Below are 57,671 nucleotides of genomic sequence, written 5' to 3'. Positions count from 1 at the left end.
GAACCGCGCTCGACAGCCAGTTGAACCATTCGATGGAACGGACGATGTTTTCTGCACCCGCTCCCAGGAGCCCTGCACCCGGATTCGTCAGGCCCAGGTGAAATAAGATTGCCGGCGCCTCAGTGAGAGTAAAATTCTCGGCAATGAGAACAGGGATTCGCCCTTTCGGGTTTAAGCGGTGAAATCCGTCGGCCTTGGCTTCGGGATGGTCTGGTGACATCAACGCCAGCGAATAGGGCTGACGCCCTGCTTGCCCACCAACCACGTGCTGCTGTCGATGCACGAGAGGTGCCTAGTAGGCGCGGACAAACTCCAACGGTGCGCATAACTGCCAATCTATACCGGAGACACCGGGCGACGAGAGATGGACGGACTCGTCGCCCGGGATTCCTCCCCGTGCCCGCGTCAGGCTTCGGGAAGGGCTGACTTCCAGGACTTGCCGGCCGACCTCAGCGCAGGCGAGCCTTGAGTTCCTCGCTTGCCTGATGCATCGCGGCACGCGAGGCGGGCAAATCGGACAACGGGTTGATCGCCCCGAAATCGTGGATCATGCCGTTGTAGCGGGTAACGACCACGTCGACGCCGGCAGCGTCGAGCTTGCGGGCATAGGCTTCGGCTTCGTCGCGCAGACGTCCATTTCCGCCGTCTGCATAAGTGTCGGCGGCAAGCCTTTCCATTGCTCAGGCGTCGCCTGGAGCGGCGGGGCGTAGATTTCCTGGCGCTGCTCAGCGTGCGGGACATAGGCGCTCCAAAACCACTTCATCATGTCCTTGGTAAGGAAGTGACCGGTGGCAAACGCGTCGTAGGAGGCGTCCTCGAAGTTCGCGTTTGTAGCTGGCCAGAACAGGACCTGGGCACGCAGAGCCGGACCGCCCTTGTCCTTAGCCATCAGCGCGACCACCGCCGCCATATTGCCGCCGACGCTGTTACCGACAACAGCTAGCCGCTTGCCATCGACGCTGATCTGTTCGCCATTCTCGGCGACCCACTTTGTGGCTGCATAAGCCTCGTTGATCGCCACCGGATAGCGCACCTCCGGCGACAGCGTGTAGTTGACGAATATTGCCGCTGCGCCGGAGTCTGCGACCAGGTCGCGGACGAACCGCTCGTTCGTCGGGAAGTCGCCGAGGATCCAGCCTCCACCGTGGAAGAACATGAAACCCGGCAGCACGCCATCGGTGCCAGCCGGACGTACGATGGTGAGCTTCAGAGGTTTGCCGTCGACGCTTATCGTCTTCTCGCTGATGTCGGCCGGCGCCAGCTTGGCGCCGGCTTGCGCAGCCGCCACGGCCGCCCGTGCATCGGCGGGGGAGAGAGACTCCAGGGGCGGAGCGCCAGCCTTGGCCATCGCTTCCAGGAAGCCCTCCGTATTGCGTTCGACGCCAGGGCTACGAGCGGCCAGCGCCACGTTCGCTACAGCGGCGGCAACGGCGCCGGCGATGACGGTTTGGACGATTTTCATGATATGGCCTTTATAAAAATGATGCAAAAAGATTTAAGCTAGAGCCGGTCGCCCGTTGAGGGATCGCGTTCGCTTTTGATTACCGGCGAACGGGTAGCATCGAAGCCAGGTTGCACGCGCTGGTCGCCGATGGCCACCAACCTAGGATCTTATCCAACCGCAGGAAATGACAGCTCATGCCAAGATCGATATCATTCGCGCCACGAAGCTATTGCAGGTGGCACCTGATAGGGGCGGGGTCCTCAATCTGGAAGTTCTCGTCGAGTCTGCCAGCGGGAGTGATGTCAGCTTTTCATCTCCCACATGTTGAGAGTGCAACACGAGGCCAGTCGCTAGGCCCGTGTGCTCCAGTGCAGCGATTGTCGAGGGTAAGGCAACTTACTGGATCCACGTCCGACGCTTGGAACCACGATGGCCCGCCGCTTGCTTGACGTCGGGCGGCAGGAGGTGCTGGCCGCAGCAGAGTCCAGCTGGAGGTCGACCACCACGTGATACCTCGAGGCTCGCTTGGCGCGGCGATCACGTCGTCGCTGATCGCTGAATTGTTGGTTTCGCCGTAAGTTGGGCGCTGGAATTCTTAGGCCAGCCAAATAAAGGCTCTCGCTGATCCCTCAGTTGCCGGAACGAAAGACGCTGTCGTCACGCGCAAGTCACCCAGCACGATATGGATCTAACACCTGCCTAATGGTGCTTTTACAGAGCGCGCGGAGGTTTTTGATAACCGGGTCGCAGATTTCGACGCGCGGATATCCGCCTCATCGTCGCTCCCCTGCGAGTGAGCAACAACGAGCCGATAAATCGTCTCTTCTCACTGAACAAGCTCTGTCTCAGGGCGCTGAGGCCGGACTTGATTGCGTTTTGGACGTGGACCGCAGGTGCCTCAGATTGGAGCAGGAGCGGCGCCGCGCTTATCGGCGCCGCCCCCAATCGCTCGTGTCAGATGTTTAGCCGAGGTCATTAGACGGTCTCGATCAGTTCAGCACGCTGTTTCGGGGTCAGCACAGACCCGCTCGCTGCCTTTGTGTTATCGATCATGGAAGCTGGATTCCCGGTTCCCGGAATCGCGCAGGTGATTGCTCGGTGGCCAAGCACGAATTTGAGCGCAAGCTGCGCCCACGAAGTCGCACCTACCTCCTCTGCCCAGTCAGGCAGCGGCTTCGCCTTAAGGCGGCGCAACAGATCACCGCCTCCAAAGGGCCGGTTACACAAGACCGCAACGCCCTTGTCCTCAGCCAGTGGGAGTAGTCTCTTCTCCGCTTCGCGTTCTTCCACTGAATAGTTGATCTGAAGGAAGTCGACCGGCGTTGTGTTCAGAACCCGCTCCACCTCGGCATAACCCGAGCGAGTGTAATGGGTTATGCCAATATAGCGGATACGTCCGGCTTCTTTGAGACCGCGCAGGGTCTGCAGATGCGTTTGCCAGTCCTGAAGATTGTGAACCTGTATGAGGTCGATAACGTCACTGCGAAGCAGACGGAACGACTGCTCGATCTGCCGGACGCCAGCCTCTCGCCCTGATGTCCAAACCTTGGTCGCAAGAAAAGGCGAGTCAGCGCGGGGCTGACGAGTGAGCAGCGCGCCGACGACTTCTTCGGCACGCCCATACATAGGCGAGCTGTCAAGGAGCGTTCCGCCCGCCGCAAAAAGCGTGTCGAGCACATTGGAGAGCCGTTCTTCGCCCGGCGCATTGAGCGTAACGTCGAAGCCCCGATAGGTGCCGAGCCCTATCACGGGCAGGGCTTCCTTCGTGGCGGGGATGATGCGTGTTAACATCGCTTTATCCTCTACTCAGCTCATATACCAGCCACCGTTAACGCTGATCGTCTGACCGGTGATATAGCCATTCCCGGCCAGCAGCACGACCACTGACGACACCTCGTGGGTCTGGCCGAATCGCCCTACCGGGATGAGCGTAGGCTGGATCGCCGAATTGCTCTTGAGCATTTCCGTCTCGATCAGCGCGGGGGCAATGGCATTGGAGGTGATGCCCTCCTTGGCCAGCGCAGCCGCGTAGTAATGGGCAAGCCCGATCAAACCAGCCTTACTGGCTGCATAATGCGGACCGATGACGCCGCCGAGCTGTGCGGCCACCGACGATATGGTGATGATCCTGCCCCACTTGCGTTCCCGCAGGCCAGGTACAGCGGCCTGAGTGACATGGAAGGCGGAAGTGAGATTGACTCGAATGGTCTCGTCCCAGTCAGCCGCCGTGATCTGGTCGAGTGGGCGTGATGGATTGATACCGGCATTGTTCACGACAATGCCCAACGGCCCCAATTGCGCCTCTGTCTCGCGGACGAGATCCACTGCGATCTGCGGGTCGGACACATCGCCGCCGACCGCGACCGCCCTCCCGCCTTCCTGGCGGATCGTCTCGGCGACTGCCTCTGCCCCCGTTCGATCGCTGTGGTAGCCCACCGCGACGCTGGCGCCGGCAGAGGACAGAGCGTAGGCTATGTCACGGCCGATACCGCGCGAGGCGCCGGTAACAAGTGCTACTCGTCCGGTAAGATCGCTCATTTCATTCTCCTTTCATGTGAGAGGATCGGTATTCGTTCTTCCAGTTCAGGACGAGCGTGCTAGCCGCCGCAGCTATAAGCGCTAGCGATAGGCCGCAGGCGCTGGTCCAGCCGCCGAAGCTCCATGCCAGCATCCCCGCAAAAGAACCGGCCGCTCCGCCGCCGAAGGTGGCGGCCATGTAAAGCGTATTGAGACGAGCGCGGATGTCATCGCCAAGCCCCAAAATACGCGTCTGGTTCGCGATCTGACCGCTTTGCAGGCCGAAGTCGAGCAGGTTCACGGCCACCACCAAGATGAGCAGCGAGCCGCCGCCGAGCCAGCCTGCCAGTGCTAAGGCTATGCCGCTGGCAGCCAGCGACACCAGGTTGATCTTGGACGAACCAACGCGATCGGACAGTCGACCGGCCATCGGCGCCAGGATCGCGCCTGGCGCGCCGTAGAGCCCGAACAGACCTGCCGTTGCTGGCCCGAACCCAAAGTCTGGGCCGGCGAGGTAGAAGGCCAGCGTCGCCCATAGAGCCGAGAAGGCACCGAAGACCAGGAAGCCCAGCGTCATGGACAGGCGTAGCGGGCGGTGCTGCAGCAGTGGCGGTAGCGAACGCAGCAGGCTGAGATAGCCGGTATGCCGGGGCTTGGTTTCGCGCTCAGGGATCAGGCGCGGCACGATTAGCACCAACAGGCCGGTCAAGACGGCAGCCAGCAAGTAGGGAGAACGCCAGGTACCGGTCACCTGTGCGAGGGATCCCGATGCTGTGCGCGACAACAGGATGCCAAGGATCAGTCCGGTTTGCAGCGCACCGATGGTCCGTCCGCGATGCTCAGGCGCCGTCATGCCCGAGACGATCGGGATCAAGATTTGCGGGACAACGGTCGATGCCGTTAGCGCGACGCTGGCCGCGGCCAGCAGCGAAGTCCTTGACGAGAACGCTGCGGCCAACAGAAAGAGCGAAGTCAACACCAGCAGCGTGCGCACCAATCGACGCGATGCAATCACGTCGGCAAGAGGCAGCACGAACAGGATGCCGAGCGCATAGCCGACCTGGGCGCCGACGGCGACCAAGCCGGCTGTTTGCTCGGGCACCCTCAGGCTCACCGCCATCTGGTCGAGTAGCGGTTGGCATAGGTAAACATTGCCGACGGTGATCCCACAGGCGGCCGCCAGCATTGGCAGCGTGCCGCGCGTCAACTGTGAGTGAGGAGTGCTCTCGCCTGCCATGGAAGATCCGTTGTCCCTGGGCCGTGGGGGTTGCGCCCAATCATGGTGCACTATATAGTGTAATTCTGCACTCACCAGTGCAATTCAGTCAAGAGGAAAACTGAAATGCCGTCCCGTCCGCCCGCCGCCTTGTCTCCCAAGGGCGTGGTTTCGATCTTCGAGGCTGTGGCGACACCCACGGCCGCTCTCTCCAAGCGAGATGCGATTCTGGCGGCTGCAACCCGTGTTTTCTTGCGGCAAGGTTACGAGGGCACCAGCATGGACCTGGTGGCGCAGGAATCTGGTGCAGCCCGGCGCACTCTCTACAACCAGTTTCCCGACGGTAAGGAAGAACTGTTTCGCGCCGTCGTCGAGCGCGTCTGGAGCGCCTTCCCCGTCTTGGATATCGTCGCCGAAGCCGAGACGCAGGCAGATCCAAACGTCGGCTTGCGTCGGATTGCAGCAGCCGTGGCGGCATTTTGGGAACCGCCGCTAGCGATTGCCTTTCTGCGCATGATCATTGCCGAGGGCACCCGTTTTCCTGACTTGACGGAGAGCTTTTTCAAGCATGGCAAGACGCCAGCGATGGGCGCTGTTCGGGCCTATATCGAAATGCAAGCCGAACGGGGGCTCCTAACGATCAAGGACGGCGAGCGTGCCGCCCGTCAGTTCCTCGGACTGATCGATGAGCCGCTGCTTTGGATACGTGTGCTGGGCCGCGATGAGAAGTTCAGCCAATCTGAACGTCAGGCTGTGATCGATGAGGCCGTGGACATCTTTCTTGGCCACTACCGGACCCGGCGTGCGGGGCGCTGACGATGCTCTCCGGGTAACACGCTCAAGACACCGCTTTTTAGCGTGAAACATTTGTTTAGATTGGTTCATAAGATGAAACTCGCAACGATAATTGTCGACGGTCAGCGCAAAGTGGTCGTCATAGATCCTTCCGGCGAACGCTACACGCCGGCAGCGGAAGCCTTTCCGGACCTGGCGCCGTCCACCCATGAAGACATGGTCAGTCTGATCGCTGAGATAGGCCGGCAGAAACGATCGGCGCCGTTGGAGGGGAGCACGGCCATTGCGATCGACGATCTCCTGCCGCCAATCACCAATCCGCCGCATAATGTGTTCTGCGTTGGCAAGAACTATCACGCTCACGCCCATGAGTTCACGAAAAGCGGGTTCGACGCCGGAGCGACCGCGGCCGAAGCCATCCCGGAACATCCCATCATATTCACAAAACCTTCTTCCTCCCTTGCGCGACCCTTCGGAGATATTCCTCTCTGGCCGGGCCTTGACGAGGCCGTCGATTACGAAGCGGAGTTGGCTGTCGTGATCGGTAAGGCTGGTCGCTTCATCACGGCCGAGCGCGCGTTGGATCACGTCTTCGGATATACCGTGTTCAACGACGTTACAGCACGCGACCTGCAGAAGAAGCACAAGCAGTGGTTCCTCGGCAAAGGAATCGACGGGTTCGGACCGATCGGCCCCTGGATCGTGACGAAAGACGAACTTGATATAGCGAACGTGGAAATCACCTGTACGGTCAACGGCGAAGAGCGCCAGAAAACTTCGACAAAGGATCTCATCTTCGACATCCCCACCCTGATCGAGGTCATCTCCCGCAGCGTCACGCTGTTGCCCGGAGACATCATCGCCACTGGCACACCTGCCGGTGTCGGGTCGGGATCGGCTTTGAGCCACCCCGGTTCTTGAAGGATGGCGACAAGGTCGTGGTTTCGATTGAGGGTATTGGCCAGATCGCCAATACGGCAAGGCTACAACCGCTTCCGCCACAATCCCCTCGGGTAACGGGGTACGTCACCTCGCCCGTAAGCGGGCGCGGACTTCGCTCAGATATGCAGGATTAGCAGCACTCGGCAACGCCTGCAGTCGTCACGGTCACCTGTTCTGCCGGTTGGCGATCAGATCGTCGACGACGGCCGGATCGGCGAGCGTCGAGGTATCGCCAAGCGCGCCGAAATCGTCTTCGGCGATCTTGCGCAGGATCCGGCGCATGATCTTGCCGGAACGGGTCTTCGGCAGGCCGGGCGCAAACTGGATCTTGTCGGGTGCGGCGATCGGGCCGATTTCGGCACGCACATGTTTCACCAGTTCCTGGCGGAGCGTGTCCGTTCCTTCGTGACCGGCCATCAGCGTCACATAGCAATAGATGCCCTGGCCCTTGATCGGATGCGGATAACCGACAACCGCGGCTTCCGAGACCAGATTGTGCGAGACGAGTGCGGATTCCACCTCCGCGGTGCCGAGCCGGTGGCCGGAGACGTTGAGCACGTCGTCGACACGGCCGGTGATCCAGTAATAGCCGTCCGCATCGCGCCGGCAGCCGTCGCCGGTGAAATACTTGCCCTTGTAGGTGGAGAAATACGTCTGGATGAAACGGTCGTGATCGCCATAGACCGTGCGCATCTGGCCCGGCCAGCTGTCGGTGATGCAGAGATTGCCGTCGGCGGCCCCTTCCAGCACCTTGCCTTCATTGTCGACCAGCTGCGGCTTGATGCCAAAGAACGGCACTGTCGCAGAACCGGGTTTCAGATCGATGGCGCCGGGCAGCGGCGTGATCATATGGCCGCCGGTTTCCGTCTGCCACCACGTATCGATGACAGGGCAGCGCTTGTCGCCGACGACATTGTAATACCATTCCCAGGCCTCGGGATTGATCGGCTCGCCCACCGTGCCGAGCAGGCGCACCGACGAGCGCGTCACGAAGTCGTCACCGGCGCCCATCAGCGAGCGGATCGCCGTTGGCGCCGTATAGAAGATGTTGACCTTATGTTTGTCGATGACTTCCCAGAAGCGGCCCTGATCGGGGAAATTCGGAACACCCTCGAACATCAGCGTCGTTGCGCAGTTGGCGAGCGGCCCGTAGACGATATAGGAGTGGCCGGTGACCCAGCCGACATCGGCGGTGCACCAATAGACGTCGCCGTCATGATAGTCGAAGACATATTCATGCGTCATCGCCGCATAGACGAGATAACCGCCCGTCGTGTGCAGCACGCCCTTCGGTTTGCCGGTCGAGCCTGACGTATAAAGAATGAAGAGCGGGTCTTCCGCCTTCATCTTCACCGGCGGGCATTCCGGCTTCACCGTGGCGATTTCCTGGTGATGCCAGAGATCGCGGCCCGGCGCCCAGCCGGTCTTGCCGCCGGTGCGGCGAACGACCAGCACCTTGCTGACCCTGACATGCTGTCGAGCGGCGATATCGATCGCCGTATCGGTATTGTCCTTCAGCGGCACCGGCTTGCCGCCGCGCACGCCTTCGTCGCAGGTGATGACGAAGGTGGATTCGCAGTCGACAATGCGCCCCGCCAGCGCCTCGGGCGAGAAACCGCCGAAGACGACCGAATGCACCGCGCCGATGCGGGCGCAGGCGAGCATCGCATAGGCGGCTTCCGGGATCATCGGCATGTAGATGGTGACGCGATCACCCTTCTTGACGCCGTGCTTCTTCAACACGTTCGCCATCCGGCAGACATGCTCGTAGAGTTCGTTATAGGTGACCTTCTTGTCGATATAGGGGTTGTCGCCCTCCCAGATGATCGCCACCTGGTCGCCATTCGTTTTCAGATGACGGTCGATGCAATTGTAGGAGACGTTTGTCTGACCGTCCTCGAACCACTTGATCGAAACCTTGCCGGTAAAGGAAGTGTTCTTAACCTTGGTATAGGGCTTGAACCAGTCGATCCGCCTACCGTGCTTGCCCCAGAATTTGTCCGGGTTCTCGACGCTTTCCTCGTACCATTTGAGGTACTTCTCCTTATCGATCAGGGCGCGCGCAACGGTTGATTTCGCTGGTGGATAACGGACGATGTCAGACATTCGGCACCATTTTGATTGAGAAACACGCCCGGTCAGGTCGGTTATTGACTTTCAACGAAGACCGGTCATTGCCGCTAAATCCGGACCCACGCCCCGGTCGGTACGTGGAGGCGAGCGGCCGGCGTGGGAAGCAAATCACCCGGCCGCCTGATCAGACTGAAACGACCTTCGGCATCAGTTCTTCGAGGCTTCTGCGGGCATCGCCATAGAACATTCTGGTGTTCTCCCTGAAGAACAGCGGGTTTTCGATGCCGGAATAGCCTGTCCCCTGCCCTCGCTTGGAGACGAAGACCTGCTTGGCCTTCCAGACTTCGAGCACCGGCATCCCTGCTATGGGAGAGTTCGCGTCTTCCTGCGCGGCTGGATTGACGATGTCATTCGAACCAATGACGATAACGACGTCGGTCGAGGCGAAGTCTTCGTTGATCTCATCCATCTCGAGCACGATGTCATAAGGCACCTTGGCTTCAGCGAGCAGGACGTTCATATGGCCTGGCAGGCGTCCGGCGACAGGATGGATGGCGAACCGGACCGTCTTGCCGGTGGCGCGCAGTCTGCGGGTCAGGTCCGACACGGCTTGTTGCGCCTGGGCCACAGCCATTCCATAGCCCGGCACGATAATGATGCTCTGGGCGTCGTTCAGCGCCGCGGCAACACCGGCGGAATCGATGGCGACCTGTTCACCAGTGATCTCGAGGAGCGGTCCGGCCTTGGTGCCAAACCCGCCCAGGATCACCGAAATGAACGAGCGGTTCATCGCCTTGCACATGATATAGGAGAGGATCGCTCCTGAGGAGCCGACGAGCGCGCCGGTGACGATCAGGAGATCATTGCCGAGCGTGAAGCCGATCGCGGCCGCGGCCCATCCGGAATAGCTGTTGAGCATCGAAACAACGACCGGCATGTCGGCGCCGCCGATTCCCATGATCAGGTGGAAGCCAATGAACAGAGCGAGCGCCGTCATGACAGCAAGGGGCAAGAGACCGCCGCTTTGATAATAGATGATGAGGAGTGCGACGGACAAAAGTGCTGCAGCAGCGTTCAGCCCGTGCCCGCCCGCGAGCTTCCTCGCCTTGCCATCCACCTTGCCGGCAAGCTTGCCGAATGCGATGACCGAGCCCGTGAAGGTCACAGCTCCGATGAAGACGCCAATGAAGATTTCAGCCTTCATGATCAGAAGCTCGACAGCGTCCTTCTGCGCCAGGATCGCGGGATAACCAGCAAGACCAGTGCGGCTCGTCTCGTCGAGCGCGGCAACGCGCGCCGCCTCCAGATGGGTGTTAAAGCTGATGAAGACCGCTGCCAGCCCGACAAATGAGTGCAACGCCGCCACAAGTTGCGGCATCTCCGTCATCTGGACGCGGCGTGCGAGAGCATAACCGATGAGGGCGCCGCCACCGATCATGAGGATAAGATTTAGCCAGCTGCCGCCAGCCGCGCCGAAGATGGCGGCGACAAGGGCAAGGCCCATGCCCGCCATACCATACCAGACCGCGCGCTTGGCGCTCTCCTGACCCGACAACCCGCCAAGGGAGAGGATGAACAGAATTGCCGCCGCGATATTGGCTGCTGAAATGATACCGATTGTCAAAACGATTCCTCCTCCAGTTTTTCAGGACTTCTGGAACATTGCCAGCATGCGCCGCGTGACGAAGAAGCCGCCGACGATGTTGATCGTCGATATGAGGACGGCGATCGACGCAAGGATCGTTACCGGGATCGATGCCGAGCCGATCTGCAGCAGCGCGCCGAGGATCACAATGCCGGAGACGGCGTTGGTGACAGCCATGAGCGGAGTGTGAAGAGCGTGCGAGACGTTCCAGATCACCTGGAACCCGATAAAGCAGGACAGCGCGAAGACGATCAGATGGTTCATGAAGCTTGCCGGGGCGTAAGCGCCGGCAACCAGCAAGAGTAAGGTTGCGAAGGCGAGCAAGGCGACTTGGCTGCGGGTCTGTGCTCGAAAGGCCGCAGCTTCCCGCTGGCGCCGCTCTTCGCGGCTCGGTTCCTTTGGCTTCTGCTTGACCTTCTGCACCGCAATTGCCTGCACCTTCGGCGGTGGCGGCGGGAATGTCACGGCGCTTTCAAAGGCGACGGTTGCTCCGCGTATGACGTCGTCTTCCATGTTGTGGACGAGAATTCCGTCCCTTGCAGGGGTCAGATCCGCCAGCATGTGGCGGATGTTGGTGGCGTAAAGGGTGGAAGATTGTGTCGCCATGCGGCTCGGAAAATCCGTATAGCCAATGACTATGACACCATTGCCCGATACAATCCGTGTGCCTTCGACCGTGAGCTCGCAGTTTCCGCCCCGTTCGGCGGCAAGGTCAACGACCACGGAACCAGGCTTCATCATCGCCACCATATCGGCCAGCCAAAGCTTTGGCGCATCGCGACCGGAGATCAGGGCGGTGGTAATGACGATGTCGATTTCGGGTGTGAGCGAGCGGAACGTATCGAGCTGCTTCTGACGAAACTCTGGCGACGACGGCGTCGCATATCCCCCGGACGCCGCTCCATCCTGTTGCTGATCGCCAAAGTCGAGGAAGACGAACTCGGCACCCATGCTTTCGATCTGTTCGGCAACCTCTGGGCGCACGTCGAAGGCATAGGTGATGGCGCCCAAGGATGTCGCCGTGCCGATGGCGGCCAGGCCGGCGACGCCAGCCCCGATGACCAGCACCTTGGCCGGCGGCACCTTGCCGGCAGCCGTCACCTGGCCGGTGAAGAAGCGGCCGAAATTGCTGCCCGCCTCGATCACGGCGCGGTAGCCGGCGATGTTGGCCATTGAGGACAAAGCATCCATCTTCTGAGCGCGCGAGATGCGCGGCACCATATCCATCGCTATGACGTTGACGCCCCTGTCGATCGCCCGCGCAAGCAGCACGTCATTCTGGGCTGGATAGAAAAACGAGATCATCGTCTTTCCAGCGTCGATACTGTCGATTTCGATGAGTTCCGGCGGGCGCACCTTTGCGATAACGTCCGCTGACCGGAAGAGCTCCGTCGCGCTTTCGACAATCTCGACACCCGCATCGCGGTAGGCCTCGTCAGTAAATCCCGCCAGAAGACCGGCGCCTGACTCAATCAAGCAGGTGTGGCCGAGCTTCTGCAAATGGGCCGCGCTGTCGGGCGTCATAGCAACGCGCGCTTCATCGGCACATATTTCACGTGGAGTTCCGATCCTCATTGCCCCTCCTCTCCTCCTCGCGTTCTCACAGACTCGTGAGCGCGCAGTCATGGACGGTGGCGACAGCCGCCGGCCAAAACTTATTGTTGGCGATGTCATGAGATGCCTTTGCGGTCCGAGGGACCAAGGCAAAAGCGTCTGAACGCTAGCCTAATTCAGGCAATCATTCGGCCGCCGTTCCGTAGCCGACGTTGCGCCCGCCATAACGCCTCACGCGCACATTGGCTTGTTCCGCGTGACCGATGAAACCTTCGAGCATGCAAAGCCGCGAACAATATTCGCCGATCATTGCGGCCGCCTCATCCGTCAGAACCTTCTGGTAGGAATGTGTCTTGATGAATTTCCCCACCCAAAGACCGCCGGTGTAGCGGCCGGCCTTCTTCGTCGGCAGCGTGTGATTGGTGCCAATGACCTTGTCGCCATTGGCGACATTGGTGCGGGGGCCAAGGAACAGGGCGCCATACGAATGCATGTTGGCAAGGAACCAGTCGTCCCGGTCGGTCATGACCTGGACATGCTCCGAGGCGATGTCATTGGCAACGTCGAGCATCTCCTCATAGGTGTCACAAACGATAATCTCACCATAGTCCGCCCAGCTCTTTGACGCGGTGTCGGCAGTGGGCAAGATTTTCAGGATGCGGTCGATTTCCGTCAGCGTTGCCTGCGCAAGCTTGTGCGAATTGGTGACCAGGACTGCCGGCGAGTTATAGCCATGTTCAGCCTGTCCAAGCAGGTCTGTCGCGCAGATCTCCGCATCGACGGTTTCATCGGCAATGACCATCGTTTCTGTCGGGCCGGCAAAAAGGTCGATCCCCACACGGCCGTACAACTGACGCTTCGCCTCGGCAACGAAGGCATTTCCGGGGCCGACGAGCATATGCACCGGCTCAATCGTCTCGGTGCCGATTGCAAGTGCTCCGATGGCCTGGATGCCGCCCAGCACGTAGATTTCGTGGGCGCCGCCAAGATACATCGCCGCGATGACGGCCGGGTTCGGTTCACCCTTGAATGCCGGTGTTGCGGCAGCAATCCGCGGCACGCCGGCCACAGAGGCGGTCGCAACCGACATGTGAGCCGAAGCCACCATCGGAAACTTCCCTCCGGGAATGTAGCAGCCGACCGACTGAACGGGGATGTTCTTGTGCCCAAGAATAACGCCCGGCAATGTCTCGACCTCGATATCGAGCATGGAGTCGCGCTGAGCCTGTGCGAAATTGCGAACCTGCGCCTGGGCGAATTTGATGTCTTCCATGTCACGAGCCGAAACCCGGTTCATCAGCGCCTCGATCTCGCTCGCAGAGAGCTTGAAGGACGCCGGCGAGTATTTGTCGAATTTTTCTGAAAGTTCGCGGACCGCGGCGTCGCCTCGAGCCTCGATATCCTTCAGGATATTTTCAACGGTAAAACGGACCTTCTGATCGTCTTCGGAGCGCTCGTTTTCCGGCTTTCCGCGTTTGATATAGGTAGTAGCCATCGTCTTCTCCCTTTCTGAAGACAGCATAAGCTGCTACATCTGCGTTGCAAGATTTCATGCATGTAGTGAAAAATTTTCAAGACGCCATCGATGAAGCCCACGGCAAAACAAGTTGCTCATGTAGCCGGCGTCTCGATCGCGGCTGTTTCCCGAGCCTTCACACCAGGGGCACCGATCAACCCCGAAAAGAAGAAGAAGATCTTCGCGGTCGCGGAGGAGATCGGTTACATCAGCCCGGCCCGACGGACCGCCAAAGCCGTGGCGGCAAGCACGATAACGCTGGTTGCGGGAGACCTTCACAACCCCTTTTACCCGCTCGTGCTCGATACGCTCGCAAGACACCTGCAAGAGAGCGGGCGCCAGTTGCTGGTTTACGCCCTGCCGAGTGACTGCAACATCGACGCGGTCACGGACCAGGTACTGGCGGCACGTCCGTCGGGCATCATCGTCACTTCCGCATCTCTGACATCGAACATGGCGCGTGCGTGCCGGCAAAACCAGATCAAGGCCGTTCTGCTCAACCGGATACAGCGCGACATGCGCATCAACGCGGTCTCCTGCGACAATTACCAGGGTGGCCGCGATATCGGTCGGCTGTTGCTCGACCGTGGTTGCCAGAGGATCAGCTTGATCGGTGGCGTCGCCAATACATCGACCCATGCCGAGCGCGTTCGAGGGTTTCGTGATGTGCTTGCCGAGGCGGGGCGAACCATTCACGCGCAAGCAAGCGGAAACTACCAGTATGAGATCGGAAAGCAGGCAGCTGTCCACCTTCTTTCGGCCGTCCAGCCGCCGGACGCGATCTTCTGCTGCAACGACATCATGGCTTTGGCGGTCATCGATGCGGCAAAAGAGCGGGGATTGCGCATCCCGCAGGATCTCGCCGTCGCCGGTTTCGACGATATCCCGATGGCGAGCTGGAGTTCCTACCAACTCACGACGATCCGCCAACCGGTCGAGCGGATGGTGCAGGAGGCAGTAAGTCTGATCGACGATCCCAACATCAAGGCGTCCGATAATGGATTCACGCGCATACTGTCGGGAATGCTGGTCCTACGTTCAAGCGCTTAATTGGTCAATCGTTCTCGCGACGGCATCGCACGTGTACGCATCCAGGCATCGACGCGATCGATGCCAGCAACAACACGGGTGCAGAGCGGTCGAGGGTAATTATACAACCTGTCTTTCGCTTAAGGCGATGCCGATGCAATGGACCGGTTGGGCGCGTGAGGGTTTCATTGATCTGGTGAACGATCAACGGAAGAGCTGTAGCTGCTGTCGGATTTAGCGGCACCATCAAAGCTAATACCTATCGGGTCGTTCTCGAGCTGATCGGTCAGTCGGGAATGGTCCCTGTCTCAATCCCGGATCATCCTATTGCGATGTTACGGCGGCCGTTGCCCTTTGCCGACGCGCAGGACGAAACCCAGCTCGTCGTCTTCGACGCTTCAAGCTCACGACCAGATTTTCCTGGTCGCGAGAACATCCGTCTACATTGAGAAACTCCCGTTCCAATCAAAAGGCGGGCGGCCAGGACAACGTGGGAGTGGAAGACCGCTTGCGTTAGAGGAACAAGGCGGCCGGAACGTCGGTTCTCATCAGCTAGCGCGCTCGCCATTGGCCGCATGCGGCCTGTTTTGGCTATGCCAGATTGTCCTCCGTCCTACGAAGGGTTTGCGATGGCAGTTCGCCGAAGCGCCTACGATATTGGCCGGAGAACCGGCCGACATGCGTAAAGCCCCATTTCTGCGCAACGCCTCTTACCGATTGATCAGATTCGCCAGATGAAAGCTCCCGGCGAACAGCATTCGAGACGAAGATGCTCTAGGTACGCAATGGGCGTCGTCATACGAAATTTTCGGAAACCACTTTGCAGGGTACGGATACTGACACCGCATGCCTCGGCGATCTCGTTCAGCGTCACCCCCCGGGAGACGTTGGTATGCATATAGTGGATCGCACGCTTGACGTGCCGCGGAATGGGAGACCCGCGAGAAAATTCGCGGGCGTAGTGTGCCCAACCGCATCGATGAGAAACTCTAGGCAAGCCTCCAGGAGATGTCCGAGCGCCACCGGTGTTTTATGCAGGGTCTCGCCCGTAAGGCCATCATGCATGGTCATTGCGAGTCGCGCCAAATCCAAACCCGGTCCCTGAGAAAGATCGATCTCATTGGCGAATTGCAGGCGGCCCCGCACTGAAATATTCAACCGAACTTCGATCCGCCGCACCAGCTCGTCGTGAGGCACCCTGAAGCAAAGATGCCTTCGAGGGCCGGCAACGTGAAGCTCATAATTCTGCAGCCGATCGACAAAAACGCCAAGGTTTTGGATGGACGGTATTTTGCGGTCGGTGACCGCGACTATGGCGTTGCCTGTAAGCGGGATCAGAATCGTGGCCGTGTCGATCGACGCGGGGAAATGAATTGTGAAAGCTCCGTCATAGCTGCTCGCTATGATCGAGATCCCCTGCGTGCCGACCAAGTCGATCCGGTATTTCGTAGTCCCCCTGCTTTCCCTTCTCACTTCTCCATTGTGCAGGTAGGAAAGCGACGCCGAGAGCTCCTGCAGATCCGTTCCGGCGAAGGACAGGTGGTCGACGCTGTTCCAGTTCACATCAGGCACTCCCGTAGCCTCTGGACAATGGTGATGTCTGCGTTTGCCATGCGTGGCTCGCGATCGTCCACCATCGACGCGGCATGATCGGCGCTCGCTTGCCGCGGCCCTTAAGTCGTTCAGCGATCGCCTGGACGCAGAGCTCAATATCGCGATCAGTTCCATCTTACCGTGGAAAGTTGTCGCTAACGTCTTGCATGCCTTCCGGGGTTATTCTTTGTCGGCTCGTCCCGTGTGCTTTCGATGTCCGGTCGAACCCCGGTCCATACCAGCCCAGAGCTCGTCGCAATCATAAACACAATATGCCGCGCCAAGCCGCGCCGCCTCGTGGCGCAACCATGACAACCACTTATGAAGATGGGCGGTCCACCAGGCTGCCGTCATGGCTCACCTCGCGCTGATCTGGAAACAATGCAGTCCGTCACAGGCAGCACTCCTTCTTCAGGTTAGGCTGCTCGGAGGCTTTGGAGACTTGCGAACCGGCTGCCATGATTTCGGCCAGCACCGACACCGCCAGCGACTTCGGATCACGCGATGACGGGATCACACCGATCGGCCCGCGAACTCGGCTCGACCGGTTAAGGGAGACTCCAATCTCTTCCAGCCGCTGCAATCTTGAGCGTTGGGTGGCGCGACTGCCCTGGGCGCCAATATAGAAGGCCGGGGTCGACAGCAGATGCTTGATGATTTCCGGCTCGTAATCGTGATCGTGATAAAAGAGCACGGCTGCTGTGCGCGCATCGATCTGCAATGCGAAAAGCTCTGAAAGGTTCGTCAGCTCGCGGCACTTGTTACCGGACGCGCGCGTCGATGCAAGTGTCATGGCGTCATGAGAGACCAGCTGCTGTTCGTAACCGAGCCCCTCTACTAAGGCGGCAAAGACCGACGCCTCCGGTCCAGCTCCGAACGTCAAGAACTGCAGCGGAGGCTCGAACCCAAGTGCGAAACCATGCGCATCGTTCTTTGTTTCAGTGATTGGGCCCAGGGTGAGCCGGCCGGATTTCGAAATCTGCAGGCTGACCGGCCGTCGGAGCTTCCTGGCCTTTGCAAGTTTCCCCAGCACCTCGACATCGAGCAGCGGAAACAACATGACTTCGATGCCACCGCCGCAGGGTAGACGGATGTCGATGAAAGTCGATCCCTCGCCATAGCGAAGCACCCGCACGTCACCGGTGTTGCGAACATCACTTGCATTCAAGATGAGGTCTGCTTCGACGCAGCCGGATGTGATCGCCCCGGAAAAACTTCCGTCTGGAAGGATTGCCATGGCTGCCCCCGGCAAGCGATAAGCGGGGCCGCGGGTCTCAGTCAGGACGGCCATCACCACATCCCCGCTGGCATTGATGGCAAGTTCCCATGGATCGGCCAGCGCCGGATGCGCTGCTGACAGCAAGGGCGCGGCTTGCAACTCACATTGCATCGACAATCCTCCCCAATCCCCTCGTCGCGAAGCACTCTCTAGGCGACTTACGTAGGCGGCCATGGCGCGGGTGCTGGCCCGAAACTCTTTCGGCTCCGCGGCCCTCATCCCAAAGAACCTTATTTATCAGTCGAACATTAAACACCTTCTATGTCAAGTATCAACATCCGCAACAATCAAAGTACGCGTGGCGAAACAGGTGGTTATGCTTGGATAATCCGGCGTGATTTCCAGGCGGCGCTATCGCGTGCGGTCAGTCGCCCGTCACGATCAATCCGCCGTCCACCCGCCATCAACCAGGAGAGCGCTTCCCGTCACAAGCGCCGAAGCATCCGACGCCAGGAACAGCACCGCTCCGACCACATCCTCGGGCGTACCGAGGCGGCCAAGCTTGATTTTAGAGACGATGGCGTTACGGGCCGCGGGATCCTCCAGAAACGGTGTCGTCATTGGCGTTTCGATGAATGTGGGCGCAACCGTATTAACGCGGATCCCGACGGGGCCAAGCTCAACGGCAAGCGCTTTTGTAAATCCCTCCAGAGCCCACTTGGAGGCACAGTAGATCGTCCGATTGGCAGCGCCGACATGCCCCATTTGCGACGACATGTTGATGACTGAACCTTGTATGCCGAGATTTGCCATACGGGCCGTGACGGCCTGAGCCGCGAAGACAGCAGCCCGCAGGTTCAATCCGATCACCGCATCGAAGTCCTCAATGGTGACGTCTGAGAGTGGCTTCGGCCTGTTCGTGCCGGCATTGTTGACGAAAATGTCGTGGGCGTGCATCGCGTCGACGGTTGCGCGAAAGCCGGCGATATCGCTGACATCTGCAACAAGCGCCTCAGCCTTGAAACCATGGTCGCGGATGCACCGGGCGCCCTCTTCGACCTCGCTTTCGGTCCGGGCGCAGAGGGTGACCTCTGCGCCGGCGCTTGCCAGTCCTTCGGCGATCGAGCGACCAAGCCCCCGGCCAGCGCCGGTGACGAGTGCGCGGCGACCGGAGAGCGAAAACCGCTCAAGGATGTTGAAACCGGACATGTCTCGTTCACTTGATCGCTTGCGGATTGATCGGAGAGCCAGCGCCGCCTGGCAGATGCAAGGGCGGGGCCAGGAAGAAGAACTCATAGACCTTATCCCCGGCGCAATCCTCGGCCAACTCCTTGAGGTAGAAGATTTCTCCCATCGCGATCCCCATCGCCGGAATGACGACCCAGTGCCAGGGCTGGTTGGCTTCCTTGGTTTGATTTGGACGCACTTCGCATCCCCACGTGTCGGTGCAGATGCCGGCAACGTCCTTGTCGCGAAGCCAGAAGCAGGTATCAAAACCCATGCCAGGCGCATCGCCTCCGGCATAGCCTTCCCAACTTCCCTTCGCCAGGCAACGCTCCTGATGGCCGGTGCGAACGATCACGAAATCGCCCTTGCGGATCTCCACGCCCTGCGAGGCCGCGCAGCCATCAAGGTCGGCAGGCGTGATCGCGTAACCGTCGTCCAGAGATGCGACGCTTTTCCAGCGAGCGATGTCGAGAAGCACGCCGCGCCCGACCATCTTGTCGCGATAATGCTCGATGCCGAGCTTCTTGGCGCCTTTGACGTCGACCAGCCTTGCGTCGTAGCCGTTATACATCTTGTCATCGAGGAAGATGTGGCAGAGCGCATCCCATTGCGTCGAAGCCTGGCAAGGCATGTTGATCGCGTCATCGGCGTAGCGCAGATAGGGTGCCGGTTCGTCCTGATTGCCCGCGGCCGCATCCGTGCCCGTTGCTAGCATCGTGTGGATCGGGTTCCAGCGACCTCCAAACAGGCCTGACTGGATCGGCTCCTTCAACGACAGCCCCAGGGAAAAGGTCTTGCCTTTCCTGACCAGTGAAGCAGCCGCCACGATGTCGGTAGGCTCGATATTGTTGAGGGTGCCGATCTGGTCGTCGTCGCCCCAGCGCCCCCAGTTGGAAACCTTCTTGGCGGCGTCATAAATCGCCTGACGGGTGAACGTCATGATGAAATCTCCTCCTAAGTTATCGATAGATAAATAAACCCTGCCCGGCGTGGTAGTCAAGAGGTCTTTTTCCGTGATAGAAGGGTCGCATCAGCCACACCCTGACTTCCGAAGGACAATGGTTCCAAAGCACCCCACCAAGAGACGCCGCCTACCGCCGACCGAAAGGCGCGAAGAGATCCTCCAGAAGGCCATCAACCTTTTTTCGGAACATGGTTTCGAGAGTAGTACCCGCGAGATTGCCCGGCAGCTGGGCATTACGCAGCCCCTGCTCTATCGTTACTTCCCAAGCAAGGAAGACCTCATCCGCGAAGCCTACCGATCGGTTTACCTGGAGCGCTGGGACGTGGAGTGGGACCGGCTGCTGTGCGACCGGACCAAGCCCTTGGATTGGCGGCTGAAGGCCTTCTACGACAGTTACACGCACGCGATTTTCACTCGCGATTGGATGCGCATCTATCTGTTTTCAGGCTTAAAAGGCGCTGACATCAATCGCTGGTATATTGGCCTCCTTGAGGAGCGGATCCTCCAACGTATCATCAAGGAATACCGGCATTTGGCGGGTCTTGACGGCGAAAGACAGCCGGAGGCCGAGGAACTCGAACTGGCCTGGGCATTGCACAGCGGCATCTTCTATCTCGGCGTTCGCGAGCACATCTTCAGCCTGCCGCCGCCGAAAGACCGCCAGAAGATCATCGGAAACGTCGTGGATGTCTTCCATCACGGAATCCAGGCGTATTTTTCGAAACTTTCGGCGATGAAGCCGGCAAAGCTTGCGGCGCAATCCTAGCAAACGTAAACCTCGGCGATCGATCATTAAGAGGGCTCCCATGGCGGCGTTCCGCTGTCAGGCTAGCCTTCCTGGCTTCGAAAATTCGGCTGATGCCGAAAACAATAAGCAGCTGTTGACAAAATAAATTATCGTCCGATAATTATTGCGTCGGTACCGCCATCCTCCCCCGTGCCGCCTCCCGGGCAAAGAGTCCATCCAGCCGGAGCCCGGGAGGTGGCAGGAGCGTGGAATATGAGCTCCGACAAATTGAAGCATCCGCCTGCATTTTTTTGGAAAAGGACAGAAAGTTCGGCGGAGCACAACGTCGGTCGGGAGGAGCAAGCCGACGCCCCGGGGAGTTGACTTGGGGCAATCGCTGGCGAGAGCCGACGGAGGGAGAAAGATGTTCACAATGCTGGATGTCAGCAACCGCTGACCGGTAATCAAACCGGTAATCAAAAGAGCATGATCGCGGCCGGGGCCTTCGAGCGTTGTGGAATTTCTTGACTATTTCTTGATCGGTTTCTGACCTTCGTCTCGAAACCCTGGGGACTGAACTTCGGTCAATCCCCGGTCATTGCTGTCCTCTGGGGTCGGAGCGGTGATCGGCGCTGCTTGGTTTGGTCGCATGGCTGACCATTTTGGGCGCCGGCAAAGCCCCACAAGAGATAGACGAGCCAAACACGCGGGCGACCACAGAAGCTATCGACGCGAAGGCTTACCGCGATGAGTTGAGGCAATTTGGCTCGAAAGTCGAACTGCCTCTTCAAGCAATTGCCGAGATGACAGCCTGCCGCTACCATCAAGGACGTTAGGTTTATCGGCTCGATGTTATTCCATACCAGCAGAGTTCCTGCGTGACTTTCGGAGAGCGCCATATGCTCGCATTTAGCGGCAGCCGGTCGGTGTTGAGGACGCCACCTATGATCGACCCCTTCGGCCGGGCGGTCACCTATCTGCGCGTTTCCGTGACCGACCGCTGCGACTTCCGCTGCACCTATTGCATGGCGGAAAACATGACCTTCCTGCCGAAGAAGGATCTGCTGACACTGGAAGAGCTGAACCGGCTCTGTTCCGCCTTCATCGCCAAGGGCGCGCGCAAGATCAGGCTGACGGGCGGCGAGCCCCTGGTGCGCAAGAACATCATGTTTCTGGTGCGCGAACTCGGCGAAAAGATCGGCTCCGGTCTCGACGAATTGACGCTGACCACTAACGGGTCGCAGCTCGCCCGCCATGCCGACGAACTTTACGATTGCGGCGTGCGCCGCATCAATGTCTCGCTCGACACGCTCGACCCCGACAAGTTTCGCGCCATTACCCGCTGGGGCGATTTCGCCAAGGTGACGGAGGGCATCGACGCTGCGCAGAAGGCCGGTTTGAAAATCAAGCTTAATGCCGTGGCGCTGAAAGACTTCAACGAAGCCGAGATGCCCGACCTCCTGCGCTTCGCCCATGGTCGAGGCATGGATCTGACTGTCATCGAGACGATGCCGATGGGCGAGATCGAGGAAGACCGCACCGACCGGTATCTGCCGCTCTCCAAGTTGCGCGCTGACCTCGAGCAACAATTCACATTCGCCGATATCCTTTACAAGACCGGCGGCCCGGCCCGCTATGTCGACGTCGCCGAAACCGGCGGCCGGCTCGGCTTCATCACGCCCATGACCCATAATTTTTGCGAGAGCTGCAACCGTGTCCGCCTGACCTGCACCGGCACGCTCTACATGTGCCTCGGCCAGAACGACGCCGCCGATCTGCGCGTCGCACTGCGCGCCACCGAAGACGACGGCCTGCTCTACGCGGCGATCGACGAAGCCATCACCCGCAAGCCAAAAGGCCACGATTTCATCATTGACCGCACGTACAAGCGGCCGGCGGTGGCGCGGCATATGAGTGTCACCGGCGGCTGACGGGAGGATCGACTGGAATGTCCAACACCCCTCGGGCCGATCATCCGGCTGGCAAGCGCCGAACAGCAGACCAAAGCGCCATTCCCCGCGTCGCCATCTTATTGCTTGCGGCCGGTCAGGCGGCCAGAATGGGTCCAACTGGTGGGCACAAATTGCTTGCGGAGTTCGACGGGATTCCACTGGTGCGCCGCATGGCGGCGGTTGCACTCGGCTCGAATGCGGCGGCCGTCATCCTTGTGACCGGCCACCGGCGAACGGAGATCGAGACGGCAGTTACGGGCCTGAACTTAGAGATGGTCGAAAATCCGCATTATCTCACTGGAATGGCGAGCTCCTTGGTTGCAGGGGTGTCATACCTCGAAGATCGGCAGATCGATGGCGCTTTGGTTATGCTCGCCGATATGCCAGGCTTGCTCAGTTCGCACCTTAATCAGCTGATCGCCACCTTCCAATTGTCCGGGCAAGATTGCATCGTGCGCGCGGCGTGTCAGGGAAGGCCCGGAAATCCGGTCATTCTTCCGACCTCGCTCAATCAGCAAATCTTGCAGCTTAAAGGCGATATAGGAGCACGCCAGATCATTGAAAATGCCTCGTTGCCTGTTTTTCAGGTAGAGATCGGCGAGGCCGCGCTGCTGGATCTCGACACGCCAGAGGCGGTGAAGGGTGCCGGCGGCATCATCAAATACTAAATGTTCAAGCAGGCGTGCAGGCATCATGGCCAGAGAACTCTGCGGTCCACGTTAGCTTTCAAAGCGATCGGACATGATCCAAGTGGCCGGCTGACGCCAACCGCGTCCAGCCCGCGGCTCGATCGGGCTCATCATGAGTTCCCCGCCGCGACAGTTGACGCCTCTTTCAACTTGACGGCATGATGTAAGCAAAATTGAACAGGGCGGGAACACGAGCATGAATCTGCGGCAAATCCGATATTTTCTCGAGATTGCCGAGCACGGCAATTTTACGCGTGCCTCTGAAGTTCTCAATATCGCTCAGCCCGCTCTTTCGAGACAGATCCGACTTCTCGAGGAAGATCTAGGTGAAACCCTTTTCATTCGATCCGGCCATGGTGTTGCGCTGACCGCTGCGGGCAAGGCTCTGCGTGAAAGAGCAACAGTGCTCGTCTACGAATTTGACAAGCTTCGTGATGTCGTTTCAGATCAATCTGAACCGCGAGGCCATCTCACGGTCGGATTGCCCCCCGCTATCTCCCACATGGTGAGCATCGAGCTGATCGACGCTTATTGCCGGCAATATGCCGATGTTCATCTTCATATTCGCGAAGGGATCAGTTTGGATCTCATTGCCGGTATCCAGCAGAGCAAAATCGACTGCGCAATCGTCGTCTCCGACGAGAACCAGGGCTTGCGCTCCGAGTTTCTGTTTAGGGAAACCCTTTTCCTCGTCGCGCCAGCCTCTGAGAAGTACGACTTAAATCAGCTGCTTACCCTGGATAGCGCTGCTGGCAAGCCGCTCATCCTGACCAACAGAATGAACAATTTCCGGGTGGCGATCGAAGACGCTTTTGGGCGCAACCAGCTGCCGATGCGCGTCTTGGCTGACAGCAATTCGACGAGTATGATTGCAGCACTCGTCGCGAAAGGCACGGCCTACAGTATCCTGCCCTATTGCGCGATCGACGCCGCCCTCAGCCACGGGCTAATTTCAGCAAGCCCGATTGAGGGCCTCTCTGTCGACTGGGCATTTGTAAGCCCTCCGCAGACGGAACTGACAATTCCTGCGAAGCTCTTTCACCAAATGCTTCTCGATCAGATCCATCGAAAGGTTGAAGGAAATAACTGGCTGGGCGCCGTGCTGACAACCACGCCTGCGCCGATCAGTGCAGATAATCAGCAAGCTTCTATCGACATGCTTGGCAACGGCCCCTGAGCATTAGCCGGCGACCGCCATCTTGGGCGTAACGTGAGATGTCGCGCCGCCACCAACGTTGAACTGGGCCAGCAACCGGAGCAGTGCAGCGGCTTCGGCCGCAAGACTGTGGGCGGCTGCAGCGGATTCCTCGACCATCGCCGCATTTTGCTGGGTGCCGCGGTCAACGACGTTGATTGCCTGGTTGATCTCGGCGATTCCGAGAGACTGCTCCTTGGCAGCTTCAACGATCCCCTCGACATTGTCGCTCACCTGCTTGACCTGCGACACGATGGTACTGAGCGCACTGCCTGTTTCACCAACCAAAGCCACTCCGGTCTGGACGTGGACGTTCGAAACTGCAATCAGCTGATTGATCTGTTGCGCGGCCTTGGCAGAGCGCTGCGCAAGTTCACGCACCTCCTGGGCAACGACCGCAAAGCCTTTCCCGGCATCACCCGCCCGCGCTGCCTCGACGCCGGCGTTGAGAGCCAGCAAATTGGTCTGAAAAGCGATCTCATCGATGACGCCGATAATGCCGGAAATTTCTGCTGAAGAGGCTTCGATTTTGCTCATTGCCTCGATGGCACGGCCAACGACCGTGCCGGAAACCTCGGCGTTCTCCCGTGTCCGGCGCACAAGACGTCCTGCCTCTTCAGCGCGCCGGCTCGCCTGTGCCACCGTCGTCGTGATTTCCTCCAAGGCCGCAGCCGTCTCCTCGACGGAGGCTGCTTGCTGTTCCGTGCGCTTCGACAGTTCGTCCGATGCACTGCGGATCTGCTCCGAGCCCGCCGTGATGGCACCGGCATTGCGTGCGACCGCCTGCATCGCCTGAAGGAGCCTGCTTATGGCAGAGTTGAAATTGGCGCGCAGGACATCATAACGGCTTCCGAGATCCGAGCAGCGCACCGTCAGATCGCCTTCAGAAAGTGCCGCGAGTGCTTGGCTCAGTTGTTTGACGACATGTGCCTGTCCCGCGGCTTCCTCTTCTTGGATCCGGGAGGCCTCGGAACGCTCCTGTTCGATCAATCTCTGCTGGTCTGCTTCACGCTGTTCCATGGTCAGACGATCCCGAACTTTGTCCTGCAGGATCTTTGTGGCCCTTGCCATCATGCCGATTTCATTCGTCAGGTTCGTGTGCGGAATCGCAATCGAGACGTCGTCGTTTGAGACCGCTGATAAAGATGAATGTATGCGAGTGAGCGGTCGCGTAATGCCACGCACCACCGCAAGTGCTCCGATCAAGCTGATAACAAGGACGGCAGCCACGATCCCTAACGCCTGAACGTAAACCTGATTAATCTTTTCGTCGATGTCATCCAGATAGGCGCCCGTGCCGAGCACCAACTGCCAGGGGTCAAACGCTTTTGAGTACGAAACTTTTACGGACGTCGCATCATCGCCCGCGCCGGGCTTCGGCCATAAATATTCGCTGAAACCACCGCCGGCTCTGCCGGCATCGATGATGTTCTTGATGAGTGGCGTTCCGTTCTTGTCTGTCAGGGCCATGAAATTCTTGCCGACCCCGGCATTGCCGGGGTTGATGACGCGCACGCCCGAATAGTCGTATCCGAAAATGACCCCATTGGGCTCATAGTGGATCTGCGAAACAAGCGCCGTTGCCTGCGCGATCGCCTCTTCGCGGCTGATCTTCCCGGCAGTTTCGTCACTATGAAGCGTCGTCACGATCGAATAGGCGATGTCGACCTGCGTCTTCAGCGCGTCCTTGCGCTCGCTGTAGATTGTTTCCGTCGCCGCCTCGATCAGGAATACGGCAGCCAAGGCGAAGACGATGACAAGACCCGTCGTCAGCAGGATCAGTTTGCTGGAAATGCGGAAATTTGACATAGAAACCTCTGCGGAGGAAGGAGCTGATCCAGTTGACGGGTTTTTGAAATGACTCAGGAGTTAAGACCGCTTTTAGCCTCAACCTCCCAGATAGAGTTGGCTGATAAGCTCGCTGTCGCGAAGCTCAGCTGCGGTCTCTGCGGAAAAGGCGACCTCACCGTGCACGAGAACATAGCCCCGGTCAGCAATCCGCATCGCTTCCTGAAAATTCTGTTCGGCCATGACAACCGTTAGCCCGAACTGCTCCTTCAATTCACCGATCTTCGCGATCGCCTGGGACACCATGATCGGCGCCAGACCGACGGAAGGCTCGTCCACGAGGAGGATGCGGGGCGAAGACATGATCGCCCGGCCAAGCGCCAGCATCTGCTGCTGTCCGCCCGACATTGATCCCGACAGTTGCCGTCGTCTTTCCTTCAGGATTGGGAAGGCGCCGTAGCAAAATTCGAGATTGGCGGCGATCTTGCTTCTCGCCGCCTTGCGATAGGCGCCGAGGAGCAAATTCTCCTCGACGGTCAGCTGCGGAAATAGCCGCCGCCCTTCCGGAACGATGCTGATGCCATATTCGACGATTTGATCGGTGCCGAGATGGGTCAGGTCGATCGCCTGACCGTCAAGCTCGAGCGTGATCGAGCCTTGCGTTGGACGCACGTCGCCGATCAGGCATTTCATCAATGTGCTCTTGCCATTCCCGTTGGTACCGAGGAGGACAACGGTCTCGCCTTCCCGAGCCTCGATTGACAGACCATGTAGGACCTGCACCGTGCCGTATCCGGCATGCAGGTCGCGCACCACTATCTTAACTGCCAAGATATGCCCTCCGCACTTCTGGATTGGCCATGACATCGGCGGGTGCGCCATCGCATATGATCCGTCCCGCAGTCAGGCAAACGATGCGTTGCGAGAACCGCATGACCGCTTGCAGAATGTGCTCCACCATGACGATGGTGATGCCGGAAGAATTGAGGTCCATTAGAATATCGAGGATCTCGTGGACCTCCTTAGTGGCAAGGCCGGCCATGGCCTCGTCGCAGATCAGCAATTTGGGACGAGCGGCAACAGCCCGCGCCAGCTCAAGTTTGCGCAGCTCCACCTGCGACAACTGTCCTGCTGGCGCGCTCATGCGATCGGCGAGCCGCACACGGCGTAGCAAATCGCTCGCTTCGGAATGAGCCGCGTTTTGGTTTTTTGCATCGACCAGACGGTGAACGATGTACTCGAGTGGCACCATCAGGTTCTCGATGACCGTCATCGAGTGGAACGGCTTCGGGATCTGAAAAGTCCGCGCCAGACCTGCCTTGGCTCGGCGATAGGTCGCAAGCTTCGAAATGTCTGCGCCATCAAATGCGATTGCTCCCGCTTCGATCGGCAATACCCCGGAAATGCAGTTGATAAGGGTTGTTTTGCCCGAGCCGTTCGGGCCGATCAGGCCGAGGCGTTCGCCCTTGGCAATGTCGAGATTGACGTCGGTAAGGGCCGTGAAGCCGCCGAACCGTTTCGTGACATTGTCCACCTTCAAAAGGCTAGTCATGCGCTTTTGCTCCTTCGACGAGGCGGATTGACTTGGCGCCTGGTTGCAGGCTTTTGCGGGCGAGTTTTGCCAATCCGACCAGCCCCTCGGGCGCCATGATCACGAAGATGACCATCAGCAGTCCAACGACCAGCAGGTGAAGCTCCGGGCTTGCTGAGGCAGCGAGTTGCTGGCTGCTGGCGATCAGGATTGCGCCGAGCACGGGTCCCCACCAGCGCGACATTCCGCCGACCACAGCCATCGAAAGGGCCATGACCGAGTAATTCAGGCTGAAGGTCGAACTCGGCTCGACAAAGCTCGTATATAGCGGGAACGGAGCCCCGGCTGCAGCCATGAGGGCACCCGATATCGCGCAGGCGATCAGCCTGAGCCGCAATGTCGGAACGCCCGAGCATTCAGCTGCCGCCTCCGCATCGCGCACGGCATGCAGGCCTCTGCCGAGCCAGGACCGCTCGATGTAGCGAGCAACGATGATTGCAATAACCGTCAGCACCGTCATCACGAACAGCAACAGCCGTGTATAGGTATCAAATCCAAGGGGCACCTCCGGGCGGATGATCTGCATACCGGTTGCGCCGCCGACGAAGCGCCAGTTGAGAATAAAGGTTTCGATCACGATCGCAGCTGCAATCGTCGCGATCGAAAAGAAGATGCCCTTGAGGCGCAACGTCAGTAACCCGGCTCCGATGCCAAGCAGCGCGCCAACGATGGCGGCGCCCGCGATCTGAATCGGAAGTGGTGCACCAAAGGCCTTCATCAGCACCAGAGCCGTGTAGGCGCCAAGTCCGAAAAAGGCGCCCGTGCCAAAATTGACATAGCCTGCGTAACCGCCAAGAATGTTCCAGGCCGTAGCGAGCACAACGTACTGAAGAATGACGTACCCGACATAGAGGTAATATTCATTGAGCCCGAGCTTCGGCAATATGAAGGCCAGGACCGGGAGCGCCAGTGCGAGTAACCAGAATGGGATCGAGTTGTTTCTCATCGTCCAAAAAGCCCCTGTGGCCGCAAGCCCAATACGAGCAGGAGAAGTCCGAAGGCGACCGCGGGCGCCCATGAGGCTCCGAACGCTGTTAGTACGAGCGACTCCATCACCCCCAGCAAAATGCCCGCGATCAATGTCCCGTTCATGCTTCCCAGGCCTGCCAGGACCACGACGCAGAAAGTTCTGCCGATATAGACCCTGTCGAGACTGGGCTCGACAGGGCTAACGATGATCAGGAGCGCCCCGCCGACCGCTGTAGCGGCAGTGGCAAGGCCGAAAGCCCACTGTTTGGTCAGAACCGGGTTCGCCCCAATCACCTTTAACGCCCAGGGGTCTTGAGCAACCGCACGGATCGCGCGGCCGCGGAAGGTTCTGGACAGGTAAAGGTTTAGGCTAAGAACCAGTCCGACAGCCACCACAAGCGCGACAATCAGGCGCCAGGGTATTCGCATTTCCCCAAGCGCGAGACTGCTGCCGATATAGGGTGCGCTGACACTTTGCTGGTCGAGACCGAAGACGAGTGAAAGCACGACCTGAACAATGAAGGCAATGCCGAAGAAGAAGGCGATGCCCCGTACCCCGGCATCGGTGCCCCGTTTCTCGAACGCCTCATAGTAGAAGCGGTAGACAGCGGCGCCCAGGAAGAAGAACGGGATCAGGATAAGGGCTCCGGCCAGAAGCGGATCTATCCCGAAAGATCCGAGCAGGAAGGTCATGTAAGCTGCCAGCACAAGGAAGGAAGCGTGGGCGATATGGGGCACGTCAAGCAGCCCGAATGCAATTGAAAGCCCGATGCTGACGGCTGCATAAAAGCAGCCGACAAGAACACCGAAGACAAGCCCTTCAATCAAAAGATCGATCGAAACCATGGTCAATTCCCCCTCGGCAGCGCAGGTTTACCTGCCCTGCGCCCCGCTTAAGGGCGAAACCAGATCCCCGGTTTTATATTTGTCGGGGTAGACGATGACCTGCTTGCCCTCTTGGCGAAATTGCTCGGCATCGCCGTCCTTGACGTCGCGGAACTGGACCATCACGACCCGGGGCTGCGACCATTCTCCGTCAGTGCCCCAACGGATTGGGCCGACGATCGTCTGGACCTCATTGGTGCGCAGATATTTTGCGAGTTCGGCATTATCCAGGCTTCCGGTTGCCTTGACGGCCTGTTCCAGGATCTGTCCCGACGCATAGGAGAATGGAGCGACATAGTAGCCGAGGGTTTCGACTTTGGCTGCCTTGGCCTTTTCAGCATACCGGTCCAGGAATTCCTTCACGCCAGGAAACGCCATGGTCTTTTCGGGGACATAGGTGTGATAGTTGACGACCCCGTTCAGCTGGGACCCCAGAGCCTGCATCACCGAGGCATATTGAAGTCCGACCATCCCGCCACCAAACAGCTTGACGGAAGATCCAACGCCGATCTCATTGACAGCGCGAATGATCGCCGTTGAGTCTGCGGGATAGGAAGCAACGAACACCATGTCGGGAGAGGCCGCGCGAATGGCGCGGATCATCGCCGAGAAGTCCACGGTCGTGGGCGGATAGGTTTGCTCATAGACCGTCTCGAAACCGGCTTTGCCCGCGAGCGCCTTGGCGCCTGCGAGGATGTTCTGGGAAAACTCCTGGTCTGCCGCCAGGAACGCCACTTTCTTGACGCCGACCGTTTCGCCGAGCTTGAAGAAGCCGCCGACCCAGCTTTCCGCGTCGTTCCAAGGTGAATTGTTGAACCACATGTCGTGGTGGACCTTGGAATTGATCTGATACCCGATCTGCCCGATCAGAAGCCGGCCGCGTTCCTTGACCAGCGGCATAACTGCAGCCGCCGGCACGGTCCCGTAGGGCGCAATCAGAAGGTCGGCGTTGTCGAGGTCGATCAGCTTGGAAAAAATACCGGGGCTCTGTGCTGGGCTTCCCTGGTCATCATAGGTGACTAGCTCCACCTTTCGGCCAAGAAGCCCGCCGCGCGAATTGACGTCCTCCACCCACATCTGCAATGCAAGCTGCGATTGCCGGCCGCCTCCAGCAAGCGGCCCGGACAAGGCCATGCTCGAGCCGATCTTGATCGGCTGATCCTCGGACCAGGCAGGCTGCGTCAAGGCCAGGGCTCCCATAGTAAGAGCCATGACGCGGAGCAATTCGCGTTTCGTAAAATCTGACATGGTTTCCTCCCTGAAGTGTCAGTCTCTATCTGCAGAAGTCAGGCGATCGAGCCCCTCGAGGACGCGCTCCGGCGTCATCGGCATGTGTCGGAGACGAAGGCCGACGGCGTCGAAGATCGCGTTCGCGATGGCGGGCGCCGTCGGCGACGTCGTTGCTTCCGAGAAGCCCTTTGCCTTGTAAGGTCCGTCGAACTGGGGGATCTCCACGATGTGGGTCGAAACGTGATCGTTCGACGGCGCATCTTTTGCCGTCAGAAAGCGATAGGACGAGAAGTCGCCGTTGGCGACACTTCCCTCGCTGATCTGCAGCTCCTCCGAGATCGCCTGGCCTAGCCCCATTGAGATTGCGGCATGCATCTGACCTTCGCACGACATCGGGTTGATCGCCTTGCCGAGATCGTTTGCGATCGCGATCTTCTCCAGCTTGACCTGGCCAGTTTCGATATTGACCGCCACCTCCACGGCCTGGGCCGCGCGGGTGCAGAAGGAGAAGATCTTGCGCATACCGTCGTTGGCGGCATGCCCGGTCTCCGGGTCGATCTTGCTGGAGGGCACTGTGAAGGTCGCCTTGCCCAGCAACTCGCCGCCAGTCGGCAGGAAGGAACCGGTAAAGAACACCGTGCGGAAGAGGTCCTTGACCCGCATGGAGCGACCCGGGTTCTCCTTCACGAAGACGACCATATCGGCGAGATCGAGCTCTTCTGGGGTTGCCTGCATCATTTGGGCCGCCATCGTCAGGATCTGGTTCTTCACATCCTCGCAAGCCATCAGGACGGCGTTGCCGGCCGCGAATGTAAGGCGGCTCGACCCCGTCAGCTGGTCGTAAGGAGTGACCCAAGTGTCGACTTCGGCCGTCCTGACCCGCTCAGGCCCGACCTTGAAGAACTCCGCGGTGATCTGGATAAGCGTTGTCGAGCTGCCCTGGCCGATATTACCGGCGCTGTGGCGGATTTCGACTGTTTCGTCGTTATGGATCTTAACGATGGCAGAGGATGCCGACGGGGCAACGCTGTCCTTGTTGGCAAAGGCGATGCCCCTGCCGCGGCGCCAGGGTCCGTCTTCCCGTTGCAAGGGGCCGTGACGCTCCAGACCAGCCTTTATCTCGTCAAGCAGCTCGGCGCCCGCGACCGAATGCTGGATTTCGCCGGCTGCGTTGATCTCATTTTCCTTGAGGACATTCTTGCGGCGAATCTCGTAAGGATCCATTCCGATTGCGTGCGCGAGCTCATCGATGTGAGACTCCAGTCCGAAGTGGATCTGGGTGTTGCCGAAACCGCGATAGGCGACGCCCGGAGGGTTGTTGGTATAGACAACGTAGTTGTCGAGCTTGAAATGAGGGAAGCGGTAAGAGCCAAGTGGACCGTAACTCGCCTGGCGGGTGACGAGGAAGCCGTGCTGAGCGTAGGCGCCGCCATTGACGAGCACGAACATCTCGCACGCCGTGATAACGCCATCTTTGCGCACACCCGATTTGATACGCATCTCGAAAGGATGCTGCACCCCTGCCCAGCAGAGTGATTCCTCCCGGGTGTAGATGATCTTGATGTGTCTGTGGCCGGCGGCGCGGGAAAGCACGGCGCATAAGCCTTCTGCCTTCATTTCGATCTTTCCGCCAAAACCGCCCCCGACATATTTCGGGATGATGACCCGGACGCGCGAATGCGGGATGTCCAGCGCCTCGCTGATCTGGTTCAGCAGCGGATAGGCGGCCTGAGCGGACGACCAGGCCGTTACCTTGCCGTCGGCGTCCCACAGCGAGATCGAATTGTGCCGCTCCATGGTGGCGTGCGCCATCATGGCGTTGGAATAGGTCTTCTCCAGGACGACATCCGCTTCCGCAAAGCCTTGCGACACCTCGCCGGTGCGGATCCTGTAGTAACCGAACGCGTTGGGGTGCTTCGGATCGTATTGCGCGGGTCCGATAGGCACGCGGCGGTAGTTGGCCTGGTCTTCGTGGATGATCACCTTGGGATCGGCTTCGAAGGCTTCCCACGGGTCGAAGATTGCCGGCAGGTCCTCATAGTCGATCTCGATCAGATCACAGGCTTGCTCGGCAATCGCCTCACTCTCGGCTGCGACCGCTGCCACCGGCTCGCCGATATAGCGGACCTTTCCACGGGCGAGCAGCGGCTCGTCATAGCAGCCAAACCCGAACAACGTCTGAGGGCAGTCCTTGTCGACGATGACGGCATGAACACCCGGCAAGGCTTGCGCGCGGCTGATATCGATGTTGATGATCTTGGCATGAGGGCGCGTACTGCGCTTGATCTTTGCCCAAAGCATCCGTGGAAATTCGAGGTCGATGGCGTATTTGCCAAGGCCGGTGACTTTTCCCGGACCTTCCTCGCGGATGACGTTCTTGCCGATGACGTTGAATTCTTGATCGGGATTATTCATGTGCGTGGCTCCGCATTTCGCTTGCAGCTGCCAAAACGGCATCGATGATCTTCACGTAGCCGGTGCAGCGGCAAAGATTGCCCCTGAGTGCATCGCGCACTTCGGCTTCCGTCGGGTCTGGATTGCTTTTCAAGAGTGCGTCGGCAGTGACGATCAAGCCTGGCGAACAGAAACCGCACTGGACAGCGCCGAGCTCCAGGAACTTCCGCTGGAGCGGATGAAGCGTATCACCATCGGCCATGCCTTCGATCGTCGTGATCGACTTGCCGTCCACCTGGACCGCTAGCGTCAAGCAGGATCTGACGAGGTCGCCGTTGACGTTGACGGTGCAGGAGCCGCAAACGCCCTCACCGCATCCTTCCTTGGTGCCTGTCAGGCCGACTTCCCATCTCAGGAGGTCGAGCAAGAGTGTGTTCGCTGGCACATCCAGCGAATGTGATGCCCCGTTGATCACAAGCGTGATGTTTTTGCGCATGATGTGGTTCCTCCTCCTAAAGCCTACGCCACGCGGCTTGCTGCCGCCCGCAAGGCGTCGCGCACATAAACTCCCACAAGCCTGCGTCGGTACTCTCCGGACGCGTAGACGTCAGTGTCTGGCGAACAGTCCTCCGCCGCGATGGCCGCCGCTTTAAGGATCGCCACATCGTCGAGCTTGCACCCGATGAGAGCCTCCTCCGCTCGCGAAATACGGACAGGCGTCTCATCGGCTCCGGCGAGTGCGATGGTTGCACTACTGCAGATGCCGTTCCTGGTTGAAACGATTGCTCCTGCCGCAACAAGCGGGGTTTCCATGGCAGCTCTTCCGGCATGCGCCAGATAGGCCATTCCCGGCTTGTCATTGCGTCTGCGTATGCGCACTTCGCGAACCAGCTCAGCGGCATCGAGGGAAGTTGACATATGACCCACGAAGAACTCGCTGATTGGAAGGATGCGTTCCCCCTCAAGGCTCACGACGACAAGTTCGGCGTCGAGGGCGAGCAAGGCCGCAGACGGGTCGCTCGCAGTATGTCCGACGCAGATATTGCCGACGATCGTCGCGGTGTTGCGGACCGCCGTCGTTGCGATCCTGGCAATGGCCTCGGCCAGCAACGGGAATTCCTTCCGGACGACGTCGTTGCGCAACACGTCGCTCTGTGTTGAGGTGGCGCCGATACGCAGCGTATCGGCGTCACCTTCGATGTAGCGCAGGCCGGGTATGGCCTTTACATCCACCAGAAGCTCGGGCGCCATGATGCGGAATTTCATGACACGCAGTATCGACTGCCCCCCGGCGAGCAATTTTGCCCCATCCGGATTGGATGCCAGTGCTGCGCAAGCCTCTTCGATACTTTTGGGTGCGAAGTAGTCAAAAACCGGTAGCGCCACGTTGGTTTGCCTCCCTTAAGCGATCTCTGCGATGCGCTCTTGCGGCGCATCCGCCTTGAGATAGCGATCATACCACTTGATCGATTCCGCGATCACCTTCTCGAACACGTCCGGATTGACGAATTGATAGACGTCGTAATGGTCGGCGTTCGGAATAGTGACGAGCTTCTTCGGCTCTTTGGCCTTTGAATGAAGTGCGTAGCACTCGTCGATCGGCACCAAGCCGTCGCATTCGGTGTGCATGAAGAGGATGGGACGGGGCGCAATGGCGTGCGCGAAATCCTCCGGTTTCCACCGCAGAGTCGCTTCGGCGTTTTCCAGAGGGTAGCCTTGCGTATAGGTTTCTGCCGCCTTCACCTTCTCCTGGATGACCTGCCGTGAGTGGGGGTCGCCAGGCATCAGCTCCGTGACGTCAACGCGGCGGGATTCTCCCGTCAGAACCCGCTGGCGGCGGTCTTCGGCCAGGACGTCCTGAAACTTCAGCCACTCCCAGTGCTTGCGAAGGCTTTTCAGCCAGCGCTCCCCGTTGCCAACGGGCACAACAGACACCACACAGCGGACGCGATCGTCGGTTGCGGTCGCGACCACGACATTGCCCCCGCCGAACGACGTGCCGTAGAGAGCGATGCGGTCGGTATCCACTGAGGGCAAAGTGGAGACGAAGGTGATCGCGTTGCGAATATCCTCCACCTGCTCGGGCGGTATCAGACGCGCACGCACACCCTCGCTCTTGCCGAAGCCGCGATGGTCGAATGCGAATGCCACGTAACCGTGCACAGCCAAGCGCTCAGGAACGGGGAGAAGATATACGTCCTTCATGCCGGTGTAGCCATGGCAGCACACGACGGTGGGGCGTTTTTCTCCCGGCTTGAGATCGTCCGGCTCATAGAGCAAGCCCTTGAGCTTCAAGCCTTCACTAAAGAACGTTAATTCCGTAACCTTAGGCATACTTCTACCTTTCAATTCGTCGATTGAATGAGGGGTCGGTGAAACCGGGAATTTCTATTTCGCTTCAGCCGTGACGGTCTCATTTTGCAGACGCTTCACGAGTGTCTCGAAAAAGCGATCGGCAATTTTCTTGCTGGTGCTGGCGATCAAACGCTGTCCCAGCTGAGCGATCTTGCCGTTGACGTTGGCTTCGGCCTCGTAGGACAGAAGTGTTCCGCCTTCGCCGTCTGGTGCCAGCTTCAGAGCAGCACCTCCCTTGGCGAACCCGGCGATGCCGCCGTCACCTTCGCCTATGATCCGGTAGCCGTTCGGAGGATCCAAATCCTCCAAGCGAACTTTACCTCGGAAGCGCGTCTTCAAAGGACCAAGCTCGAGCCGGACCACAGCCGCGAATATACCGTCTGCACGAGCTTCCAGCTCCTCGCAGCCTGGGATACATTCGCGAAGGACGTCCGCATCATTGAGCGCGGCGTAAACCTCAGCCTGACTCGCTGGCAAAGAATAATTTCCAGATAGCAGAACCGCCATCATCAACCTCCCTGGATACGTTTGGCCGGCCTCTCTCTTAGATGCGCCGTACCTTACCAAACCGGCCGAAGTCGCTTCGCGCCCCGACCTGAATTGAAATAGAATTCGACAACCCGTCCGGCGCTCCGCGCCAGCTCCCGTCCATCAAGCCGCTAATGTCGCGGACCACAAATCTCATTCGGCGGCTTCACAAGATGGACAACCGCCTGGCCGATGGAAGCTCTTACAACGCGGCGGTCGGGGCACACGTGCTTTGCCTCTACGAAAAGGTGCGCGAGGCCGCCGCGTTATCGATGGCGACCGGCACTTCGTAGATCGAAAGGGTCGGTGGCGCGCCATAGCGTTGCGTCAGCGACTGGCGCCACTCTTCGGTGTATAGTGCTTCCGCATCAGCCCGCGTCGACCAAACGTAGAAGGCTCCGCCCTGACCGGCGCCGTCGAACAGATAGTGTTTGCTAAGAAGACCGGGCATTCCGGTAAAGCGAGGCGCCGACAGCTCGTACGCTTCCTTTATCTGCTCCATCGTCGTTCCAGCGGGAACGGGGAACAGCACCAAAGCTGCGATCAAGATTTCCTCCTCCTATATCTCCCAAAGGCGGCTCCATTCCGCCTGTCAAGGGACGAGCCCTTGAATGATTGTCACGGTAATCCAGGCTCTGATACCGGTCCAATATCATTTTGCTACGAGCCGATGCCGGATTACTATGGCTGTCCCAAATGCCTCACGCAGACCAGATTAGCGGCAAGATAGCGCGCGCCTTGCAATGAACGGGTGGCCGCTGAATGATCAGGTTAAGAGACCGTGCCGGGTAAGTCAGCGGCTCCATCTGGGCCAATAGCAGGTGGCGATGGCTTGCCAAGCTTACCGAGGGGCAGACGGATCGATCGTCTGAAAAGCACTTCATACAAAGGCGGCGCGGAAGCTACTGCTTCCGCGCCGCTGCTGGAAATCAAGGCTTCGCTGCGTCCCAAACGCCACCGACGCCGTCGCCGGTGACATCGCCTTGCTTGGCGTCCTTGACCCAATAATAGAGCGGCTTTCCGTCCTTTGCCCACTGCTTCGTGCCGTCTTTGCGGGTTACGATCGAGTAGGCGCCATTGGCCTTGGCGTTGCCGGCGGCAATAGCCGAGGGCCAGTTCTGGGCACACTCGTCGTAGCAATTCGAGGCTCCCGCTTCATCCTTCTTGAAGGTATAAAGCGTCAGGCCCTTTTCGCCGGAAAGGACCACGCCTTTTTCGGTCTTGACCGTCTTGAAGGGAGTGGCGGCGAAGACAACGCCGGTCATCGAGGCCAGCAGGATCGGTACGAGAATAAGTTTCTTCATAATAATCTCCAGATTTTAATGATGGATTAGTGGCCGTAGGCGGCAGTGAAGGACGCCTTGCCCAGCAATTTGTCGCCAAGGCCCTTGTTCAGGACGAAGCCATGAAGCGCTGCCGTGCCAGTTTTTGGAACGCCGGCTGCCGCGTCGATGTCATCAACCGCGAGTGCGAAAAGCGAGAATTCGTACCGGTGCGGCTTGTCGCCAGCCGGCGGGCACGGGCCGCCATAATTGCCGTTGCCGCCAGTTGCACCCGTGTCCTGGAAGTCGTTGACGCCGCCATAGGCGCCTGCCGGCAGGTTTGCCGGGGCATTGCCGGCACCCTGGGTCAGCTGCGTGACGTTGGCCGGGATGTTATTGACCGTCCAATGCCAGAAACCGCTGCCGGTGGGTGCATCCGGATCATAGACCTGCAGGACAAATGACTTGGTGCCAGCCGGGGCATTTTTCCATTGCAGGGCTGGTGAGATATTTCCGCCCTTGCAGCCAAAGCCGTTGAGGACGAATTTATCGTCGATTTTGCTGCCGGGCGCGATGTCAGGGCTGGAAAGCTCGAACTTGTCGGTCGAACCGGCAACGGCCGGCGCGGACGCAAGACCAGTCGCGCTGGCTAGGAGCGCGACAAGCAGCGAGAGCCGGGTAGATACATTCAGGGTCATGTGATTGCTTTCTAAATTGGTCGAGGTCATTGCCTGTCCTCGACGCGATTGTCAGTTCGCAGTCGTTTCGTTCTTCAGGCCCAACACTTGGATCAACTCGATGGCGGGTGCCGTAGCGAACAGATCCGGTGCCTTTGCCATCAGGGTTTGCGCGATCGGGCCGGACAGGTGGTCCTGCCGCGCCTTTTCGTCGTGGAACGCGTCAAAGATGCCGAACGTCGAGGGCGAGAGTCGCAAGGCAAACCAGATTGGGGTCGGGCCTTCGTCCCGTGCCATTTCGAGCGCTGCCTATAGGAAGTTTTCGACTTCTGCCTCTTTGCCGGGCTTGGCTTCGAGACGGGCAAACAGGGCATACTGGATCATGGCATTGAACTCCTTCACTGACGTCGAACATCCGACGAAGACCAAATTAGGTCCCGAGTTTCCTCAACGGTATTGCCGCAAATGACATTTTCGGTATCATAAGCGCCATGAAGATCGTCGTCCTTGCCCACAACAATGTGTTCGACACCGGCTTGGCAGCCGTGCTCGACACACTCGCCACTGCGAACGAACTGGCTGAGCTTGAGTCCTTGCGCATCCCACGGTTCGAATGCGTCATGGCCGGCGTCAGGGAGACCGTACAGACCTCGCTTGGCCTGAGCGTGCCGGTGCAACCCGCAGCCACAATCAGGCAGCCCGACTGGGTGATCGTTCCAGCGCTGGGGACCAAAATGCCTGGGCCGCTTCTAGAGCTACTGGATGGGCGCGAGTCCCACGATGCAGCTGACCAACTGCAAACCTGGCATGCCGACGGCGCGCGGATCGGTGCGGCGTGCATCGGGACGTTTCTGCTGGCTGAGTCGGGCCTCTTGGCTGGTCACGAGGCGACGACGGCCTGGTGGTTGGGGCCGCTATTTCGTCAACAATATCCTGATGTTCGCCTGGACGAGCGGCGAATGTTGGTGCCATCGGGCGATGTCGTCACCGCTGGCGCTGCGATGGGGCATCTGGAACTCGCCCTTTGGCTGGTGCGCCAAACCAGTCCTGCGCTTGCCGACATGGTCGCACGCTATCTGCTCGTGGATACGAGGCCCTCACAAGCCCCGTATATGATACCAATGCACCTGGCGAATGCCGATCCCTTGATCCAGCACTTCGAACGCTGGGCGCGCAATCGGTTGCACGAAGGGTTCTCTCTTGACGTGGCGGCGGACGCCCTCCATGTCAGCAAAAGAACGCTTCAACGCCGCATGGAGGCTGTCCTGGGGAAGTCGCCGCTATCGTATTTTCAGGACCTGCGCGTGGAGCGGGCCGTTCACCTCTTGCGTACAAGCCGCAAGGACATCGAGTCGATCGCCACGGAGATAGGCTATGCCGACGGGGTCACCCTACGCACGCTGCTGCGCCGGCGGCTTGGACGCGGGGTGCGTGAACTGCGGGCTGTTTACAACCCATGAACGAAAAGCATCGACGCTGCGGGTCCGGTCTCCCGACGTGTGTCCGCTCGCTTCGCGATTGTGGACTACCGTTGCCCATGTGCTGGTCTCCAACACCTTATGCCATAGAAACGCCCGTCGCAGAACCGCTGAAAATCATGCGGTTGCAGGCACGGCGCTCGTAGTCACGAGTGCCGCCATATCTTGATCGCGGAGATCACGAGGATCAAAGTGAGCCCTGGCAGCAGCACGGCGCTCGGGACAATGCCGGGGAGCTGTCCGCCGATAAACGCTCCAACGACCGATCCAGCCACCATGACAAGCAAGAATACCCGGTTGCTTCTGATGACGGCAAAGCTCTGGTCGCGGCTGTAGAGCGTGCCGCGCCAATAGTTGCGGTCATGAGGCGACAATGCAGCGAGCCTATTCCTGAAGATCGCGACTTCCTTGTGCTCGAAAGGATTCAAATCAATGCAAACGGTGTCGATGTCACAATGATCTGCAGCTGCTTTCGCGGCCGTGAGCATCGGCCACGCAGATTGTCCCCTCGCCGTCAAATCCCCAGCCTCGCACTTCCCGCATTCCAGCGTTATCGCTGGCGCCGTCCCAAGCAACCGTGACGTCTCCTCGGAGCTGCACTAGTCGCACGAACCCGTCACCCCAAAGTAGTATTTGCTTTTCTCTGAAGATGTCAAAGTCAAATCGATGTTTGCGGGATGCAATTGCGTTCGCTTCTGGAGACAGCTACTGGCTGTGGGTGTCGTTGTATGAATGCGCTTGACAGTATCTTCCTGGAAAGTGTGTGCCCTTGAAATTCAAACCCGTCGGAGACGGCAATCGCAAACTGATGAAGGCAATGAGACGCCCAAACTGAAGGACGTGGTGAGAAAATCTTACCAATTTAGAGACTTTAACCGCACCTTAAAGCTCATTCGAGACCTCGATGTCCTGATTCAAGACGGCGCTCTCGACGAAGTTTCCGAGCGCACGAGCAGTTGAGTCATAGATCGACTTTTCTCCGTCCGCGCTTGAAAGCGTAAGCACGAACGCAACTTCTTGCGCCCCCGCCTGGCTGTGATGCGTCCACCCAAATTGGTAGAGATCACGCATGAACACGCGGGCATAAAGCCGCAGGTGTGGACCGGAAAACCCAAGCCCGCTCCCCTTGGAAAAGTCCCTGCAGTGCCGTCTGATAGGCTGCCATTTGCGAAGCTCATCGCGAGCGTCGTTTTCCGGAAGCGTCGACTCTTTCATTGAGCCAAGTAGCGACGGCCACTTATCCGCTCCAGACTGATACGCCAGAGATGTCTCCAAGCGGGAAGCGAAGTAGTTAGCGCCGCCAAACGGCGACACGAGAGGCCGCAGAACAGCGGTCAAGCTGGCGCGTCCGAACAATTTTCCGTCACGCACCAGCTCGGGAGGGATGGGAATATCGTTCCAGTAGTATGCGGTTCCCGGCTCGAGTTGTGCCCGCCACGCAAGCGTGACACTGCCGGGCACGCAGGTCCAAGGAAGGTGCCCTTGATACGGGGTTCCCCAACCGAGGTTGGGATCGTGCTCACTTCGCTCGGCTGAATTGATGAGGAGAGCCTTAACCAGATCCGGCGTTGGTTCCCGTAAGCTATCGAAAGTGTGGGCTGCCAAAGACGACACCAACGGCGTTGCGTAACTGCTTCCCGTATCGACGACCCCACCCAGCATCCTGAGATTCGAAAACCACGATAGGTCCGGTTTCATCATCCCATCGGGGCCGGGACCGGGGAGACAGGCAGGGCAACGGTCGCCTGGCGTTCCATCCGGGAGTGCCTGACGGCCACCTACGACAATCGCGGCTTCGCAATCAGCTGGCGGATTGGGCCGGGAATTGTTGTCCGGGCTGACATTTCCAACGGAGATCACTGGAAGAAATCCAGCCGATCTCGCCAGAAGACTGATTTCATGGCCGAGAACGCTGACCTCGGAGGGATCCAAACCGGCGCCATCCTGATTGGCAGAGATGTTCCAGACGCGCGCTTCTGGGTAAAGACGCGCAACCTCCGCCAGATAGTCTACCAACTCCCGCTCATCGAAGCGCCGATTGGCGTTCCGATGGGGGACGGCCTGAACAGTTCCGATACGGCAGTTTAGTTCAGGCAGCGAGCGATTTTTGTTCCAGGCGTGCCCGTGGATAACGAGGGAGCTAACGCTATTTCCGTGCGGCTTGTCGGCTTGGGCGTTCGTGACGAAAGGTGTCGCCCTGAAAGCTTCAGCCGCAGTGTAGCTTCGCGCATGCAGACCGCCATCGACGACGGCAACGATTGGAGCGTTCTCATCGATTACTGGTGCAGGAGGCTCCGCTCCTTCGCCAGGTGCTGCCACTCTGATCGGCCGCACAGGATCAATGCGATAAGAAGCGCCTGACGCGATGAGCTGTCTCAACCCTTCTTTGTTCGGAATTCGAACTGTAGCGCGTCCGACGCCGGTGTTTCGATAATCTCGCATTGCCCGTGCAATGCTGGATTGTCGTGGTGTCGTGAGAGAACGCGGTTCTTCCGTTTCCTCAGATGTCCCGAGCGTGAGCCGCACGCTGGTAAATGTCGGCATGACCAGCCTCTCATTGGCAAAGCCCTGGATACGCTCGAGGACTTCGGCCTTGGCATCTCGATCGCGGAACGGCGCAAGCCAAACAACGAACAAACGTCCGTCATCATCTTCCGGTGCGGAATTCCAGAGTTCATTGACCGATCGACCGCGCAAACGACTTTTCGCATCAAATTGTCCGAGAGACGAAACACGGGATATGTCGGCTTGCACCGCATAGCCGATTGGATGTTCGATTGCGTGAAGGAGGCGAGGCAATTCTTTGACATCAGCCTCGATCAAATAGCCGCCAGGAAGAGGAGCAACGAGCCTGCATCCATGACGCTGCGAGAACAAGTCATCGGGGGTGTGCGTTGGAGCAAGGGAATCCTCACTGAACATCCGAACGACTAGGTGCGTTAAACCCGAGTATGTGGGCAACTCTGTCCGGTGTTCATAAATGTCGCGTGTTTCGCTCGCGAGCACGTCCTGCTGCCGGCCGAGCCGCTCCTTGACGATGCTGTCGATGCCTTTGCCACGCCCCGTCGGACTCCGCAGCGCCGGATCCATCTGAAGGCTCAGAACGGGATAGAGAAGGGGTTGGTCTCTCGGCTCCACCATACTACACCTCCCCTTCCTGTTGCTTCAGGTAAGCATAGATGGCTTGCCGTGAAACTCCGAGAATGCGGGCGGTATCCGCCCCCCCAATGGCGTACTTCTCCTTGAGGGCTATTGCTACCTGGCGTTTCTGCTCCGCATCCAATGGCTGCCGCTGCACAGGGACAGTACGGCCTGAACGCGGCTCCAGCAGAGCCGCAACGACGGCTCCAAAATCAATGTTACGCGACTCATGAACGGCATGACGCCGCGCCGACAGACTCATCGTTTCGATATCGGCCCCCGACAACCCTTCGGACACGACGCCGAATAGCTCGGCGCGACCCTCCTCATCTTTGTCCTCAAAAAGAAAATGGCGCCAAAGGTCAGCGCGAACGCTTTCATCCGGAAGACCGAGTTCAATTTTATAAGGAAACCGCCTCCATATTGCAGGATCAAGAAGATGCGCATGATTGGTTGCAGCAACCACGATCGAGCTCGGGTCCAGCCCGTCCAACGCTTGAATGACAGTATTGACGACGCGTTTGAGCTCGCCCAACTCGTGCCGATCGTCACGCAGCTTTGCGACTGCATCCATCTCATCGAGAAAAAGAACGGCGTTTCGCGCCGGCACGAAATCAAACACCGAACGGATATTTTTGGCGGTGTCCCCGAGCAAAGAGGAGATGACCGAGTCGAGCCGGACGACATATAGCGGACGAGACAACTGCGCAGCGATATGGCCGGCAAGGAGAGACTTGCCTGTTCCTGGCGGGCCAGAGAGCAGAAGCCCAAGACGTGACGCCAATCCTTTGGCGCTCAGGTCATCAATGCGCCGGGCATCCGCGATGAAATCGCTGAACACATGCCACCCGCCTTCGTTCAGAAAAATAGGCGTATCGGGCCAGGTCTGCTCCTCGACAAGCGGCAAGCGGGATTTCGAGTCCACGGGTAGCGATTCCACGTAGCCAGACGCCTTCAAAGGCACCCCCCTCTTCCGCACCAGGGCCTTCAGTTCCTTGGCAATGGAAGTCTCACCATTCTTGTCGAGATCTCGCGCGAGCGCATTCGCAGCTCTGCGTACGCGCGTGTAGTCAGCGGAAAGTGCCGCATCGGCCAACTCCAGCACATTTTTCATCTCAATGGTCATGATCACTCCATGTATAAAATTTCTATTCCAATTCGTAAACGATAATAGCCGTATTGACAATTAAATTTTGATTAATGTAAATTGATATGGCGCTCAAGAAAAAGGAATCTGATGCGATGACAAATAAAAATCAACATGTGGTTCCCCATAACGGCGAATGGGCCGTGCGGGGCGCTGGAAATCAGCGAGTGACCTCCACCCATGGAACGCAGGCCGACGCGGCTGCTGCTGCTCGCAAGATTGCGATCAACCAGCAGAGCGAAGTAGTCATCCACCGTCCCAACGGACAAATCCGGGACAAGGATTCCTACGGTCGCGACCCGTTCCCGCCGCGTGGCTAAAACCTGAGGCCGCCTGGAATGAGGCGGCCTCTTCATCAAAGGAGAGAAGAAATGCAGTTTGAAGGCGCATTAGTTCGCGAGCAGGGCGTCACATTCGCCATCGTCATTGTTAAGCCGCACGTTATCAATAGCGGCCCCCAAGCCGATGAGGTTGCGTATAGCTTCCAGCCAGCATTCCCCGGCGTGCCGATTGTTCTCATGGCGCAAAACAGCCACGGCGTCCCGACATATCGTGGCCGACGTGATCTCGTTGATTTTCTGTCGCGGGTGCCTACTCAGGCGATACCCTGGAAGCGCTTCACCCTGAACTGATCGGGAAAGCTAAAGCCTATGAAGCCTGGGCGACGGGAAAACGGCGTCGTAGAAGGCGGCAAAAGAATTTTTCCGACTAGATAATCCCCCATGCCCGAAACCTCCCCCTCCCCGTCATCTCTCTGAGGCCGAGTTCCAAAACAATCCGCCGCGCCGCCTGCGGCGTGACGTCCAGCGTCTTCGCCACCATGCCCGCCGACACCAACGGTTTTGCCATCACCAGCTCGACCAGATCCGGCAATTTCGAAGAGGTCCGGCGCCCCTCCAGCTTCCGCTCCATCATCTTTTTGGCGAGCGCCAGCCGGTCATGCTCCTTCATGCCGATCTCGGCGGTCGCCAAAAAACCGTGGGCGATGGCGAGCAGCCGGGTCTCCCGGTCGCGGTGCCGGCGCCGATCGACGGGAATGGTTTTGAGGCCGAGATTGACGGCGGCGAGATGGGCGCCTGACGTGGCGCCGGCCTGGCGCAGGATCGACGCGGAAAACAGCCGGCCGAGCCAGGGCGAATGCTGCAGCACCGCAATCTCGTTCCAGGCATCGAGGGCGACGATCGCCCGAAACACCGCCGGCAGATTTTCCGTCTGCCGCAGCACCGTTCGCCATTCCTCCAGCCGCTCATCCTCGTCCCAGTCGAGATCATAGATCATCGGATCTTTTTCGGCAGCCCTGTTGCCTCCGGCGTCGCCAGGCCGTGTTGCACTCTCGATCGCGGCTTCCGATCGGGCGAGCACCGCATCGATGGCGGCATAGTCAACGCCGGGGAGATTTTCGATGTCGTCGAAGTCGTCCCCCTCCCCTTCCGGATCGATGGCGACCGCCGGCCGAATGACGTCGCTTGGCTGCCCCGCCTCAGCGCCGGCCGGATTGCTGTCCGACGTCTGTCGCAAATTTCGGATACCCTCGGTCGATAACGCCCAATCCGGCGACTGCGCGGCAATGCGCCGGCGGGTCCGTAGAACGTCGCGGGCGATGGTCAGTTCGTGCGTCGGGGTGCGGATGTCGCGGGTGGCGTCGTGCAGGACAAGGTCTTCGAGATGGACGAGTTCACCGTCGACCCACAGCGAGGCGCAGGCGTCGGCAAAATGGGTGCGTTCGATCCACCCCGCGCCGACCGGCGAACGGGCGATCCGTTCGTCCAGACGCGTCAGCGCGATGGCGGCGTCGAAAGCCGGCTGCATCAAGGCTGTCATGCTGATTTTGGCGAGATCGTAAGCCATTGATATTATGGTAAACGATTTACTAAACGAACTCTATATGAATATTATGGTTCCTCGCATCGTATGATTGTCGGATGGCGCTCTAACCACCGATAACTACCAATTATCGATGGTAGATTGATTTTGCGGGGCAAATCACCGAAAGTGGCCTTCGCCACCGGCCCGTGAAGCTTCCGCGTAGCCATTTCAGGAACCGAAATGCCGCCACTGCAAAAATCTGCCGTCGATCGCCGCGCCGAAGAACTCGACACGATCGCCGCCGTCCTACCGCTCGAGCGCCGCGACGAACTCGCCGAACTGCTCACCGACCACGACGTCGAGACGCTGCGCCACCTGGTCAACCAGGGCATGGGCGACAACACGCTGCGGGCGCTGACCTCCGATCTCACTTACCTCGAAGCCTGGGGTCTGGCGGCGACCGGACGTTCCCTGCCTTGGCCGGCGCCCGAGGCGCTGTTGTTGAAATTCGTTGCCCATCATCTCTGGGACCCACGACACCGCGAGACGGATGCCGATCACGGCATGCCGGCCGACGTCGACGAAAGCCTCAGGAGCCAAGGGTTTCTGAAATCCGTCGGTCCACACGCGCCAGCCACGGTGCGGCGGCGGCTGGCGAACTGGTCGACGCTGACCAAGTGGCGGGGCCTCGACGGCGCGTTCGCCTCCCCTGCCCTCAAATCAGCCATTCGGCTGGCGATCCGAGCCGCGCCAAGACAACGTCTTCGCAAGAGCGCCAAGGCGGTCACCGGCGACGTCCTGGCAAGACTGCTGGCGACCTGCGCGACCGACAGTCTGCGCGATCTGCGGGACCGGGCGATCCTGATGGTCGCCTTTGCCTCCGGCGGTCGCCGGCGCAGCGAGATCGCCGGGCTGCGCCGCGAGCAGCTGACCGTCGAACCGCCCATTCCGGTCGAAGGCGGGAGCCCCCTCCCCTCTCTCGCCATCCATCTCGGCCGCACCAAGACGACCAGCGGCGACGAGGACGACGTTGTCTACCTGACCGGTCGGCCGGTGGATGCGCTGAATGCCTGGATGGTGGCCGCCAAGATCGACAGCGGCAGCGTGTTTCGGGCGATCGGGCGATGGGGGACTGTTTCGCGACGGGCGATCGATCCGCAGTCGGTCAATGCGATCATCAAGCAGCGGGTGGAACTGGCTGGATTAGAGCGTGGGGAGTTTTCCGCGCACGGGATCCGATCGGGATATCTGACCGAGGCGGCGAACCGCGGTATCCCTCTTCCAGAGGCTATGGAGCAGTCGCGTCATCGTTCGGTACAGCAGGCATCGAGCTACTATAACAATGCCACGCGCCGGAGCGGCCGCGCAGCTCGAATGCTTTGATACAATTCGCGGGCTAAATCCACTTGAAAGGGATCGCTTTGTCCGCGGCGCCTAGCTTAGACCGTAGCACTCCAAGATCGCGGGCTCGTCGAAGCACTGCTCCTGAACGATCGCAATGATAATTGCCAGGGTCGAGAAGCATACGTTGACGTCATCGTGAGTGATTACTGCGATCTTCGTGTTGTGGGCAATAGCGTTTCGGGTCTCTGTGATCCGATTAAATCGACCAAAGACTTCGCCCCAAATTCTCAGACCATTGAGTCCGTTCAAATTGGTGGGCAGGTTGCGCTTTACGACATGCCGAAGCTTCTCGTTCAACCTAATGTCGGGAGCGATTATATTTTCATGTATCTCTTCATCTATTTCGTCATCATCCAAGCCGCCGTTGAGCTTGATGCGTTCCGCATCGATGAAGCTGTCCAATGCAGCGTAATAGGAAAAGAAGGCTTGTTTGAGCTTCCCTTCTTCTTCAAACGCCCATCCTTCGGCTATCGCCTCGGCCGCATGTCTAAGCCTTGTTTCGCCTTCACGATATCCAGCGGCGATGAATTTGAAACGCACGTCCATATTCATCTCGATGGATGAACCAGATAGCAGGCCCCGGAGCATCGCCCGGCACCCGAACCTATCGACGGTATGGAGTTCCAGTTTCAGGATACCAGCCTCGCCGTATCCTGCCCTTCCAGAGGTGTATTTCGGAAGCTCGAAGTTGTCGTCATCTTCCGGGGCGTCGTCGACGAAGTAACCATAGTCACTCATCCTGAGCCGATGAATGAACAGGAATTCGTTACCGAACTCGAATTCGTGCCAGATCGGATAATCTTTCTCGCTTAGCCCCCCGTAGGACACGAAGTCAAAATCCGGCAAAAGTTCCGACTTTCGCTCAAGCTGTATTATTTCCGTCGCTTGGAGCTTCAGGCACACTTCGATTTTGTGCAGGCCGAGCTGCTTAAAAAGTTTCTTCACTTGCGATTCCGAAATTAGGTCGAGAGGTCGCTCCGATTTGATCGGAGCACCGGTAGTGGAGGTTATGATCAGATTGTCGACGGAACTGGGTCGATCCGCTCAAGCGGCGCCAGCATCATTCCGTCGGAACTCAAACTGGGTCCACTTGCATCGATACGAAAAGGTTGAGCCTTGATGACAGAGCCCGAGCGATATTGTTCCACAACGTCTGTTTCCAATCCGAGGAACCGGACCGTGGGGCGCAGGCGCTCTGGCAGGCTCGCTTGCACCGCGCGGGCATCATCAATGGACATCGGGAGAAAACCGAAGTTGTTGACGATACCTCCGATGAACGTGCGTTCTCCTAGCCCTTCTATCGTTGCCGAAACCTGCTGAGGACTGAAGCCTGGGCTCGCTCTCTTATCAACAAGGTCTGGCCTTCCCAGCCCATCGAGGAGAAGAGCAACATGCGACCGGGCGACGTCCTGTATGGCCTCTTCGAGCTCCTCTCCGCTCAGCGGCTCCCCTTCAGTGTCCGGGTCCAGAACACAATGATATGCCCTGCGAGCAGGGCTCTCGACACCCCATCGCGACATCACGCCCCAGCCTTTCACCTGTCGGTTTACCCAAACGCCGGCGGGGTCCACCTTCTGAACCCAGACTCTTGAAATCTGCTCGTACGCAGTGCGCAGTGGACCTGGCAGGCCAGAAGTCGGGGCCGGTCCTTTTGCGTGAGACCCCTTCGCTTCACCAATGGCAAGCACACCCGGACCGGCCATGATCCAGTCAGGCAAATCGAATTCTCTGCCTGGCTGGCGTACGACCCTCAGCCTGTTGCTCAAATTATATGGCGAACCACTGATCGGAGAAAACCAGGTGAAACCATAGTAGCGTTCCAGATATGCGCGGGCAAAGAACCGCCCAAAAAGGCCGGAAAACGCCCTCCTAATTTCAACACCTCGCCCCGGTCCCGACCCCTTCCAGACGAGCTGCGCAGTGCCCGGCGACAAGAGCTCGTCGAACAGCAGAGGTAGGGGATTTGATCCGGGTGCCGTCTGAATGATTTCACTCAGCGCACTCAACCCGACCTGATCGGTGTCAACCTCGCAGAGGTGTCCAGCGGGACTGAGATGCAAGAGAGCCGGCGGACAGGCTGAAGCCGGAAATATTCGGTATGCAATTGAATGAACTGCCATCACACTGCTCGTATTGCTGGTTGATTCCGGCGAAAATCGCGAATCACCAGACCTGTTGTAAAGCTGCCATTTTTTGCGATGTTCACAACCTGTAATGTGGGACAGCGATTCCAATTGATTTTACGGCTAGGTTTTACAGTCCATAGTCGTGTTGTCCGTGATGATGTGACCGAGAGAGTTCATGCCAGTTCAGGAAGCCTACTTCCACCTTCAAGACGTTCCTTATCTCCAGGCAGGTTCCTGGGTGCCACTTCGTCAAATTACCTTTTCAACGATTGCCTCCGATGACCCGGATATTCTTCGTTTAGAAGAGTGGATCGGGATCGGAAGCGCGGCCGTGATGGCCGAACGGCGCAAGGACGTGGAAGCGCTCGCATGGGACGATCTTGGCATCCAGCCCCACCGCTCCGTCGTTGAAAATGACGGCTACCGATCAGCCGACGTATTTCGCAACTGGCAGGGCGGTGACCTGGGGGTAAACCTGGTAATCGTCCAGCTCATCGACGAAGTCGACCATGAGATCTGGCATCTTCATACGGACCTTGTCGTGGCCCTGCATCTCGTTCGTGAGGGAGACGTTTGGAAGCGTCCTGAGGAAGACTGGATCGATGTCGCCAGATTGAAGCGAGATAGCGAGGGGAAGCCTACGGTTCTTGAAATCCGTAAGGAATATCTCGGCGACTATCTCGCCGCCCGCGGCATGGATCTTTACTGCTCCAGCTATCGCGAACGGACTATGATCACCGCCACTAAACCGTCGTACGCGTTTGAAGACACGCCTTCGGAAACGCGAGGGCGAGACAGCTGGGACAGAACAACCAACGAGGCTGGCTACCCCTTCCCTGCCGGCAGCTTCTTTACGCGAGGGGCCATCTGGCGGACTGAGTGGGTTCAAAGTGGTGGCCAGAGCGTGCGTGTGCGAGGCGACAAGGATAATCACGCCGCGGCCTTCGCGCTCGACACGGATGGTAACCGAGTCCTTGGTCCTCAGCTCATAGGCTCGAGCACCTGGCTCTTTTTCAATCCATCCGTCGCGGATGCGTTGCTGAGCCGCCGTGGCTCAAAACTGCATTGGTATAGCGCCGAAACTGGCGCCCTAGGAGCCAACGAGCCCGTGCATTTTGGCTTGAACAACCTTGGTCTGATCACTGTGTTCGCCAAGGATATAGGCCTACTCCCTCAATGGGAACAGCGGTTGTGGAGCGCATATAACGTCACGCCGGAAGGAGGCGTGTCTTCTGAACTCTTTGCGGCGCAAATGATGGTGCAGCCGGCTGCAACCGTCGCGCCTGAACGGGAGATGCCAAGTGTTTTGGAGGCGGTCGAGGCGGCGTTCAAAACTAAGTACGGCAGATCTCTTCTTCGAGAAAACGAAGCGGTCCCCTCGCTGCTGCGCAGGTTGCACCGCTTTCAGGCAGTGAAAACAGATGGGATTCTCGAGCTTGCAAAGGACCTGACCCGGCTGTTCATAGAAAGAATCGACGCTGATGCGATCGCTTCCCAACTTACCCTTTCTAAGAACGAAAAGCGGCCCGGATCTCTCAAGCTCTTGGAGCGGCTACTTTCCACGAGGCTCACTGCAGCGGAAGCTGGAAACCTGATGTCACCGCTTTTCGGAATCTACGACCTCAGGCTCGCTGACGCACATCTAGGGTCCGCCCGCATCGAGAGCGGAAGGACGCGTACCGGCATAGACGAAACTCTTCCTGCCCCGATGCAAGGGAGGCAGCTGCTGCACAGTTTCAATGAGACCCTTAAAAAGGTGAACGCTGCGCTCGTGTGATCCCGTCGATCTCCCTAAGCGACGCTGGTATTCACGAGCGGATCCCGACAAGTTAACGAATGGTTAAGATCGTTGCGCAGCGCGAGATGTTTTACGGTTCGCTGATAGTCGCAATGGCTGTATGGTTCAGAGACTCTCTTCAACTATGAATTACCTGGTCGCAGCCCAGTTTTTCAAATCGTTCATGATCCGGCTGGTGTTTTCCGAATGAGTATCTAGCGCCGCGACAGATGTCGGAAATCTGCTTCGATGGGCAAGGCGTATCATGCCATTTTCTTCCAGAGCCTTGAGACCGATCCAGAAGACCGGGTTGTTCTGGTTTCCAATGAAATCGTCTTCAGTGACGTCGACCGCGCTCCACTCGTCCCGCGGTATGTCGAGGCCTACCAGCGCATAGATTCCTGCAATGTAGATGGACGCTTGTCGCTCTTCAGAGAACTCTGCCGCTCGCGCTTTGAACCGGCGGTTTGTAATTTCCTGAAGATCTGTCTTCGAGATGAATGAAGTAAATTGCTCGTGCCGATCCCAGATCACGAAAATAAAATTCGCTAGGCGATAAGGCCGCATTCCATTCACAATGGCCCTCATTTTTCCTTCAGCCTCAAGCCGCATCAGAATTTTCTGAACATCTCCTTCTGCAGATATCGATGCTCTCCGCAAAATAGTCAGCAACGCCCTGCCACCGGTGCGACGATGATACCAGATTGAAGAGGTCGTCCTGCCTGCAACTCGGTCAGCTGCGACCTCCGAGAGATCATTCCTGCCCATGTCGTGCATCGTGTGGGCCAGAAGCAACAGCGTCGCGTCGCTGCAGTCACGGAACGTGATGTACCGTTTGAAAACTTCGCTATTTGCGCATCGGATCGCCGTCTGAACAGCCCTTGAAGAGCGAGACTCAATAAGCTCTTCCGGGATAAGGCGCTCGATGTATCCCTCGGCGAGGGCAGAGCGAAGCACAACTTCAAACCGGGCCTTGTGGTGTGGAAAGAACTCATCAATCAGGCCCCAGCAGATCTCGACCTTACTCGGACTTTCAGACCTGCATCGATAGGCAAAGGAATCTATACGCTTCCCTCTGTTGAGATATTTTCGAAGCGTTGAAAGAAACGGGAGGTTCCGTGAGTTCGCGCATCGGTAAAGTGTCGCGAAAGTCGTCGGGCCGACGGATGGGAGAAGCTCTTCGATCCGTCGAATCGTTTCCTGTTCGGCAAGTTTTTCCACAATGGCATTGTATACGCGCTCCATGTTTTCGGAGGCAGCCCCGAGGAAGGAGCTAAGGCCGGTTACAATATCCGGCTTTGTATCGAAAAAGGCGCCGATATCAGGAAGAAGGATACGCTCAATTTCGGGATAGGTAGTCACGTTGGACTGGACCAGGATACCGAAGACTCCGCCGGAGTTTCCCATCGAGAAATCTGGCGAGAGTGTGAGTGATTGAGAAAGGACTGACGACAACAATTCCTTTGCCAGGCTGGCTTCTCCGTTTCCGATAAGCTTCAGCCCGATATATGTTGCCTGGAAGGGATCAGCGGACATCACCTCTCCCAGCCGCGCCTTGATATCCGGATCTTTGAAGGACGTGATCAGCTTGCCCAGTTCGTGGTGAACGAGCTCATATCGCTGAGTTGTTGAACTCGAGTTCAGACGAACGAAGCCCAGATCCACAGCAGACTTTGGAACCCGGTGGTCGAGCGACCTGAGCGAGGTGGGAATTTCCAGAAGTGAGAGCGCAGCGATCTTGCCCACCTGTTTGACGTCGTCGGACGACAGCTTCGAGATGAACTTAGCTTGAAGGTATGTGCCTGCGTCCTCAACCTTGATCGCCCAATCGCGATCATAGCCGCCTCTCTTTGTGAGACCTTCAAGAGCAAGCGTGAGAATAACCAGATTGGGAATTTGATTTGACCATCGTGTGGTCACCGCTGGGGGAATATCGTTGAAACTGCTTCCGGGAAACTTTTGAGTGAGCAGGCGGTGATAGGCAGAGTTGACATCGGCTCCAGACGGAACTCTGCGGAGAAGCTCGATATTTCCCAGGCGCTTCCATTGTTCAACTTCGTCGCTGCTGCGCGTCGTCATCAAAAAGCGGAAATCATAACCGGACGCCTGGACATTTGTAATCAGTTCAGAAATGCCGGACGCATCGCCCAGATGTACGTTGTCCAATATAATCAGGACATTCGATTCCGCGAACATCGCCGCTACGTCAACGAGGCGAGCTCGCTCCGAACCGCTCTTCCAGTCAGCGACAGAGGCGTCTAAGAACAGAAAGATCTCGCCTTGCTTCCGATGCTCCGTCGCAACGGCTAGGGCCAGGCTTGTTTTGCCGCTACCGCCCTCGCCTTCGATCAACGTTAGTCTGTTTTTGAAGACCCGCTCATAGGTCCGGCTTACCTCATCGCGAGGAACAACACTCTCAGCCTCATATTCCTCAGCGGTCGGTACGAAATCGGCTAAGCCCTGCACGAAGCGCAAATCCGTGTAGAATGGCGCTGGCACAAGCTCGAGACCCAGAGCCAGCAATACGCGGTGGTATTTCGCCGATCTGACCTCACGCGCGAACTCGCCAAGAAAGACGAATTCTACCTGTCCTGCCTGGACACCCAAAAGCTTTTCAATCCGGCTCTCGGCCTGCTGGACGGTTTCCCGTGCCTTCTTCCTGTTGCTTTGAGTGAGTTCGGACTCGGACTTTCGGAAGCAGAGAAGTAGGAAACCCGCGTAGGCTCCTTTCTGCAGGCGGGACAGTTTTGATAGATCGCTCTGAAGATGTGTGCGCCAGTCGTCCTTCGTGACTTCGATCAGGTACTTCTTCTCACCCGGCACCCGCCCAGTAATGTCAGGGTATCCCTTGATGGTCTGCCCATCCGGGTTGCGACCAATTGGATTGATTGACATCCCATGCCGAATGGCAAAGAACGTCTCTGCCACCAGCTGCGATGCGGCCGCGTCAAGTTTTTTGGCTGCCGCGATGATCGTGTTTTCGGTCGGAAGCACAATTTCGGTCATTATACGGACGCCCATCAGGAAGATTATCTTCTGCCATTCACTCGACGCTTTAGATCGAGATAAAGTTGCCAGCCGGAAACTAGTCAAAATAGGTTAATTAGTTCAACCGGTTAGGCTAAACAATCATGATACTTTGACCTACGCTGACGCCTTGACGGTGCCCGAGTTCGCCCGCAATTGCGTAAACAGCATTGGCCCAAGTGAAAACTCCCCTCGCCGCGCCTTCCCCGTTAGATCCCGAAGATATCCCCCCGCCGAGTTGATGTGCCCGCCACGCTGGTAAATGCAAGCTATTGCTATCGCCGCTCCGGCCTGCCCCATCACCTCGCATGCCTCCTGATAGGCAGAGGGGCTGACGCCAAGCATGGACCGAACCGTTACCGCCGCTGACATCATTTCGCGCCAGCTTCCAATCGATCCACCAGGGCCAAATGCGTTGATCTCCGGGCAGGCACGCAACACCATGGACAACGGAAACGCTTCCGGTTCGTCTTTCCGCTCCGTTTTCTTGTTTGGCTCGGACTTTTCGCCCTGCTTCTTTTCGGAGCGGGGTTCAAGTTCATGGCAGGATTCGGTATTTGAATTCTGTATGTGGCATCCGTCCGGGATGGCATTGCCATCACTTTTTGCGGTTTCTTCTTTAATTTCCAGCATCCTGGAGACTTCTTCGTGAAGAAGGCTCATCTCGTCGAGGCTCGAAATCAGGTCCTGGAGCGTCGGGTGCCGAACGAACCTTCCCACAATCTCGACAAAGCACGTTTCCGCGGCAATCCAATCGCCGGCAAGGTTCTCTTCCATCCCGACGGTGATCAGCTTGCGGACATCTCGCCGAACGATCGTGAGGCGGTCTTTCGTGATGCGGAAGCGGCGCTGTTCAGCAGCCACGTCTTGGGCGAGGCTAGCAAACTCGCCGGCGCGCGCAAGAAGCGGTGCCAGACTGAAGCCGTAGGCGTCCTCTATGTTTCCTTCTTTGCCTTTTCGAGCATATCGCTTACCGTTAGGGCTATCCTTGCGGATGATTACACCGGCCTCCACCAGCGAACCGAGGCACTTGCGCAGAGTTGTCCCAGCGATACCGTTTGTGCGGGCTGATAGCTGAGCATTTGATGGAAAGACGACCAGGTTCCTCTCATTGCTGAGTTCAGCAACTGGGAAGAATGTTAAAAGTGCATTCAAGACCGCCAAGGCTCGATCTTGAAGGCCAAGGCGTGAGCGGGCGTCGCTTATGTCGCGAAACACGCGCCACTTGTCGACCGAGCCATCCGCTATTGCCTGCTCGGTCTTAACCTGACGCTTCACCAGAGCAAGCGTCATCGGCCGCCGCCCAAAGGGCGTCGTGATATAACCCGTTTCCATGTCCTTCACCTTTCGCAAGGCAAAGAAAAGGCTACGCCGGTGTGGCGTTGACTCTTGACTGTGATTCCGGGAAATGCGATTCTCTAAGCGACCAAACTGAGAGAGGCCTTCTGGAACACCGTTTCGGAGGGCTTTTTCTTTGCGCTATCGGCACCTTTCTTCGTTACGACTCATCTATTGCTTCGACTTCTTGAACGAAGCGTAGATCTCGGGGAGAGCCGACATCAGGTACTCACCGAATTCCGGCGCTGCCTTCTTGTCGATCATCAATGTCAGTGTTCGTTTGTCCTGGCGGAAACTCGCAGCCTTGACCCCATCGTCAGCTTGCCAGACATCCGCCTGAACTTTTTCCTTCTTAGATTTCTTCGGCGCAACCGCGTCGAAAACGCGAACAAATCGCTCATCAGAACCCAGGGAGCCAACCTCGCTAGTCGAAAGAAGAGCGCGCGCCTTCTCCGCAGCACCTTCTGCAGCCAACCGCGATGATAGCTCGTACCAGCGATCACGGCCGGTCTTAGGCGCAGCACCAATTAGTCGGATGACGTCGTCCGGCAATTGGGTCGCAGCCTGAATCAACCGCGAAAGGTTACTTTTGTCGACAGCCAGCGCTGCCATGATGACGGGACGCTGGTAGCCACTCGCTTCGAGCTGGGCTGCATAGAGCGCCCGCTCGATAAACGACAGATCCTGACGCGCGCTGTTTTCCTGACCTTGCGCCAGTACAAGCTCGTCATCTGTCAGATTTCTGATTGCGGCTTTGACCTTGAGGCCGGCCGCCTTGACCGCTCTCAACCGTCTCCGGCCGTAGGCAATCTGATACCGTCCTTCCACGGTCGGGTGAGGCCGGACAAGAATCGGAACCTGCTGCCCATTCTCACGGATGTTGCGAGCGAACTCCTCAAACTGAGCCCCATCCTCATCAAGGCGATCAGTAACGGACGGCGCATCTATCAGTTCGGGATCGAGTTCACTCAGTCCCTGCGACTTCAAAGCTTCAATCGATCGCGAGACGGCACCGATTGCACCTCGAGGCGCATACTGCGGAGTAGGGACGTCTGCAGCCCTAGCTTCATCGAACTCCGTAGATGATGAAGCAGGAGCTTTCAAATCTGAAAGGAGGTGTTTTCTAGCCATCTTGCTTTCCCCTGAGGTACTCGTGACAAGCCGGATTCCTCGACATAGAGAGTGCAAATTCCGAAAAGTTTCCGGCTGGCAACTTCTCCATCAATGTCGCGTTTTCTGAGATCTCTAGAGCCATCATTTGCGACCCCAAGATGATTGAATGAGTTGTTCGATTTCGCTGTTCACGTTGTCGAGCGATTCCATGGCTCGGTCGTATGTTGCTCGCGTGAACTGGTCGCGGCTCACCTCATAGAGAGTCTGCTTAGTAATCCCCGCGTCTGAAATGGCTGTGCTCTTGAGCATCGGGTGGTTCAGGACATGGTCGCCAAACATCGTGCGCATGAACGACACCATCTGGTTTTGCGGTCCGTCTCCCGGCTCGTAGCGCGTAACGAGATAACGCATCCAATCGTAGTTCATGCTCCCGCCAGCATCCGCAACGACGCTCAGAAGTTCTGAGGTCATCAGCAGAAACTGGCACATCGACATCACATCGAGCATCTGAGGATGTACAGTAACAAGAACGGCGGTTGCCGCGCATAGAGCCGAGATCGTCAGAAAGCCGAGCTGGGGAGGGCAGTCGACGACGACAACGTCATAGTCGTCCGCCACTGACGCGATTGCGTCATCCATTCGCGTGAAGAAGATGTTCTTGCGGTCGTTAGAGCCGAGCACTTTAGCGGTGTCGTGCTCGAATTCCATAAGCTCGAGGTTGCCCGGAACGAGATCAAGGTTCGCAAAGTAGGTTTTCTTGATTATATCCTTCAGCGGGCGCCGCTCTTCATCATAACGAACGGCGCCGTAGAGCGTTTCGTTGTCGCCAACGTCAAACTCAGGCTGGAATCCGTGCAAAGCGGACATGCTGGCCTGCGGATCAAGATCAATCGCAAGAACCCGGTATCCATTAAGCGCAAGATACTGAGCAAGATGAGCAGCCGTCGTGGTCTTACCGCTGCCTCCCTTGAAGTTCACTGCGGTTATAACCTGCAAATGCTCACGACCGCTCCGGCGTGGTGAGTACCGACGGTCACCCTTGCCGTTCTCGTCGAGATACTCGCGGAGCGCCTGAATAGTCTCGACCGAATACGAACGGCGATTGTTATTTCCGATCTCAGGCTGCGGCCCCTTACCCTCGAGCGAAAGATGGCGGAGATAGCCATCGTTGACGCCAATGAGCTTCGCAGCCTCTATCGACGAAAATGACCGAAGCGTCTTTCGAGCTTCAGGCGGATAAAGCTTCACACGATGCTCGTGAAGCGCGCCCGAGAGATCTCGCGCGTGGGCCGCTATCAGTTTATGAATAGCCTTCTGAAGCTGAGCGGGATTCTCCAC

Annotated in this window: 49 protein-coding genes and 2 pseudogenes (1 of these 51 running past the window's edge); 12 read left to right on the top strand and 39 right to left on the bottom strand. The window is 58.4% G+C overall.

Going from position 1 to position 57,671, the window contains the following annotated elements; genetic code table 11:
- The 5 genes and pseudogenes from RL_RS38115 to RL_RS25400 form a co-directional block, all read right to left on the bottom strand.
- On the bottom strand, nt 1-283 hold the 5' portion of the coding sequence (locus RL_RS38115) for a glutathione S-transferase family protein (RefSeq protein WP_129557812.1). Its footprint begins 38 nt before the window's first position; only the first 283 of its 321 coding nucleotides appear in the window; the start codon lies at nt 281-283; the stop codon falls past the left edge of the window.
- 166 nt (nt 284-449) lie between these two features.
- A pseudogene (locus RL_RS25415) lies at nt 450-1,462 on the bottom strand (alpha/beta hydrolase).
- Between the two features lie 957 nt (nt 1,463-2,419).
- Nucleotides 2,420-3,235, bottom strand: a complete 816-nt coding sequence (locus tag RL_RS25410; RefSeq protein WP_011654678.1) for an aldo/keto reductase — start codon at nt 3,233-3,235, stop codon at nt 2,420-2,422.
- 15 nt (nt 3,236-3,250) lie between these two features.
- Nucleotides 3,251-3,982, bottom strand: coding sequence for a 3-oxoacyl-ACP reductase family protein (locus RL_RS25405; RefSeq protein ID WP_011654677.1), 732 nt, complete (start codon nt 3,980-3,982; stop codon nt 3,251-3,253).
- Between the two features lies 1 nt (nt 3,983).
- The gene (locus RL_RS25400) at nt 3,984-5,198 is read right to left on the bottom strand and encodes an MFS transporter (RefSeq protein WP_011654676.1); all 1,215 of its coding nucleotides are present in this window, start codon (nt 5,196-5,198) and stop codon (nt 3,984-3,986) included.
- A gap of 105 nt (nt 5,199-5,303) precedes the next feature.
- Here RL_RS25400 and RL_RS25395 point away from each other — a divergent pair, with 105 nt between their 5' ends.
- Together RL_RS25395 and RL_RS25390 are read left to right on the top strand one after the other, a co-directional pair.
- Nucleotides 5,304-5,993 carry a TetR/AcrR family transcriptional regulator gene (locus RL_RS25395; protein WP_011654675.1) on the top strand — a complete coding sequence of 230 codons (690 nt, stop codon included), beginning with the start codon at nt 5,304-5,306 and terminating at the stop codon, nt 5,991-5,993.
- Between the two features lie 72 nt (nt 5,994-6,065).
- Nucleotides 6,066-6,893, top strand: a complete 828-nt coding sequence (locus RL_RS25390; protein ID WP_245483865.1) for a fumarylacetoacetate hydrolase family protein — start codon at nt 6,066-6,068, stop codon at nt 6,891-6,893.
- 186 nt (nt 6,894-7,079) lie between these two features.
- Here the strand turns inward: RL_RS25390 and acs are convergent, their stop codons facing one another.
- From acs to hisD, 4 genes are all read right to left on the bottom strand, one after another.
- The gene (acs, locus tag RL_RS25385; protein ID WP_011654673.1) at nt 7,080-9,020 is read right to left on the bottom strand and encodes an acetate--CoA ligase; all 1,941 of its coding nucleotides are present in this window, start codon (nt 9,018-9,020) and stop codon (nt 7,080-7,082) included.
- Between the two features lie 151 nt (nt 9,021-9,171).
- The gene (locus tag RL_RS25380) at nt 9,172-10,611 is read right to left on the bottom strand and encodes an NAD(P)(+) transhydrogenase (Re/Si-specific) subunit beta (RefSeq protein ID WP_011654672.1); all 1,440 of its coding nucleotides are present in this window, start codon (nt 10,609-10,611) and stop codon (nt 9,172-9,174) included.
- Between the two features lie 21 nt (nt 10,612-10,632).
- Entirely contained in the window at nt 10,633-12,207 is a 1,575-nt protein-coding gene (locus tag RL_RS25375) for a Re/Si-specific NAD(P)(+) transhydrogenase subunit alpha (RefSeq protein WP_011654671.1), read from the bottom strand.
- Nucleotides 12,208-12,370: 163 nt separating this feature from the next.
- Entirely contained in the window at nt 12,371-13,681 is a 1,311-nt protein-coding gene (gene hisD / locus RL_RS25370; protein WP_011654670.1) for a histidinol dehydrogenase, read from the bottom strand.
- Nucleotides 13,682-13,771: 90 nt separating this feature from the next.
- Here hisD and RL_RS25365 point away from each other — a divergent pair, with 90 nt between their 5' ends.
- On the top strand, nt 13,772-14,752 hold the full coding sequence (locus tag RL_RS25365) for a LacI family DNA-binding transcriptional regulator (RefSeq protein WP_011654669.1): 981 nt from the start codon (nt 13,772-13,774) through the stop codon (nt 14,750-14,752).
- A gap of 570 nt (nt 14,753-15,322) precedes the next feature.
- Here the strand turns inward: RL_RS25365 and RL_RS40730 are convergent.
- The 5 genes from RL_RS40730 to RL_RS25345 form a co-directional block, all read right to left on the bottom strand.
- Nucleotides 15,323-15,502: a helix-turn-helix domain-containing protein gene (locus RL_RS40730; RefSeq protein ID WP_197727557.1), complete on the bottom strand. Its 180-nt coding sequence runs from the start codon at nt 15,500-15,502 to the stop codon at nt 15,323-15,325.
- Between the two features lie 99 nt (nt 15,503-15,601).
- Entirely contained in the window at nt 15,602-16,294 is a 693-nt protein-coding gene (locus RL_RS38105) for a hypothetical protein (protein WP_049778443.1), read from the bottom strand.
- 421 nt (nt 16,295-16,715) lie between these two features.
- Entirely contained in the window at nt 16,716-17,714 is a 999-nt protein-coding gene (locus RL_RS25355; RefSeq protein WP_041936689.1) for an XdhC family protein, read from the bottom strand.
- A gap of 270 nt (nt 17,715-17,984) precedes the next feature.
- Nucleotides 17,985-18,752 carry an SDR family NAD(P)-dependent oxidoreductase gene (locus RL_RS25350; protein WP_011654667.1) on the bottom strand — a complete coding sequence of 256 codons (768 nt, stop codon included), beginning with the start codon at nt 18,750-18,752 and terminating at the stop codon, nt 17,985-17,987.
- A 7-nt stretch (nt 18,753-18,759) separates the two neighbouring features.
- Nucleotides 18,760-19,710 carry a cyclase family protein gene (locus RL_RS25345; RefSeq protein ID WP_011654666.1) on the bottom strand — a complete coding sequence of 317 codons (951 nt, stop codon included), beginning with the start codon at nt 19,708-19,710 and terminating at the stop codon, nt 18,760-18,762.
- A 118-nt stretch (nt 19,711-19,828) separates the two neighbouring features.
- Between RL_RS25345 and RL_RS25340 the strand changes: the two genes are divergently transcribed.
- The 4 genes from RL_RS25340 to RL_RS25325 all read left to right on the top strand — a co-directional run bounded on the left by RL_RS25340 (nt 19,829) and on the right by RL_RS25325 (nt 24,279).
- Entirely contained in the window at nt 19,829-20,500 is a 672-nt protein-coding gene (locus RL_RS25340; RefSeq protein ID WP_041936688.1) for a TetR/AcrR family transcriptional regulator, read from the top strand.
- Nucleotides 20,501-21,360: 860 nt separating this feature from the next.
- Entirely contained in the window at nt 21,361-22,392 is a 1,032-nt protein-coding gene (gene moaA, locus RL_RS25335; protein WP_041936687.1) for a GTP 3',8-cyclase MoaA, read from the top strand.
- A gap of 17 nt (nt 22,393-22,409) precedes the next feature.
- Entirely contained in the window at nt 22,410-23,081 is a 672-nt protein-coding gene (locus RL_RS25330) for a nucleotidyltransferase family protein (protein ID WP_011654663.1), read from the top strand.
- Nucleotides 23,082-23,298: 217 nt separating this feature from the next.
- Nucleotides 23,299-24,279: a LysR family transcriptional regulator gene (locus RL_RS25325; protein WP_011654662.1), complete on the top strand. Its 981-nt coding sequence runs from the start codon at nt 23,299-23,301 to the stop codon at nt 24,277-24,279.
- A 3-nt stretch (nt 24,280-24,282) separates the two neighbouring features.
- On the opposite strand, the gene RL_RS25320 is transcribed toward RL_RS25325, so the two are convergent.
- The 15 genes and pseudogenes from RL_RS25320 to RL_RS25250 form a co-directional block, all read right to left on the bottom strand.
- Nucleotides 24,283-26,106 (bottom strand): methyl-accepting chemotaxis protein, encoded by a 1,824-nt coding sequence (locus tag RL_RS25320; protein WP_011654661.1) that lies wholly within the window; start codon nt 26,104-26,106, stop codon nt 24,283-24,285.
- A 78-nt stretch (nt 26,107-26,184) separates the two neighbouring features.
- The gene (locus tag RL_RS25315; RefSeq protein WP_032984735.1) at nt 26,185-26,916 is read right to left on the bottom strand and encodes an ABC transporter ATP-binding protein; all 732 of its coding nucleotides are present in this window, start codon (nt 26,914-26,916) and stop codon (nt 26,185-26,187) included.
- On the bottom strand, nt 26,906-27,637 hold the full coding sequence (locus tag RL_RS25310; RefSeq protein ID WP_011654659.1) for an ABC transporter ATP-binding protein: 732 nt from the start codon (nt 27,635-27,637) through the stop codon (nt 26,906-26,908). The genes RL_RS25315 and RL_RS25310 overlap by 11 nt, the downstream gene beginning before the upstream one ends.
- Nucleotides 27,630-28,694, bottom strand: coding sequence for a branched-chain amino acid ABC transporter permease (locus tag RL_RS25305; protein WP_244432393.1), 1,065 nt, complete (start codon nt 28,692-28,694; stop codon nt 27,630-27,632). Before RL_RS25305 ends, RL_RS25310 begins: the two co-directional genes overlap by 8 nt.
- Nucleotides 28,619-29,491, bottom strand: coding sequence for a branched-chain amino acid ABC transporter permease (locus RL_RS25300; protein ID WP_018517376.1), 873 nt, complete (start codon nt 29,489-29,491; stop codon nt 28,619-28,621). Before RL_RS25300 ends, RL_RS25305 begins: the two co-directional genes overlap by 76 nt.
- 27 nt (nt 29,492-29,518) lie before the next feature.
- A complete protein-coding gene (locus tag RL_RS25295; protein ID WP_011654656.1) occupies nt 29,519-30,778 on the bottom strand; it encodes an amino acid ABC transporter substrate-binding protein in 1,260 nt (419 codons plus the stop codon).
- Between the two features lie 18 nt (nt 30,779-30,796).
- A complete protein-coding gene (locus RL_RS25290; RefSeq protein ID WP_011654655.1) occupies nt 30,797-33,175 on the bottom strand; it encodes a xanthine dehydrogenase family protein molybdopterin-binding subunit in 2,379 nt (792 codons plus the stop codon).
- Entirely contained in the window at nt 33,168-33,650 is a 483-nt protein-coding gene (locus RL_RS25285) for a (2Fe-2S)-binding protein (RefSeq protein ID WP_011654654.1), read from the bottom strand. Before RL_RS25285 ends, RL_RS25290 begins: the two co-directional genes overlap by 8 nt.
- Nucleotides 33,651-33,673: 23 nt before the next feature.
- On the bottom strand, nt 33,674-34,540 hold the full coding sequence (locus RL_RS25280; protein WP_011654653.1) for an FAD binding domain-containing protein: 867 nt from the start codon (nt 34,538-34,540) through the stop codon (nt 33,674-33,676).
- Between the two features lie 15 nt (nt 34,541-34,555).
- Nucleotides 34,556-35,488 carry an alpha/beta hydrolase gene (locus RL_RS25275; RefSeq protein WP_011654652.1) on the bottom strand — a complete coding sequence of 311 codons (933 nt, stop codon included), beginning with the start codon at nt 35,486-35,488 and terminating at the stop codon, nt 34,556-34,558.
- Nucleotides 35,489-35,542: 54 nt separating this feature from the next.
- On the bottom strand, nt 35,543-36,016 hold the full coding sequence (locus tag RL_RS25270) for an SRPBCC family protein (RefSeq protein WP_026242413.1): 474 nt from the start codon (nt 36,014-36,016) through the stop codon (nt 35,543-35,545).
- Between the two features lie 259 nt (nt 36,017-36,275).
- A complete protein-coding gene (locus RL_RS25265; protein WP_011654650.1) occupies nt 36,276-36,584 on the bottom strand; it encodes a hypothetical protein in 309 nt (102 codons plus the stop codon).
- 382 nt (nt 36,585-36,966) lie between these two features.
- A complete protein-coding gene (locus RL_RS25260; RefSeq protein ID WP_011654649.1) occupies nt 36,967-37,341 on the bottom strand; it encodes a COG4315 family predicted lipoprotein in 375 nt (124 codons plus the stop codon).
- A 26-nt stretch (nt 37,342-37,367) separates the two neighbouring features.
- A complete protein-coding gene (locus RL_RS25255) occupies nt 37,368-37,997 on the bottom strand; it encodes a YbhB/YbcL family Raf kinase inhibitor-like protein (RefSeq protein WP_011654648.1) in 630 nt (209 codons plus the stop codon).
- A gap of 51 nt (nt 37,998-38,048) precedes the next feature.
- Nucleotides 38,049-38,360: pseudogene (locus RL_RS25250) on the bottom strand (putative quinol monooxygenase).
- Between the two features lie 107 nt (nt 38,361-38,467).
- Between RL_RS25250 and RL_RS25245 the strand changes: the two are divergent.
- The gene (locus tag RL_RS25245; RefSeq protein ID WP_011654647.1) at nt 38,468-39,436 is read left to right on the top strand and encodes a GlxA family transcriptional regulator; all 969 of its coding nucleotides are present in this window, start codon (nt 38,468-38,470) and stop codon (nt 39,434-39,436) included.
- 164 nt (nt 39,437-39,600) lie between these two features.
- Here the strand turns inward: RL_RS25245 and RL_RS39350 are convergent, their stop codons facing one another.
- The 3 genes from RL_RS39350 to RL_RS25230 form a co-directional block, all read right to left on the bottom strand.
- Nucleotides 39,601-39,942: a hypothetical protein gene (locus tag RL_RS39350; RefSeq protein ID WP_244432392.1), complete on the bottom strand. Its 342-nt coding sequence runs from the start codon at nt 39,940-39,942 to the stop codon at nt 39,601-39,603.
- A gap of 394 nt (nt 39,943-40,336) precedes the next feature.
- Entirely contained in the window at nt 40,337-42,595 is a 2,259-nt protein-coding gene (locus tag RL_RS25235) for a S8 family peptidase (protein ID WP_041936682.1), read from the bottom strand.
- 1 nt (nt 42,596) lies between these two features.
- Complete coding sequence (locus RL_RS25230; protein ID WP_011654644.1) at nt 42,597-43,721, bottom strand: AAA family ATPase; 1,125 nt, start codon at nt 43,719-43,721, stop codon at nt 42,597-42,599.
- A 116-nt stretch (nt 43,722-43,837) separates the two neighbouring features.
- On the opposite strand from RL_RS25230, the gene RL_RS25225 reads away from it, so the two are divergent.
- Nucleotides 43,838-44,062 (top strand): DUF2188 domain-containing protein, encoded by a 225-nt coding sequence (locus RL_RS25225; protein ID WP_011654643.1) that lies wholly within the window; start codon nt 43,838-43,840, stop codon nt 44,060-44,062.
- 51 nt (nt 44,063-44,113) lie between these two features.
- Nucleotides 44,114-44,374, top strand: coding sequence for a hypothetical protein (locus RL_RS25220; RefSeq protein WP_041936681.1), 261 nt, complete (start codon nt 44,114-44,116; stop codon nt 44,372-44,374).
- 76 nt (nt 44,375-44,450) lie between these two features.
- Here RL_RS25220 and RL_RS25215 read toward each other — a convergent pair whose 3' ends face one another.
- On the bottom strand, nt 44,451-45,599 hold the full coding sequence (locus RL_RS25215) for an RHE_PE00001 family protein (protein WP_162039386.1): 1,149 nt from the start codon (nt 45,597-45,599) through the stop codon (nt 44,451-44,453).
- A 189-nt stretch (nt 45,600-45,788) separates the two neighbouring features.
- Between RL_RS25215 and RL_RS25210 the strand changes: the two genes are divergently transcribed.
- Nucleotides 45,789-46,931 carry a site-specific integrase gene (locus RL_RS25210; RefSeq protein WP_011654640.1) on the top strand — a complete coding sequence of 381 codons (1,143 nt, stop codon included), beginning with the start codon at nt 45,789-45,791 and terminating at the stop codon, nt 46,929-46,931.
- Between the two features lie 51 nt (nt 46,932-46,982).
- Here RL_RS25210 and RL_RS25205 read toward each other — a convergent pair whose 3' ends face one another.
- Nucleotides 46,983-47,897, bottom strand: coding sequence for a hypothetical protein (locus RL_RS25205; RefSeq protein WP_011654639.1), 915 nt, complete (start codon nt 47,895-47,897; stop codon nt 46,983-46,985).
- Between the two features lie 68 nt (nt 47,898-47,965).
- A complete protein-coding gene (locus tag RL_RS25200) occupies nt 47,966-49,186 on the bottom strand; it encodes a hypothetical protein (RefSeq protein WP_129557811.1) in 1,221 nt (406 codons plus the stop codon).
- Nucleotides 49,187-49,253: 67 nt separating this feature from the next.
- Here RL_RS25200 and RL_RS25195 point away from each other — a divergent pair, with 67 nt between their 5' ends.
- A complete protein-coding gene (locus tag RL_RS25195; RefSeq protein ID WP_011654637.1) occupies nt 49,254-50,855 on the top strand; it encodes a hypothetical protein in 1,602 nt (533 codons plus the stop codon).
- 150 nt (nt 50,856-51,005) lie between these two features.
- Here RL_RS25195 and RL_RS25190 read toward each other — a convergent pair whose 3' ends face one another.
- From RL_RS25190 to repA, 4 genes are all read right to left on the bottom strand, one after another.
- The gene (locus RL_RS25190; RefSeq protein WP_011654636.1) at nt 51,006-53,861 is read right to left on the bottom strand and encodes an ATP-binding protein; all 2,856 of its coding nucleotides are present in this window, start codon (nt 53,859-53,861) and stop codon (nt 51,006-51,008) included.
- Nucleotides 53,862-53,999: 138 nt separating this feature from the next.
- Nucleotides 54,000-55,217: a plasmid replication protein RepC gene (gene repC / locus RL_RS25185; protein WP_011654635.1), complete on the bottom strand. Its 1,218-nt coding sequence runs from the start codon at nt 55,215-55,217 to the stop codon at nt 54,000-54,002.
- Nucleotides 55,218-55,391: 174 nt separating this feature from the next.
- Nucleotides 55,392-56,351 (bottom strand): plasmid partitioning protein RepB, encoded by a 960-nt coding sequence (gene repB / locus RL_RS25180; RefSeq protein ID WP_011654634.1) that lies wholly within the window; start codon nt 56,349-56,351, stop codon nt 55,392-55,394.
- Nucleotides 56,352-56,474: 123 nt separating this feature from the next.
- The gene (gene repA / locus RL_RS25175) at nt 56,475-57,671 is read right to left on the bottom strand and encodes a plasmid partitioning protein RepA (protein ID WP_011654633.1); all 1,197 of its coding nucleotides are present in this window, start codon (nt 57,669-57,671) and stop codon (nt 56,475-56,477) included.

Origin of the sequence: Rhizobium johnstonii 3841 (assembly GCF_000009265.1) — a bacterium.
Taxonomy (GTDB): Bacteria; Pseudomonadota; Alphaproteobacteria; order Rhizobiales; family Rhizobiaceae; genus Rhizobium; species Rhizobium acaciae.
Note: the sequence above shows the minus strand (reverse complement) of the source record. Positions and strands in the feature narration are given on the sequence as shown.

Coding starts and splice junctions, on each gene's coding strand:
- RL_RS25345 (WP_011654666.1), bottom strand. CDS start 19,710: ATGACGTTCACCCGTCAGGCGATTTATGACGCCGCCAAGAAGGTTTCC.
- RL_RS25195 (WP_011654637.1), top strand. CDS start 49,254: ATGCCAGTTCAGGAAGCCTACTTCCACCTTCAAGACGTTCCTTATCTC.
- RL_RS25285 (WP_011654654.1), bottom strand. CDS start 33,650: ATGCGCAAAAACATCACGCTTGTGATCAACGGGGCATCACATTCGCTG.
- moaA (WP_041936687.1), top strand. CDS start 21,361: ATGCTCGCATTTAGCGGCAGCCGGTCGGTGTTGAGGACGCCACCTATG.
- RL_RS25340 (WP_041936688.1), top strand. CDS start 19,829: ATGGTTCCAAAGCACCCCACCAAGAGACGCCGCCTACCGCCGACCGAA.
- RL_RS25330 (WP_011654663.1), top strand. CDS start 22,410: ATGTCCAACACCCCTCGGGCCGATCATCCGGCTGGCAAGCGCCGAACA.
- acs (WP_011654673.1), bottom strand. CDS start 9,020: ATGTCTGACATCGTCCGTTATCCACCAGCGAAATCAACCGTTGCGCGC.
- RL_RS25390 (WP_245483865.1), top strand. CDS start 6,066: ATGAAACTCGCAACGATAATTGTCGACGGTCAGCGCAAAGTGGTCGTC.
- RL_RS25290 (WP_011654655.1), bottom strand. CDS start 33,175: ATGAATAATCCCGATCAAGAATTCAACGTCATCGGCAAGAACGTCATC.
- RL_RS25225 (WP_011654643.1), top strand. CDS start 43,838: ATGACAAATAAAAATCAACATGTGGTTCCCCATAACGGCGAATGGGCC.
- RL_RS25295 (WP_011654656.1), bottom strand. CDS start 30,778: ATGTCAGATTTTACGAAACGCGAATTGCTCCGCGTCATGGCTCTTACT.
- RL_RS25400 (WP_011654676.1), bottom strand. CDS start 5,198: ATGGCAGGCGAGAGCACTCCTCACTCACAGTTGACGCGCGGCACGCTG.
- RL_RS25235 (WP_041936682.1), bottom strand. CDS start 42,595: ATGGTGGAGCCGAGAGACCAACCCCTTCTCTATCCCGTTCTGAGCCTT.
- RL_RS25375 (WP_011654671.1), bottom strand. CDS start 12,207: ATGAGGATCGGAACTCCACGTGAAATATGTGCCGATGAAGCGCGCGTT.
- RL_RS25355 (WP_041936689.1), bottom strand. CDS start 17,714: ATGCAATGTGAGTTGCAAGCCGCGCCCTTGCTGTCAGCAGCGCATCCG.
- RL_RS25245 (WP_011654647.1), top strand. CDS start 38,468: ATGAAGATCGTCGTCCTTGCCCACAACAATGTGTTCGACACCGGCTTG.
- RL_RS25255 (WP_011654648.1), bottom strand. CDS start 37,997: ATGACCCTGAATGTATCTACCCGGCTCTCGCTGCTTGTCGCGCTCCTA.
- RL_RS25365 (WP_011654669.1), top strand. CDS start 13,772: ATGAAGCCCACGGCAAAACAAGTTGCTCATGTAGCCGGCGTCTCGATC.
- RL_RS25260 (WP_011654649.1), bottom strand. CDS start 37,341: ATGAAGAAACTTATTCTCGTACCGATCCTGCTGGCCTCGATGACCGGC.
- RL_RS25190 (WP_011654636.1), bottom strand. CDS start 53,861: ATGACCGAAATTGTGCTTCCGACCGAAAACACGATCATCGCGGCAGCC.
- RL_RS25405 (WP_011654677.1), bottom strand. CDS start 3,982: ATGAGCGATCTTACCGGACGAGTAGCACTTGTTACCGGCGCCTCGCGC.
- repB (WP_011654634.1), bottom strand. CDS start 56,351: ATGGCTAGAAAACACCTCCTTTCAGATTTGAAAGCTCCTGCTTCATCA.
- hisD (WP_011654670.1), bottom strand. CDS start 13,681: ATGGCTACTACCTATATCAAACGCGGAAAGCCGGAAAACGAGCGCTCC.
- RL_RS39350 (WP_244432392.1), bottom strand. CDS start 39,942: ATGCTCACGGCCGCGAAAGCAGCTGCAGATCATTGTGACATCGACACC.
- RL_RS25325 (WP_011654662.1), top strand. CDS start 23,299: ATGAATCTGCGGCAAATCCGATATTTTCTCGAGATTGCCGAGCACGGC.
- repC (WP_011654635.1), bottom strand. CDS start 55,217: ATGGAAACGGGTTATATCACGACGCCCTTTGGGCGGCGGCCGATGACG.
- RL_RS25410 (WP_011654678.1), bottom strand. CDS start 3,235: ATGTTAACACGCATCATCCCCGCCACGAAGGAAGCCCTGCCCGTGATA.
- RL_RS25300 (WP_018517376.1), bottom strand. CDS start 29,491: ATGGTTTCGATCGATCTTTTGATTGAAGGGCTTGTCTTCGGTGTTCTT.
- RL_RS25310 (WP_011654659.1), bottom strand. CDS start 27,637: ATGACTAGCCTTTTGAAGGTGGACAATGTCACGAAACGGTTCGGCGGC.
- RL_RS25220 (WP_041936681.1), top strand. CDS start 44,114: ATGCAGTTTGAAGGCGCATTAGTTCGCGAGCAGGGCGTCACATTCGCC.
- RL_RS25230 (WP_011654644.1), bottom strand. CDS start 43,721: ATGACCATTGAGATGAAAAATGTGCTGGAGTTGGCCGATGCGGCACTT.
- RL_RS25395 (WP_011654675.1), top strand. CDS start 5,304: ATGCCGTCCCGTCCGCCCGCCGCCTTGTCTCCCAAGGGCGTGGTTTCG.
- RL_RS25320 (WP_011654661.1), bottom strand. CDS start 26,106: ATGTCAAATTTCCGCATTTCCAGCAAACTGATCCTGCTGACGACGGGT.
- RL_RS25275 (WP_011654652.1), bottom strand. CDS start 35,488: ATGCCTAAGGTTACGGAATTAACGTTCTTTAGTGAAGGCTTGAAGCTC.
- RL_RS25305 (WP_244432393.1), bottom strand. CDS start 28,694: ATGGGCGCCCGCGGTCGCCTTCGGACTTCTCCTGCTCGTATTGGGCTT.
- RL_RS25350 (WP_011654667.1), bottom strand. CDS start 18,752: ATGTCCGGTTTCAACATCCTTGAGCGGTTTTCGCTCTCCGGTCGCCGC.
- RL_RS25210 (WP_011654640.1), top strand. CDS start 45,789: ATGCCGCCACTGCAAAAATCTGCCGTCGATCGCCGCGCCGAAGAACTC.
- RL_RS25270 (WP_026242413.1), bottom strand. CDS start 36,016: ATGGCGGTTCTGCTATCTGGAAATTATTCTTTGCCAGCGAGTCAGGCT.